This is a genomic window from Streptomyces sp. NPDC055099 (assembly GCF_053607685.1).
On the sequence record NZ_JBSGUA010000007.1, the window covers coordinates 253173 to 301118 of the forward strand.

Annotated in this window: 43 protein-coding genes (1 of these 43 cut by a window edge); 27 read left to right on the top strand and 16 right to left on the bottom strand. The window is 72.0% G+C overall.

Annotation, left to right across the window (positions count from 1 at the left end; genetic code table 11):
* On the top strand, window positions 1-1308 hold the 3' portion of the coding sequence (locus tag ACWFRU_RS19925) for an OmpL47-type beta-barrel domain-containing protein (protein WP_453688898.1). It extends 894 nt beyond the left edge of the window; the window shows 1308 of its 2202 coding nt (coding positions 895-2202); the start codon falls outside the window, past its left edge; the stop codon is at window positions 1306-1308.
* A gap of 116 nt (window positions 1309-1424) precedes the next feature.
* Entirely contained in the window at window positions 1425-3515 is a 2091-nt protein-coding gene (locus ACWFRU_RS19930; protein WP_453688676.1) for a HEAT repeat domain-containing protein, read from the top strand.
* Between the two features lie 19 nt (window positions 3516-3534).
* On the opposite strand, the gene ligD is transcribed toward ACWFRU_RS19930, so the two are convergent.
* Window positions 3535-4548, bottom strand: a complete 1014-nt coding sequence (ligD, locus tag ACWFRU_RS19935; RefSeq protein WP_453688677.1) for a non-homologous end-joining DNA ligase — start codon at window positions 4546-4548, stop codon at window positions 3535-3537.
* 73 nt (window positions 4549-4621) lie between these two features.
* Here ligD and ACWFRU_RS19940 point away from each other — a divergent pair, with 73 nt between their 5' ends.
* The gene (locus ACWFRU_RS19940; protein WP_453688679.1) at window positions 4622-5683 is read left to right on the top strand and encodes an ATP-dependent DNA ligase; all 1062 of its coding nucleotides are present in this window, start codon (window positions 4622-4624) and stop codon (window positions 5681-5683) included.
* Here ACWFRU_RS19940 and ACWFRU_RS19945 read toward each other — a convergent pair.
* The 4 genes from ACWFRU_RS19945 to ACWFRU_RS19960 are packed head-to-tail and all read right to left on the bottom strand — an operon-like array spanning window position 5680 to window position 9741.
* Complete coding sequence (locus ACWFRU_RS19945) at window positions 5680-7026, bottom strand: LLM class flavin-dependent oxidoreductase (RefSeq protein WP_453688681.1); 1347 nt, start codon at window positions 7024-7026, stop codon at window positions 5680-5682. The two genes, ACWFRU_RS19940 and ACWFRU_RS19945, sit on opposite strands and share 4 nt — an antisense overlap.
* Window positions 7023-7838 (bottom strand): ABC transporter ATP-binding protein, encoded by an 816-nt coding sequence (locus ACWFRU_RS19950; protein ID WP_453688683.1) that lies wholly within the window; start codon window positions 7836-7838, stop codon window positions 7023-7025. Before ACWFRU_RS19950 ends, ACWFRU_RS19945 begins: the two co-directional genes overlap by 4 nt.
* Window positions 7814-8680, bottom strand: a complete 867-nt coding sequence (locus tag ACWFRU_RS19955; RefSeq protein WP_453688685.1) for an ABC transporter permease — start codon at window positions 8678-8680, stop codon at window positions 7814-7816. The genes ACWFRU_RS19950 and ACWFRU_RS19955 overlap by 25 nt, the downstream gene beginning before the upstream one ends.
* Complete coding sequence (locus ACWFRU_RS19960; RefSeq protein ID WP_453688687.1) at window positions 8677-9741, bottom strand: ABC transporter substrate-binding protein; 1065 nt, start codon at window positions 9739-9741, stop codon at window positions 8677-8679. Before ACWFRU_RS19960 ends, ACWFRU_RS19955 begins: the two co-directional genes overlap by 4 nt.
* A 446-nt stretch (window positions 9742-10187) precedes the next feature.
* Here ACWFRU_RS19960 and ACWFRU_RS19965 point away from each other — a divergent pair, with 446 nt between their 5' ends.
* Together ACWFRU_RS19965 and ACWFRU_RS19970 are read left to right on the top strand one after the other, a co-directional pair.
* On the top strand, window positions 10188-11981 hold the full coding sequence (locus ACWFRU_RS19965; protein ID WP_453688689.1) for a hydroxysqualene dehydroxylase: 1794 nt from the start codon (window positions 10188-10190) through the stop codon (window positions 11979-11981).
* A gap of 38 nt (window positions 11982-12019) precedes the next feature.
* Window positions 12020-12961 carry a DUF3048 domain-containing protein gene (locus ACWFRU_RS19970; protein ID WP_453688691.1) on the top strand — a complete coding sequence of 314 codons (942 nt, stop codon included), beginning with the start codon at window positions 12020-12022 and terminating at the stop codon, window positions 12959-12961.
* Window position 12962: 1 nt separating this feature from the next.
* On the opposite strand, the gene ACWFRU_RS19975 is transcribed toward ACWFRU_RS19970, so the two are convergent.
* Window positions 12963-13430 carry a MarR family winged helix-turn-helix transcriptional regulator gene (locus tag ACWFRU_RS19975; protein ID WP_453688693.1) on the bottom strand — a complete coding sequence of 156 codons (468 nt, stop codon included), beginning with the start codon at window positions 13428-13430 and terminating at the stop codon, window positions 12963-12965.
* A gap of 167 nt (window positions 13431-13597) precedes the next feature.
* Between ACWFRU_RS19975 and ACWFRU_RS19980 the strand changes: the two genes are divergently transcribed.
* The 8 genes from ACWFRU_RS19980 to ACWFRU_RS20015 all read left to right on the top strand — a co-directional run bounded on the left by ACWFRU_RS19980 (window position 13598) and on the right by ACWFRU_RS20015 (window position 22263).
* Entirely contained in the window at window positions 13598-14380 is a 783-nt protein-coding gene (locus ACWFRU_RS19980; RefSeq protein WP_453688695.1) for a CoA transferase subunit A, read from the top strand.
* Complete coding sequence (locus ACWFRU_RS19985) at window positions 14380-15051, top strand: CoA transferase subunit B (protein ID WP_453688697.1); 672 nt, start codon at window positions 14380-14382, stop codon at window positions 15049-15051. Before ACWFRU_RS19980 ends, ACWFRU_RS19985 begins: the two co-directional genes overlap by 1 nt.
* A gap of 2 nt (window positions 15052-15053) precedes the next feature.
* Entirely contained in the window at window positions 15054-16256 is a 1203-nt protein-coding gene (locus tag ACWFRU_RS19990; protein WP_453688900.1) for a thiolase family protein, read from the top strand.
* Window positions 16257-16318: 62 nt separating this feature from the next.
* Window positions 16319-17089, top strand: a complete 771-nt coding sequence (pcaH, locus tag ACWFRU_RS19995) for a protocatechuate 3,4-dioxygenase subunit beta (RefSeq protein WP_453688699.1) — start codon at window positions 16319-16321, stop codon at window positions 17087-17089.
* On the top strand, window positions 17089-17643 hold the full coding sequence (gene pcaG, locus ACWFRU_RS20000; protein WP_453688701.1) for a protocatechuate 3,4-dioxygenase subunit alpha: 555 nt from the start codon (window positions 17089-17091) through the stop codon (window positions 17641-17643). The genes pcaH and pcaG overlap by 1 nt, the downstream gene beginning before the upstream one ends.
* 92 nt (window positions 17644-17735) lie before the next feature.
* The gene (locus tag ACWFRU_RS20005) at window positions 17736-19331 is read left to right on the top strand and encodes a lyase family protein (protein WP_453688902.1); all 1596 of its coding nucleotides are present in this window, start codon (window positions 17736-17738) and stop codon (window positions 19329-19331) included.
* Window positions 19328-20440, top strand: coding sequence for a bifunctional 3-oxoadipate enol-lactonase/4-carboxymuconolactone decarboxylase PcaDC (pcaDC, locus tag ACWFRU_RS20010; RefSeq protein ID WP_453688703.1), 1113 nt, complete (start codon window positions 19328-19330; stop codon window positions 20438-20440). Before ACWFRU_RS20005 ends, pcaDC begins: the two co-directional genes overlap by 4 nt.
* A gap of 110 nt (window positions 20441-20550) precedes the next feature.
* The gene (locus ACWFRU_RS20015; RefSeq protein ID WP_453688705.1) at window positions 20551-22263 is read left to right on the top strand and encodes a serine/threonine-protein kinase; all 1713 of its coding nucleotides are present in this window, start codon (window positions 20551-20553) and stop codon (window positions 22261-22263) included.
* Window positions 22264-22277: 14 nt separating this feature from the next.
* Here ACWFRU_RS20015 and ACWFRU_RS20020 read toward each other — a convergent pair whose 3' ends face one another.
* Both ACWFRU_RS20020 and ACWFRU_RS20025 read right to left on the bottom strand, forming a co-directional pair.
* On the bottom strand, window positions 22278-23294 hold the full coding sequence (locus tag ACWFRU_RS20020) for an alpha/beta fold hydrolase (protein ID WP_453688707.1): 1017 nt from the start codon (window positions 23292-23294) through the stop codon (window positions 22278-22280).
* An 84-nt stretch (window positions 23295-23378) separates the two neighbouring features.
* Window positions 23379-24053: a TetR/AcrR family transcriptional regulator gene (locus ACWFRU_RS20025; RefSeq protein WP_453688709.1), complete on the bottom strand. Its 675-nt coding sequence runs from the start codon at window positions 24051-24053 to the stop codon at window positions 23379-23381.
* Between the two features lie 142 nt (window positions 24054-24195).
* Between ACWFRU_RS20025 and ACWFRU_RS20030 the strand changes: the two genes are divergently transcribed.
* The 3 genes from ACWFRU_RS20030 (at window position 24196) to ACWFRU_RS20040 (ending at window position 27806) form a co-directional block, all read left to right on the top strand.
* On the top strand, window positions 24196-25632 hold the full coding sequence (locus ACWFRU_RS20030) for a DHA2 family efflux MFS transporter permease subunit (RefSeq protein ID WP_453688711.1): 1437 nt from the start codon (window positions 24196-24198) through the stop codon (window positions 25630-25632).
* A 182-nt stretch (window positions 25633-25814) separates the two neighbouring features.
* Window positions 25815-26186, top strand: a complete 372-nt coding sequence (locus ACWFRU_RS20035; protein ID WP_453688713.1) for a hypothetical protein — start codon at window positions 25815-25817, stop codon at window positions 26184-26186.
* A 117-nt stretch (window positions 26187-26303) separates the two neighbouring features.
* Complete coding sequence (locus ACWFRU_RS20040) at window positions 26304-27806, top strand: SulP family inorganic anion transporter (RefSeq protein ID WP_453688717.1); 1503 nt, start codon at window positions 26304-26306, stop codon at window positions 27804-27806.
* 46 nt (window positions 27807-27852) lie between these two features.
* Here the strand turns inward: ACWFRU_RS20040 and ACWFRU_RS20045 are convergent, their stop codons facing one another.
* Complete coding sequence (locus ACWFRU_RS20045; RefSeq protein ID WP_453688719.1) at window positions 27853-28785, bottom strand: SDR family oxidoreductase; 933 nt, start codon at window positions 28783-28785, stop codon at window positions 27853-27855.
* Between the two features lie 62 nt (window positions 28786-28847).
* Entirely contained in the window at window positions 28848-29615 is a 768-nt protein-coding gene (locus ACWFRU_RS20050; protein ID WP_453688721.1) for an SDR family oxidoreductase, read from the bottom strand.
* 67 nt (window positions 29616-29682) lie between these two features.
* On the opposite strand from ACWFRU_RS20050, the gene ACWFRU_RS20055 reads away from it, so the two are divergent.
* The 4 genes from ACWFRU_RS20055 to ACWFRU_RS20070 are packed head-to-tail and all read left to right on the top strand — an operon-like array spanning window position 29683 to window position 33177.
* Window positions 29683-30459 carry an enoyl-CoA hydratase family protein gene (locus tag ACWFRU_RS20055; RefSeq protein WP_453688723.1) on the top strand — a complete coding sequence of 259 codons (777 nt, stop codon included), beginning with the start codon at window positions 29683-29685 and terminating at the stop codon, window positions 30457-30459.
* A complete protein-coding gene (locus tag ACWFRU_RS20060) occupies window positions 30456-31319 on the top strand; it encodes a CoA transferase subunit A (protein WP_453688725.1) in 864 nt (287 codons plus the stop codon). Before ACWFRU_RS20055 ends, ACWFRU_RS20060 begins: the two co-directional genes overlap by 4 nt.
* Complete coding sequence (locus tag ACWFRU_RS20065; protein ID WP_453688727.1) at window positions 31316-32119, top strand: CoA-transferase subunit beta; 804 nt, start codon at window positions 31316-31318, stop codon at window positions 32117-32119. The genes ACWFRU_RS20060 and ACWFRU_RS20065 overlap by 4 nt, the downstream gene beginning before the upstream one ends.
* A 17-nt stretch (window positions 32120-32136) precedes the next feature.
* Complete coding sequence (locus ACWFRU_RS20070; RefSeq protein WP_453688904.1) at window positions 32137-33177, top strand: NAD(P)H-dependent flavin oxidoreductase; 1041 nt, start codon at window positions 32137-32139, stop codon at window positions 33175-33177.
* Between the two features lie 64 nt (window positions 33178-33241).
* Here ACWFRU_RS20070 and ACWFRU_RS20075 read toward each other — a convergent pair whose 3' ends face one another.
* The 4 genes from ACWFRU_RS20075 to ACWFRU_RS20090 all read right to left on the bottom strand — a co-directional run bounded on the left by ACWFRU_RS20075 (window position 33242) and on the right by ACWFRU_RS20090 (window position 38665).
* Complete coding sequence (locus ACWFRU_RS20075; protein ID WP_453688729.1) at window positions 33242-35890, bottom strand: ATP-binding protein; 2649 nt, start codon at window positions 35888-35890, stop codon at window positions 33242-33244.
* A gap of 129 nt (window positions 35891-36019) precedes the next feature.
* A complete protein-coding gene (locus ACWFRU_RS20080) occupies window positions 36020-37177 on the bottom strand; it encodes an acetyl-CoA C-acetyltransferase (RefSeq protein ID WP_453688731.1) in 1158 nt (385 codons plus the stop codon).
* A 57-nt stretch (window positions 37178-37234) separates the two neighbouring features.
* The gene (locus tag ACWFRU_RS20085; RefSeq protein WP_453688733.1) at window positions 37235-37867 is read right to left on the bottom strand and encodes a TetR/AcrR family transcriptional regulator; all 633 of its coding nucleotides are present in this window, start codon (window positions 37865-37867) and stop codon (window positions 37235-37237) included.
* 15 nt (window positions 37868-37882) lie between these two features.
* On the bottom strand, window positions 37883-38665 hold the full coding sequence (locus ACWFRU_RS20090) for an SDR family oxidoreductase (RefSeq protein WP_453688735.1): 783 nt from the start codon (window positions 38663-38665) through the stop codon (window positions 37883-37885).
* 84 nt (window positions 38666-38749) lie between these two features.
* Here ACWFRU_RS20090 and ACWFRU_RS20095 point away from each other — a divergent pair, with 84 nt between their 5' ends.
* From ACWFRU_RS20095 to ACWFRU_RS20105, 3 genes are read left to right on the top strand one after another with little or no spacing between them, the layout of a single operon-like run.
* A complete protein-coding gene (locus tag ACWFRU_RS20095) occupies window positions 38750-39907 on the top strand; it encodes an acyl-CoA dehydrogenase family protein (RefSeq protein ID WP_453688737.1) in 1158 nt (385 codons plus the stop codon).
* Window positions 39907-40911: an acyl-CoA dehydrogenase family protein gene (locus ACWFRU_RS20100; RefSeq protein ID WP_453688739.1), complete on the top strand. Its 1005-nt coding sequence runs from the start codon at window positions 39907-39909 to the stop codon at window positions 40909-40911. Before ACWFRU_RS20095 ends, ACWFRU_RS20100 begins: the two co-directional genes overlap by 1 nt.
* A 42-nt stretch (window positions 40912-40953) precedes the next feature.
* The gene (locus ACWFRU_RS20105) at window positions 40954-41691 is read left to right on the top strand and encodes a VOC family protein (RefSeq protein ID WP_453688741.1); all 738 of its coding nucleotides are present in this window, start codon (window positions 40954-40956) and stop codon (window positions 41689-41691) included.
* 21 nt (window positions 41692-41712) lie between these two features.
* Here the strand turns inward: ACWFRU_RS20105 and ACWFRU_RS20110 are convergent, their stop codons facing one another.
* Complete coding sequence (locus tag ACWFRU_RS20110; RefSeq protein ID WP_453688743.1) at window positions 41713-42324, bottom strand: hypothetical protein; 612 nt, start codon at window positions 42322-42324, stop codon at window positions 41713-41715.
* Window positions 42325-42812: 488 nt separating this feature from the next.
* On the opposite strand from ACWFRU_RS20110, the gene ACWFRU_RS20115 reads away from it, so the two are divergent.
* Together ACWFRU_RS20115 and ACWFRU_RS20120 are read left to right on the top strand one after the other, a co-directional pair.
* Window positions 42813-43982, top strand: a complete 1170-nt coding sequence (locus tag ACWFRU_RS20115) for an anhydro-N-acetylmuramic acid kinase (protein ID WP_453688745.1) — start codon at window positions 42813-42815, stop codon at window positions 43980-43982.
* Between the two features lie 98 nt (window positions 43983-44080).
* The gene (locus tag ACWFRU_RS20120) at window positions 44081-45079 is read left to right on the top strand and encodes a DUF2510 domain-containing protein (RefSeq protein WP_453688746.1); all 999 of its coding nucleotides are present in this window, start codon (window positions 44081-44083) and stop codon (window positions 45077-45079) included.
* 163 nt (window positions 45080-45242) lie between these two features.
* Here ACWFRU_RS20120 and ACWFRU_RS20125 read toward each other — a convergent pair whose 3' ends face one another.
* Window positions 45243-45878, bottom strand: a complete 636-nt coding sequence (locus ACWFRU_RS20125) for a TetR/AcrR family transcriptional regulator C-terminal ligand-binding domain-containing protein (protein ID WP_453688748.1) — start codon at window positions 45876-45878, stop codon at window positions 45243-45245.
* A gap of 189 nt (window positions 45879-46067) precedes the next feature.
* Here ACWFRU_RS20125 and ACWFRU_RS20130 point away from each other — a divergent pair, with 189 nt between their 5' ends.
* The gene (locus ACWFRU_RS20130; RefSeq protein WP_453688749.1) at window positions 46068-46880 is read left to right on the top strand and encodes a phosphatase PAP2 family protein; all 813 of its coding nucleotides are present in this window, start codon (window positions 46068-46070) and stop codon (window positions 46878-46880) included.
* Complete coding sequence (locus tag ACWFRU_RS20135) at window positions 46877-47803, top strand: DMT family transporter (protein WP_453688751.1); 927 nt, start codon at window positions 46877-46879, stop codon at window positions 47801-47803. Before ACWFRU_RS20130 ends, ACWFRU_RS20135 begins: the two co-directional genes overlap by 4 nt.
* Window positions 47804-47946 lie beyond the last annotated feature (143 nt).

Here is a 47946-nt window from a genome sequence, read left to right on the forward strand (position 1 = left end):
ACCGCGCCGGTCATGGTCCACGCGGCGGGCGCGCACAAGATCCGCTACCGCGCGTCAGACAAGGCGGGCAACCAGGCCGCCGAGAAAGCCGTCGAGTTCACCGTGGTCACGCCGCCGGTCGAGGACAAGACGCCGCCGGAGACCACCGCGAAGGTCGAGGGCGACAAGAACTCGGACGGCGCGTACGTCGGCAAGGCGAAGGTCACGGTCAGCGCGACCGACGCCGGCTCCGGTGTCGACAAGGTCGAGTACTCCCTGGACGGCGGCCCGTACCTCGCGTACGCCGACCCGGTGGTCGTCGACCGCGTGGGCCGGCACACGGTGGCGTACCGCGCGGGCGACAAGGCGGGCAACGCCTCGGCGGCCAAGGACGTGTCGTTCACCGTCGCGGAGGGCGGCGGGGTCCCGGCCCCCAACTGCCCCGAGTTCGACGAGCGGTTGACGGTAATTGTCGGCACGGTCGACACGGGCATCCCCAACCGCGTCACCAACAATCGGTGCCGCATCAACGAGATGATCGAGGACGAGAAGGAGTGGACGTCCCACGCGCTCTTCCTGAAGCACGTCAAGAGCGTCACGGACAAGCTCCTGAAGGCCGGTGAGATCGACCAGCGCGAGTACAACAAGATCAACAAGGCCGCCAAGCAGTCCGGTATCGGCAAGCCGGGCCAGACCGAGGGCTACCGCAAGATCTTCGACGGCACCCAGGAATCCCTGGACAAGTGGGAGCAGGTCGGTGGCGGCAAGTTCGGCCTGAACGCCGACGGTTCGATCACCAGCAGCACCACCGTCCAGGGCATGGGCATGCTGTGGTTCCCCGAGCGCAAGTACGGCGACTTCTCGCTGAAGCTGCAGTGGCGGGACGACGCGCCGGGCAACGGCAACGCCAACGGCGGCGCCTTCGTGCGCTTCCCGCAGGTCCACGACCACCCGGAGGAGTCCCGTCCGGAGTGGGTCGCCATCAAGTACGGGCACGAGGTGCAGATGCTCGACCGGCCTGACGGCGACATGTACAAGACGGGGTCGATCTACGGCTTCGACCGGGTGGGTCTCGGCGGCGCCGGCGTCACCCCGAAGGGCACGTGGAACGACTACGAGATCAAGGTGGTGGACCAGCACTACTCGATCTACCGCAACGGCGTCCTGATCAACGAGTTCGACAACACGGGCGGCCAGGTCTTCACGCCGCCGCGTGGCGACGACCCGGGCACGGACGGACGGCGTTACTCGTCCGGCTATGTAGGGCTCCAGGTGCACGGGGTCACCGATGTGATCTCGTACCGGGACATCAGGATCAAGGAGCTGTAGGCGCCGGCCTCCGGTTACGGCTTCGGCCCCCGCAACCCGGCCAGGGGCGCGGGGGCCGTTGTCAGTGGCGTGCGGCATGCTTCTGATCAACGGGATCGAGGCACGGGGGAACCGCCATGGCCGCAGGAACGCTCACGGGGATCGAGGACGTCGACTGGGCGTCGATGAACCACGCGTACGGCGACGCGTCGGACGTGCCGGACCTGCTGCGCGGGCTCGCCTCCGCCGACCCGGCCGAGCGTGAGCAGGCGCTGGACGGGATGTACGGGGCGGTGCACCACCAGGGCGATGTGTACGACTCGACGGTCGCCTGCGTCCCCTTCCTCTTCGGCCTCCTCGCCGACGCCTCGGTCCGGGACCGGGGCGCGATCGTCGGTCTGCTGCGTGGCATCGCGGGCGAGGAGGAGCCCGACCCGGACGAGATCGGCGGGCTCTTCGAGGACGAGGAGGAGGACGCGGCGTGGGTGGCGAACTTCGTCGACGCCGCGGCGCTGGTCCGGGGCCAGGCCGACGTGTTCCTGGACCATCTCACCGACGACGACCCGGAGTTGCGCGCGGCTGCCCCGGGCGCCCTGGCCCACCTGCACCCCGACCCCGCGCGCGTGTTCACCGCCCTGCGCGACCGCCTTCCGGTGGAGCGGGACGGCGAGGCCGTACGTTCCCTGGCGATGGCGGTCGGCGTGCTCGATGTGCGCCGCGCGGAGCTGCGGGACGAGGCGGGCCGGCTCCTCGCGGAGGTCCTCGCCGCGGGCGACGGGGATCCGGAGCTGCGGCTGACCGTGCTGGCGCAACTGGCGAGGTGCACACCGGACCTGCTCCCCGAGGACACCGTGGACATCGCCGTCGAGGTGATGCGGATCGCGCACGAGGAAGGGCCCGCGGCGGCGGAGGACCAGGAGAACACTCCGGAGAGGCCGCGGACGGACACGATGCTGTCCTACCTGCGCGACCTGGAGGCCGCCCACCGGGCAAGCATCGACGCGCACCTGGCCGACGATCTGCTCAGGGACCTGCACATCGCCCTGGCCGACCGGACGGAGGAGCGGTTCGGGCTGCTCCACGCTCAGTTGCAGACCTCTGACCGGGGGCAGCGCCTGGCCGCGGTCGAGGAGTGCGGACTGCTCCTGACGGGCTGGCGCGCGCCGAACGACCTGGCGGTGGCGCTGCTCGCCCGGCAACTGATCGAGCACGACGAGACGTTGTCCCGGAACGCGCTGAACGAACTGGCGTGGGTGCACCCGGTCGCCCATGTGGTGGCGGACATCCTGGAGGTGTGCCTCGTCGAATGGGAGGACGACTGGGAAGCAGCCGACTGGGATGATTCGCTGTTCGGCCGCGCCCTCAAGGCGCTGGCCCTTCAGGGGGACGCGCGGGCGGTGCCCTATCTGGCGGCGGTCCTCGAGAGCGACGGGTACGTGCCGGAGTATCTGGACCGCTGGGTCGAGGCGATCGGTCCGGCGGCCGGGGCCCGTCTCGCGCCCGTCCTGCACGAGCGTCTGGCAGCACCGGACCGCGTCCGGCGCGGGGAGTCCCGGTCCAGGCTGATCAGCGCCCTCGGGGTCCTCACACCCCGCGCGTCGCTGCCCCTGCTCATGGCCGCCCTGCACGGCGAACACCACGGTGCGGCGTTCACCGCCGTCGGCCGGTACGGCAGTGCGGCGGCGCAGGCGGCACCACGGCTCCGGCAGGTGGCGTCCGACGCGTCCAGGAGCGTTCCGCACCGCCTGGACGCCGCGGACGCCCTCTGGTCGGTGACCGGCGCGGCGCAGGACGTCCTGCCCGTGCTGCGCGACGCCCTCGCATCGGACGGGTCGTTCGCCCGGACCCGGGCGGTGCGCATCGCCGGCAAGCTCGGCCCCGGGGCTGCGCCGCTCGTTCCCGGCCTGCGCGAGCTGATGGCGCAGAGCGAGCATCTCCGTACGGAGACCGCGATCGCCCTCTGGCAGATACGGGCGGACGCGGCGGAGGTCCTGCCGGTGCTCCTCGACCAGTGGACGGCGGCGCCCCACTCCCGCCCCGAGACGGCCGCATGCCTCCTCGAGATGGGGCCGGCGGCAGCCCCCGCCCTCCCCCTGCTCCGCCGCGAACTCGCGTCGACACGGCGGCACAACAACTACGGGGCGGAGGGCAACATGCGCTACGACGTCGCGAGTGACGAGGCCTTGCTGCGCGACTGCCGGAGCCTGGTGGCCGCGCTGGAGCCGTAGGCCGCTGCTCCTCAGGCCGCTACTCCTCGTGCTTCGCCCGGCTCGGCTGGACCCGCTTCGGTTCGCCCGGCATCTTCGGGTACTCCGGCGGATAGGGCAGGTCGCCGCGGCCGTGCTCGCGCTCGTCCCGGGCGGCGAGTTCGAGGAGGGCGTCCAGGGAGAAGGCGTGCTTCTCCATGTCCGCGTGCACGTCGCCGACCTCGGCGAACCGCTCGGGCATCGTGGCGATGTCGAAGTCCTCGGGCACCACGTCGTCGATCTCGTCCCAGCGCAGCGGCGCCGACACGGGGGCGTTCGGCCGGGGGCGCACCGAGTAGGCGGAGGCGATGGTGCGGTCACGGGCGGCCTGGTTGTAGTCGACGAAGATCTTCTCCCCGCGCTCCTCCTTCCACCACGCGGTGGTGACCTGGTCCGGCATGCGGCGCTCCAGCTCGCGGCCACAGGCGATCACGGCACGGCGCACCCCGGTGAAGTCCCACCGCGGTTCGATCGGCACGAAGACGTGCAGGCCGCGACCGCCGGAGGTCTTGGGCCAGCCCTGGAGGCCGTACTCGTCCAGGATCGCGCGGAGCTCGTGCGCGGCGCGGACCGCGTCGGCGTAGTCCGTGCCGGGCTGCGGGTCCAGGTCGATGCGGAGTTCGTCGGGGTGGTCGGTGTCGCCGCGCCGTACCGGCCAGGGGTGGAAGGTCAGCGTGTTGAACTGGGCGGCCCAGACGACCGCGCCGACTTCCGTGGGGCACATCTCCTCGGCGGTGCGGCCGCTGGGGAAGGCGATGGTGGCCGTGGGAATCCAGTCGGGGTGGTTCTTCGGGATGCGTTTTTGGTAGAAGAACTCGCCGGCGACCCCGTCCGGGAAGCGCTGGAGCGTCGTGGGGCGGTCGCGCAGGGCACGCACGATCCCGTCGCCGACCGCGATGAAGTAGCGGGCGACGTCCAGCTTGGTGAAGCCCCGCTCCGGAAAGACGACCTTGTCCGGACTGGAGAGCCGCACCGTACGCCCGCCCGCGTCGAGCTCCACCGCTTTACCACCCATGCGGCCACGCTAGGCGCAACGGAGGTAAGTCGCATACCGGGCACAAAGTGACGTATGGGCCCAGAATCGGAGCATGGATCTGCCGGTGATGCCCCCCGTCAAGCCCATGCTCGCCAAACCCGTGGCGAGAATCCCGCCGGGCATGCAGTACGAGGCCAAGTGGGACGGCTTTCGCGCGATCGTCTTCCGGGACGGCGCCGACCTGGAGATCGGCAGCCGTACGGGCAAGCCGCTGACCCGCTACTTCCCGGAGCTGGCCGAGGCCCTGCTCGACCGGCTGCCCGACCGCTGCGTCCTGGACGGCGAGATCGTGATCGCCCGGGACGGCCATCTCGACTTCGACGCGCTCACGGAACGCATCCACCCGGCCGCGTCCCGGGTGCGCACGCTCGCCGAGCGGACCCCGGCGTCCTTCGTGGCCTTCGACCTCCTGGCGGCGGACGACGAGAGCCTCCTGGACGCTCCCCTCACCGACCGCCGCAGCCGCCTCACCGGGGCCCTGGAGGGCGTGAGCGCCCCCGTCCACCTCGCGCCCGCGACCACGGACCCCGAGCTGGCCCAGGAGTGGTTCGAGCAGTACGAGGGCGCGGGCCTCGACGGTGTCATCGCCAAGCCGCTCGACCTGCGCTACCGGCAGAACGAACGCCTCATGTTCAAGATCAAGCATGAGCGCACGGCGGACTGCGTGGTCGCCGGCTACCGCTTCCACAAGAGCGGCCCCGTCGTCGGGTCGATCCTCCTCGGCCTGTACGACGACGCGGGCACCCTCCAGCACGTCGGCGTCTGCGCCGCGTTCTCGATGCGGCGGCGCGCCGAGCTGGTGGAGGAGCTGGAACCGCTGCGCATGGAGTCGGCCGCGGACCACCCCTGGGCCGCCTGGGGGGACGAGGCCGCGCACGAGACGTCCCGGATGCCGGGTGCGCCGAGCCGCTGGACCGGCAAGAAGGACCTCTCGTGGGTGCCGCTGCGCCCCGAGCGCGTCTGCGAGGTGGCGTACGACCACATGGAGAACGGGCAGCGCTTCCGGCACACCGCGCGCTTTCGCACCTGGCGACCGGACCGCACCCCTGACAGCTGTACGTTCGCCCAGCTGGAGGAGCCGGTCCGGTACGACCTGGCGGACGTGCTGCGCTAACCGGCGGACCGGCTCGCGCCCACGCCCGCGTACTGGCTCTCCGGACGTGCGAGGCCGTAGTGATCGCGCAGGGTCGTGCCCGTGTACTCGGTGCGGAACAGGCCGCGGGCCCGCAGGATCGGCACGACCTCGTCCGCGAAGACGTCGAAGCCGCCGGGCAGCCCTGGCGGCATGACGTTGAACCCGTCCGCGGCGCCCTGCTCGAACCACTCCTGGATCTGATCGGCCACCTGCTCCGGTGTGCCCGCGATGACACGGTGGCCGCGCGCTCCGGCCAGGCGGTGCAACAGGCCCCGTACGGTGGGCTGTTCGCGGTCGATGATGTCGAGGACGACCTGGAAGCGGCTGCCGTTGCCGCGTTCGCCGCCGGTCTCGATGAGCTCACGCGGTACGGGCCCGTCCAGTTGCTCGGCGGTCAGGCGCAGCCCCAGCATGCGGTGCAGGAGCTGCAACGAGTACGCGGGCTGGGTGAGTTCGTTGTACTCGTCGTGCAGGGCGCGCGCCTCGGCCTCCGTGGAGCCGATGAAGGGGCTGATGCCGGGCAGGACGAGCACCTTGCCGGGGTCGCGCCCGAGCCCCGCGGCACGCTTCTTGAGGTCGGCGTAGAAGTCCTGGCCGTTGCGGAGGGTCTGGTGCGCGGTGAACACCGCCTCCGCATACCGGGCGGCGAAGGCGCGGCCGTCCTCCGACGAGCCCGCCTGTACGTAAACGGGACGGCCCTGTGGTGTGCGCGGCGTGTTGAGCGGGCCGCGCACCTTGAGGCGCGGCCCCTCGTGGTCGATGGCGTGGATGCGGTCGGTGTCCGCGAAGAGCCCGGTCTTCTGGTCGGCGACGAGCGCGTCGTCCTCCCAGCTGTCCCAGAGCTTGGTGACGACATCGAGGAACTCCCGTGCCCTGTCGTACCGTTCGGCGTGCACGGGGTGCGCGTCGAGGCCGAAGTTGAGGGCGGCCTGCGGGGCTCCGGTGGTGACGATGTTCCAGCCCGCGCGCCCCCGGCTGAGATGGTCGAGCGAGGCGAAGAGACGGGCCAGGTTGTAGGGCTCGCTGTAGGTGGTGGACGCGGTCGCGATGAGGCCGATCCGCGAGGTGACGGCGGCGATCGCGGAGAGCCAGGTGAAGGGCTCCAGGCGGAAGCGGCTCGCGTAGCGGACGTTGTCGGCGAGCGCCGGGCCGTCGGCGAAGAAGATCCCGTCGAAGGTGGCGGCCTCCGCGCGCCGTGCGAGGTCCTGGTAGAAGTCGATGTCCAGGATGTGCGCGGGGTCGGACGCGTGGTGCCGCCAGGCGGCCTCGTGGTGCCCGCCGGGGTAGACGAAGAGGTTGAGGTGCAGCTCGCGAGGGCTCATGCGACGGCCGCCTTCTCCTTGGGGGCGCGCTCGGCGTCGTCCCGCTCCTCGGGCTCCTCAAGGGCGGCGTCGTCGGCCCGTACGGGGTCGCCCTCGGCCGGATCGACGCCCAGTTGCCGCAGCAGCCGCCCCCGCAGCGCCGCGTACTCCTGGCTCCCCTGTCCGCGCGGCGCGGGAAGCTCCACCCGTACGTCGGCCGCGATGCGCCCCGCGTCCAGGACGACCACCCGGTCGGCGAGGGCGATCGCCTCGTCGACGTCATGGGTGACCAGGAGCACGGCGGGCCGGTGTGCCTCGCACAGGCGCCGCAGCAAGGTGTGCATCCGGATGCGGGTGAGCGCGTCCAGGGCGCCGAACGGCTCGTCCGCGAGCAGGAGTTGGGGTTCGCGGACCAGGGAGCGGGCCAGCGAGACCCGCTGTTGTTCGCCGCCGGACAGGTCCGCGGGCCAGGCGTCCTCCCGGCCCGCAAGTCCCACCTCGGCGAGGGCAGCGCGGGCCCGCTCCCGCGCCCCGGCGCCCGTCAGGCCGAGGGCGACGTTGTCCAGGACCCGCTTCCACGGCAGCAGCCGTGCGTCCTGGAAGACCACCGAGACATCACCGGGAGCCACGAGGTCGCCGCTTCCCGCGACCTCGTGGTCGAGTCCCGCGAGCGCCCGGAGCAGCGTGGATTTCCCGGAGCCGCTGCGGCCCAGGAGCGCCACGAACTCCCCCGCCGCGATGCGCAGGTCGAGTCCGTCCAGGATCTTCCGGTCGCCGAACGACCGGACGAGGTTGTCGATCCGGACCGTCAGCCCGCCAGTGTGCGTCGCCATGACAGCGCCTTCCTCTCCACGAGCCGTACGAGTGCGTCCGAGACGAGACCGAGGAGGCCGTACACGACGAGGCCGACGATGATGATGTCGGTCTGCCCGTAGGTGCGGGCGAGCTCCATCATGTAGCCGATGCCGCTCGTCGCGTTGACCTGCTCGACCACGACGAGCGAGAGCCACGCCGCGGTCACCGCGAACCGCATGCCGAGCAGGAAGCCCGGCAGCGCTCCCGGCAGGACGACGTGCCGCACGAACCCGGTCCGGGACAGGCCCACCGTCTCGGCGAGTTCGGCGTAGCGGCCGTCGATCGTCCGCAGGCCGTTGTGGGTGTGGATGTAGACGGGCACGAACACGCCGAGCGCGATGGTGATGACCTTCATCGACTCACCGATGCCGAACCAGAGGATGAGCAGCGGGATCAGCGCCAGCGAGGGGATGGCCCGCTTGATCTGCACGGGGCCGTCGATGACGCCCTCGCCGATCCTGCTGAGCCCGGCGATGACCGCCAGGGCGAGCCCGCCCGCGGTGCCGAACAGGAGCCCCAGGGCGGCGCGTTCGGCGGACGTGGCGAGGTTCGACTGGAGCCGCCCCTCGGCGATCAGGTCACCGGCGGTGCTCACCACGGTCCAGGGCGCGGAGAGGTTACGGGCGTCGATGAACCCGGCGGCCGATCCCGCCGACCAGAGGGCGAGCAGCAGCAGGGGGCCGATCGCCCAGCCGTACGGGACGGGCCTGCCGGGGCCGAGCCTGCGGCGCCGCGGCTTGCGGCGGACGTGGGCCACGGGCTCGGCGTGTGCGGCGGGGTGTGTGGCGGCCTTGGTCAGGACGGGGGCCTCGGCACTCATGTTCCCTCCCCCGCACCGGACTTGACGGCGTCCGCGGCGACCGATTCGTACCGCCGGTCGAAGAGGACCTCCGCGTCGAAGCTCTCCTTGCCGGTCTCCTTGGCGAGCAGGTCGACGGTCTTCTGCTGGCGCGCGATGGCGTCGGTCCAGTCGGCCGGGATGTCCGGATGGCCGACCCCCTTGACCAGGTACTCGCCGTCCGCGCGGGTCAGGCCCTGGTCCTTGACGTAGTAGCCGTCGATCCACTCGTCGGGGTGTTTGTCGGCCCATTCGGCGGCGCGCGCCCAGGCCTTCACGAACTCCCTGATCGCCGCGGCCTTCTGGGGGTCCCGCACCGACTCGGTCGGCACCCACAGATGTCCGGGGTCGTCCCGCAGGCCGTGCTGGATCGTCTTCGCGCCGTCCTTGCCGTACTTCGCGGGATAGCGCTTGATGTTGACCCCGCCGAGCGGCGCCGCGTCGACCTGGCCGTTGCCGAGGGCGGAGGGGTAGACGTCGCCGGTGCTCGGCAGCTCGACGAGTTCCACGTCGTCCTTGGCGAGCCCGGCCTTGGCGAGGATGCGCAGGACGAGGGCGCCCTGCGCCTGACCGGGGCTGTAGGCGATCTTCTTGCCGCGCAGGTCTTTCAGGGTTTCGATGTCCGCGCCGGGTGCGATGCCGAGTTCGTAGACGGGGTGCTCGAGCGGTTCCTTCCGGTATTTCGCGGCGACCAATTTCGTGTCGAGTCCCGTCCAATGGGCGTGGATGGACGGAATTTCCGCCGCCGAGCACACGTCGAGGGAATGCGCCCTGAATGCCTCGGAGCACTGGGGGCCGCCGCTGATGTTGGCCCATTTCACCTTGAAGGGCAGCTTGTCGAGCTGTCCGGAGAGTTTCAGGGCGACCTGGGTGTCGGGCGCCCCGATGGTGAGGGTGGTGTCCGGATCCACCTTCGCGGGGATCTTGGCGGAGACCTGCTTGGCGTCGACGGTCGTGGTGGACGTGGCGTTGTCTGCGCAACCGGCCAGGAGCAACGGGACGAGGAGGGCAGCGCCGAGCGCCGCCCGTATATGTGTGGGCATGAATTCTTTCCCGGAGTGCGGACCTACACGGCAAGGGAAGACCGCCGGGTAATTTCCCCGCGGCTCATCACGAAGCGTTGCGAAGGTCAGCTACACAGAGCGGTGGCCACGCGCATCAGATCAACAGCGCGCCGCTGCTTGAACCGCCGGGATATTCGCATGGCGTTGAAACTAGCCACGCCATCAAGAGAGGGTCAAGTCATCGCGCACCCCCCGGCTTTCCGGAAACGCAGCCTTCGCACTCCGGTCATACGCACGTCACACCACCCCGGGCCGCACTCGCCGGAGCCGTGCCGGGAACGCGACCGGAAAGCGGTCGGAAGGCGGGCGGAACGCGATCGCGCCAATGTTCACGCCCCTGACCTCGCGCCGCTTCCACCCCATGAGCGCCGACCGTATGCTCCTGCGCCTGACACGGGAGTTACTTACGGTAAGGGGGCCGGTGCATGGGGTACTCGGGAGCCACGGGCAGCACGAGGCGGACGTTCGTCGCGGGGGCGGCCGCCGCGGGCGGTGTGGCGGCGTTCGGCGCGGGGGCGCTTCCGGCGGCGGCCGCGGACCGCGCCCCGCGGGCAGATCCGGCGAAGGTCTCCGTGGCCGTCCTCGGCGGCGGCGTCGCCGGCCTGACCGCCGCGCACGAGCTGGCCGAGCGCGGCTTCGCCGTCACGGTCTACGAGCGCAGAGCGCTCGGCGGCAAGGCCCGCAGCATGGACGTACCGGACAGCGCGAAGGGCAACCGGAAGCCGCTGCCGGGCGAGCACGGGTTCCGGTTCATCCCGGGGATCTACCACAACCTCCCGGACACGATGCGCCGCATCCCCTTCCCCGGGAACGCGAACGGCGTCTGGGACAACCTCGCGGCGCCGCGCGAGATGTCCTTCGCGCGCACCGGACGCGAGGACATCCGGATGCCGATCCCGTGGCCGGGCAGCGAACCGGAGAAGCTCACCCTGGACGACATCGCACGCGCACTCACGGCTCTCCTCGACACCGCCTTCAACCTGCCCGCGCACGAGGTCGCGTACTTCGTGAACCGCGCCCTGGTCTTCCTCACGAGCTGTGACGAACGACGTGACAGCACCTGGGAGTCGACGCCCTGGTGGGAGTTCACGCGTGCCGCGAAGATGTCGAAGGACTACCAGCGCATCCTCGCGATCGGCGTCACCCGCAACATCGTCGCCACCAAGGCCGAGGAGGCGAGCACCCGCACCGTCGGCACGCTCGGGGAGGCTTTCGTCTTCAACGCGCTCGGCCAGGGCGCGGACGGCCCGCCGGACCGGCTGCTCAACGCCCCGACGAACGAGGCGTGGATCGACCCCTGGGTGACCCATCTGAAGTCGCTCGGCGTGGAGTTCAGGATCGGCTGGAGCGTGCGCCAGTTGGGATTCGCGGGCGGTCGCATCACCAAGGCCGTCATCGAGGACCCGGACGGCGTACGCCGCGACATCACCGCCGACCACTACATCCAGGCCATGCCGGTGGAGCACGCGCGCAAGACGTGGAGCGCGGAACTGAAGGCCGCGGACCCGCAGTTGGCGCGCTGCGACAAGCTGGAGACCGACTGGATGACGGGCATCCAGTTCTATCTGACGGAGCGTCCGCCCACCGTCAAAGGTCACTTCAACTGCATCGACTCGCCCTGGTCGCTCACGGGCATCGCCCAGGCGGGCCACTGGCCGGACCGTGACTTCGCGGCGGACTACGGTGACGGTGTCGCGGTCGAGTGCCTCTCCGTGGACATCTCCGAGTGGGACAAGCCGGGAATCCTCTACGGCAAGACGGCCAAGCAGTGCACGCGCGACGAGGTCGCCAAGGAGGTGTGGGCGCAGCTCAAGGCCGCGCTCAACGACACCGGCAAGGTGGTCCTGAGCGACGGCAAGCTGCACTCGTGGTTCCTGGACCCCGGCGTCGACGGCATCGGGACGCCGGACCCGACCAACGAGGACGAGCTGCTCATCCACCCGGTCGGCACCCTGCACAACCGCCCGTCGGCGGCGACGAAGATCCCCAACCTCTGCCTGGCGGGCGACTACGTGGCCGTGCCGATCGACCTCGCGACGATGGAGGGCGCCAACACCTCGGCACGCCAAGCGGTGAACGCCGTCCTGGAGAGGGTCGGTTCGGATGCCGAGCGGTGCACGGTGACGTCCTTGTACCGCGCTCCCGCGATCGAGCTGCTCAAGCGCCACGACCGCACCCGCTACCGGCTCGGCCTGCGCAACGCCCTCGATCTGGGCTGAGGGCGGGAAAGCGGGGGCGTACGGGGTAGGACACCCGTATGGGAACGCGGACACGGACACGACGTGCGGCGGTGGCGGCGGTGGCGGCCGTCGCCGCCCTGGCCCTGGCACCCGGCTGCACCCTGAGCCGGACCGGCGAGGGCGACGGGAAGGACGCCGGCGGCGGGCGCGTGCTCGCCGTGAAGATCGACAACGTGGGTCCGGCCCGTCCCCAGACGGGCCTGGACGCGGCGGACGTCGTGTACGCGGAGCAGGTCGAGGCCGGTCTGAGCCGCCTGATGGCGGTGTACGCGGGCGAGCTGCCGCCGGTCATCGGCCCGGTGCGCAGCGCGCGTGAGACGGACTTGGAACTGCTGCGGCAGTTCGACGACCCGGCGCTCGTGTTCTCCGGGGCGCAGTCGAAGCTCCTCCCGCTGATCTCGGCGGCCCCTCTGCGCCAACTGCCGCCCGGCAAGGCACCGGGGGACGCCTATTTCCGGGGCGGCGACAAACCGGCCCCGCACAATCTCTTCGTACGCCCGAAGGCACTGGACGCCGATCCGGGCGACGGAGGCCTGCAGAGCACGGGCTTCAGCTTCGGGCCGCGCCCCAAGGGCGGCACACCGGAACGCGAGCGCACCGTCCGCTTCCCGGCAGCCCGGTTCACCTTCACCTGGGCCGCCGAGCAGAAGCGCTGGCTGGTCTCCATGGACGGCGAGCGGGCCCGTACATCGGACGGGAAGACGCTCGGCGCGTCGACGGTCGTCGTGCAGTACGTGAAGGTGCGCGAGTCGCGGTTCCACGACCGCGGGGGCAACAACACGCCGTACACCGAGACCGTCGGCTCCGGCAAGGCGCGGGTCCTGCGGGACGGCCGCGCCTACGAGGCGCGCTGGGAGCGGTCGCTCCCGCAGGACGGCACGGAGTTCACGACGGCGGACGACGGCGAACCCCTGCCGTTCGCGAAGGGGCAGGTGTGGGTGGTGTACGCGAAGGCGTGACTCAGCCCTGGTGGGCGGCGACGGACTCGATGGGGTTGCGCAGACCCTCCGCCGCGTCCGAGACCCGCTGGATGAGGTCGAAGAACACCGTCTGCTCGGCCGCGGAGAGCGGCCCGAGGAAGACCTGGTTCATGCGGGCCGTCCGCACCGTCAGCTTGCGGTGCGTGCGCTTGCCCTCGTCGGTGAGGTGCAGCAGATACCGGCGGCCGTCCTGCGGGTCGCGGACCTTGTCGAGCAGTTCGCGGCGGATCAGGCGGCTGATGACCTCCGCGATGGTGGACCGGTCGAGGCCCACCCGCTCGCCGACGGTGCGCTGGTCGAGGCCGGGCTCGGCGACGAGGGCGTTCAGGACGGCGAACTGCGGCGAGGTGATCTCCTCGGAGACCATCGTGTTCCACAGCAGGTAGTGCGCCTGCTGCAGCCGCCGGGCCAGGTGCCCGGGGTGGGTGGTCAGGTCCACCGCGGCCATGAGTTCCTCCACTGCCTGTACCGGAGATTTCTGTAGGTGCACTGAACACTACCCGCTCTTGACGGCCCACGGAACGAGTGGCAGCGTAAGCCGGACCTCGTGGAAATAGTCAGTGCCCTGATTAATGGACGGGGCATCGAAGGCCTGGAAGAGATGGGGCTCGACAGATGGACAAGGTGGTGGCCTCGGCCGCCGACGCGGTGGCCGATGTGGGGGACGGCTCGTCCCTGGCGGTCGGCGGGTTCGGGCTGAGCGGTGTGCCCGGCGTGCTGATCGCGGCACTGTACGAGGCCGGCGTGTCGGGCCTGCGGGTGGTGTCCAACAACTGCGGGGCGATGGAGTCGGGCCTCGCCGTGCTGCTCTCGGCGGGCCGGATCGCGCGGGTGACCGGGTCGTACATCGGCGGGAACAAGGAGTTCGCCCGCCAATACCTCGGCGGTGAGCTGGAGGTGGAGATGATCCCGCAGGGCACGCTCGCCGAGCGGCTGCGCGCGGGAGGCTGCGGCATCCCGGCGTTCTACACCCCTGCCGGGGTGGGCACGCAGGTCGCCGACGGCGGACTCCCGTGGCGCTACGACGGCTCGGGCGGGGTGGCGCTCGCCTCGCCGGCCAAGGAGGTGCGGGAGTTCGACGGGCGGGAGTACGTCCTGGAGCACGGCATCCGGACCGACTTCGCCCTGGTGCGGGCCGCCAAGGGCGACCGGCACGGGAACCTCGTGTTCAACAAGTCCACCCGCAACTTCAACCCCCTGGCCGCGATGGCCGGACGGGTCACCATCGCCGAGGTGGAGGAACTGGTGGAGCCGGGCGAGATCGACCCCGACGCCGTGCACCTGCCGGGGATCTACGTCCAGCGGGTCGTCGAGCTCACCCCCGAGCAGGCCGCCGACAAGCAGATCGAGCAGCGTACGGTCTCCGCGCCGCAGGCACGAGGAACGGTGAGCGGCTGATGGCCTGGACGCGAGAGCAGATGGCCGCACGCGCCGCACGCGAGCTGCGCGACGGGCAGTACGTGAACCTGGGCATCGGCCTGCCCACGCTGATCCCCAACTACCTCCCCGAGGGCGTCGAGGTCATCCTGGAGTCGGAGAACGGCATCCTCGGCGTGGGCCGCTACCCCACCGACGCCGAGGTGGACCCGGACCTGATCAACGCGGGCAAGGAGACGGTCACCGTCCGCCCCGGCGCCTCCTACTTCGACTCCGCCCTGTCCTTCGGGATGATCCGCGGCGGTCACATCGATGTCGCGGTGCTCGGCGCCATGCAGGTCTCCGCGCGCGGAGACCTGGCCAACTGGGCGATCCCCGGCAAGATGATCACGGGGATCGGCGGTGCGATGGACCTGGTGCACGGCGCCCGCACGGTGATCGTGGCGATGACGCACACCGCCAAGGACGGCTCCCCCAAGATCCTGGAGGAGTGCGCGCTGCCGCTGACCGGCAAGGGCTGCGTGAACCGGATCATCACCGATCTCGGCGTCCTCGACGTCACTGAAACCGGCCTGGAACTGGTCGAGTCGGCGCCCGGCGTCACTCCCGAGGAGATCACCGCCAAGACCGCGGCCAAGGTCCGCGTCCCCGAGGCCCTCTGCGCCGAGCACTCCGGAGGAACCCCGTCATGAGCCTGCGCGACGTCTACATCGTCGACGCCGTACGCACCCCCGTCGGCAAGTACAACGGCGCGCTGGCCGGGGTCCGCCCGGACGATCTCGGCGCGCACGCGATCCGCGAACTCCTGGCCCGTACGCCGGACTTGGCCCCCTCCCGGATCGGCGACGTCTACTTCGGCAACGCGAACGGCGCGGGCGAGGAGAACCGCAACGTCGGCCGCATGGCCGCCCTGCTCGCCGGTCTGCCCGTGACGGTGCCGGGCGTGACCGTCAACCGGCTCTGCGCCTCCGGGCTCGAAGCCGTCATCCAGGCAGCACGGGCCATCGCGCTCGGCGACCTCTCCGTCGCGGTGGCCGGTGGGGTCGAGTCGATGACCCGCGCCCCCTACGTCCTGCCGAAGAGCGACCGCCCCTTCCCCGCCGGGCACACCGAGCTGTACTCCACCACTCTGGGCTGGCGCATGGTCAACCCGAAGATGGAGCCACAGTGGACGATCCCGCTTGGCGAGAGCGCCGAACTCATCGCCGACAAGCACAAGATCACACGCGAGCAGCAGGACGCGTACGCCCTGAGCAGCCATCAGAAGGCCACCGCAGCACAGCGAGACGGCCTGTTCGACGCGGAGATCGCCCCGGTCTCCGTCCCGCGGCGCAAGGGCGAGCCCGTCCTCTTCGAGCGTGACGAGTGCGTACGCGCCGACGCCTCCCTGGAGGCCATGGCCCAGCTGAAGCCGTCCTTCCGCACCCCGGACGGAACCGTCACACCCGGCAATGCCTCGCCCCTCAACGACGGCGCGGCAGCACTCCTCCTGGTCGACGAGGAGGGCCTGCGGGCGACCGGCCGCGAGCCGCTGGCCCGTGTGTCGGCGTCCGCCGTGTCCGCGACCGAGCCGCACTACTTCGGCCTCGCGCCGGTCGAGGCCGTCAACCGCGCCCTCGCGAAGGCGGGCAGGTCCTTCGGCGATCTGAGCACACTGGAGCTGAACGAGGCGTTCGCGGCACAGGTGTTGGGGTGCGCGGCCGAATGGCCCGACCTCGACCCGGCCGTCCTGAACCCGCTCGGCGGCGCGATCGCGCTCGGCCATCCGCTCGGCGCTTCCGGCGCGCGCCTGGCCGGGACCGTCGCCCACCAGCTCGCCCGGCGCGGCTCGGGCACGGGCGTCGCCACCCTGTGCATCGGCGTCGGCCAGGGCCTGGCACTGGTCCTCGAACGCTGACCGCGGCCCCCCTCCGCGATCCCCCTACTCCACAGCACGCCGTTCTCACGGAGCCGAGAGACATGACCCTCACCGAACCCCTGCCCGACGGGCTGAGCCAGCAGGAGATAGACACCGAGGTCGCGAAGGCGCAGGCTGCTGCCGCGCCCTCCGACCACCCGCCGCGTGACTATCCCCCGTACCGCAGCAGCCACTTCCGTCACCCCAAGCAGCCGCTGGTCCCGCTGCGCGACCCCGAGGCGGTCGAGCTGAGCGGTCCCGCCTTCGGCGTCACCGACATCACGGCGCTCGACCGCGACCTCACGCGCCAGCACCTGGGCGAGCCGCTCGGCGAGCGGATCACCGTGTCCGGGCGTGTCCTGGATCGCGAAGGGCGGCCCGTGCGCGGTCAGTTGGTCGAGCTGTGGCAGGCCAACGCGTCCGGCCGTTACGCCCACCAGCTGGACCAGCACCCGGCTCCGCTCGACCCGAACTTCACGGGCTTCGGCCGCTGCCTGACCGACGACGAGGGAACGTACTCCTTCACGACGATCAAGCCGGGCGCGTACCCGTGGCGCAACCACGTCAACGCGTGGCGCCCCGCGCACATCCACTTCTCGCTCTTCGGCACTGCGTTCACGCAGCGGCTGGTGACGCAGATGTACTTCCCGGGCGACCCGCTGTTCCCCTACGACCCGGTCCTGCGCTCGGTCACCGACGAGTCGGCGCGACAGCGCCTGGTGTCCTCCTACGACCACGATCTCTCCGCCCCCGAGTGGTCGCTGGGCTACCGCTGGGACATCGTGCTCGACGGCCCGTCCGCGACGCTCTTCGAGGAAGGCGACCACCACTGATGTCGTACGCTCCGACTCCCTCCCAGACCGTCGGCCCCTTCTACGGCTACGCCCTGCCCTTCCCGCGCGGCGGCGAGGTCGCGCCGACCGGCCACCCGGACACGATCACCCTGCACGGGCACGTGTACGACGGCGCGGGAAACCCCGTCCCGGACGCGCTCATCGAGACCTGGCAGCCCGCACCCGACGGCTCCCGCACGGGCGCGCCGGGATCGCTGCGGCACGACCCGGTCACCGGCGAGGTCATCGGCCGTGACGGTGTCGCGTTCACCGGGTTCGGCCGCGTCCCCACCGACGCGGACGGCCACTGGACGGTCCGTACGCTCCCGCCGGGCGGCGCCTCGTACATCGCGGTCGCGGTCTTCGCGCGCGGCCTGCTCCACCACCTGTACACGCGCGCCTACCTGGTCGACGAGCCGGGCGACCCGCTCCTCGGCTCCCTCGATCCGGCGCGGCGTACGACGCTGATCGCCCGCTCCGAGGCAAGCCACACGTACCGTTTCGACATCCGCCTTCAGGGCGAGGGCGAAACGGTGTTCCTGGAGTTCCAGTGAGTGTTGAAGGTACCGACGTCGGCCTGCTCGCCCCCGGGCGAGCGGGCTCCCCGGCCGAGACCGCGACGGACGACTCCGCCCTTCTGCAGGCGATGCTGGACGCGGAGGCGGCGCTGACGCGGGCGCAGGCCGAGGCGGGTCTGGCCCCGGCGGACGCGGCGGCGGGCGTCGGCGCGGCGGCTTCGGCCGATCGCTTCGACGTACGTGACATCGCGCTCCGCGCGCGGTCCGGCGGCAATCCGGTGATCCCGCTGGTCGCGGACCTGACGGCGGCGGTGCCGGCCGAGGCCGCGCCGTACGTCCACCGGGGCGCGACGAGCCAGGACATCATGGACACCGCGCTGATGCTGGTCGCGCGGCGCACGCTCGACCTGATCCTGGCGGACCTGGCCCGCACGGAGGCGGCACTGGCCCGCCTGGCGGCAGAACACCGGGACACGGTGATGCCGGGCCGCACCCTGACCCAACACGCGGTCCCCACGACGTTCGGCCTCAAGGCGGCGGGCTGGCGCTCACTGACCCTGGACGCACGGGACAGGGTGCGGACGGTGCGCGACACACTCCCGGCCCAACTGGGCGGGGCGGCGGGGACGTTGGCGGCTTTCGGCGCGTACGGGAATCTCAGGGCTTACGGGGGCAGCGGGGACCTGGCGGGGACGGGCTCGGCTGAGGCCGGAGCTTCTGCGGGGGCCTCTTCGGGAGGCGAGCCCCCGGTCCACGTGCCGACCACCCCGTCCGAGACTCCCCCGCCCAACTCGCCCTCAGCCGAAGCGCTCCCGGCCGCCGCACCCCCGGCCGCCCCGGCCGAGGTCCACTCGCCCAACTCGCCCTCGACCAACGCGTCCCCGGCCGACGCGCTCCCTGCCGCCCCGGCCGACACGCCGTCGACCCGCTCGACCGACGCCTCCTCGGCCGACGCGTGTCCGACCACCACGGCCCCGGCCAACACGTCATCGGCCAGCACTCCCCCGGCGGGAAGCAGCCTCGCGGAGAAGCTCGTCGGCATCTACGCGCGGGAGCTGCGGCTGGCCGAACCCGTTCTGCCCTGGCACACCCTCCGCACCCCCGTGGCCGACCTCGCCGGAGCTCTCGCCTTCGTCGCCGGGGCGCTGGGCAAAGCGGCCGTGGATGTCCTCACCCTCAGCCGCACGGAGCTCGCCGAGGTTTCCGAAGGGGCGGGCGGTGGTTCCTCCGCCATGCCGCACAAGGCGAACCCCGTGCGCTCCACCCTCGTCGCGGCCGCCGCCCGCCGCGCCCCCGCCCTGGCCGCGACGCTGCACGCGTCGATGGCCGCCGAGGACGAACGCCCGGCGGGGGCCTGGCACGCGGAGTGGGAGACCCTGCGCGACCTCCTGCGCACGGTGGGCGGCGCGAGCCACCACGCGGCGGAACTCGCCGAGAACCTCCGGGTCCACCCGGAGGCGATGCGCGAACACCTCGGCCTCACCCACGGGTTGATCGTCTCCGAGCGGCTCACCGCCGAGCTGACGCCGCTGCTGGGCCGGGCCCGCGCGAAGGAGCTGCTCACCTCGGCGGCCCGCCGTACCCGTGACGAGGGCAGGACCCTCGCGGAGGTACTCGCCGAGGAGCCCGGTCTTGCCGCCGTGGACCTCACCGAACTCACCGACCCCGCCCGTTACACCGGCTCCGCCGGAGCCCTCACCGACCGAGCCCTGGAGCGACGATGACCGGCAAGCTGCCGCACCACACCACCGAGGGCGCCCCGACCGCGCCGCCCCTCCTCCTCGGCTCGTCCCTCGGCACCTCCACCGCCCTGTGGGACGCCGTGGCGCCCGAACTCTCCACCACCCACCGGGTCGTCCGCTGGGACCTGCCCGGCCACGGCAAGTCCCCCGCCGACCTGATCGGCCCGGGGGCGACCGTCGCCGACCTGGCGGCGCTCGTCCTCGCGCTCGCCGACTCCCTCGGCATCGACCGTTTCGCGTACGCGGGTGTCTCCCTCGGCGGCGCCGTCGGCCTGCACCTGGCCGCGCACCACCCGGAGCGCGCGGAGAGCCTCGCCGTGATCTGCTCGTCGGCGCACTTCGGCGGCAGCGCCCGCTGGGAGGAACGCGCGGCGCTCGTTCGCCGCGAAGGGCTCGACTCGCTGGCGCGGAGTGCCCCGGAGCGCTGGTTCACCCCCGGCTTCACCGTCCCCGGCCTGGTGGACGACCACCGGACCACCGACTCCGACGCGTACGCCGCCTGCTGCGACGCGCTGGCGGCGTACGACATCAGGGACGCGCTGGCGTCGATCACCGCGCCCACGCTCGTCGTCGCCGGCCGCGAGGACCCCGCGACGCCGCCCGCCCACGCACGCGAGATCGCCGACGCCGTGCCGGGCGCCTCCCTCACGGAGCTGGCGGGCGCCTCCCATCTGGCGCCCGCCGAGCGCCCGGAGGCCGTGGTCGCCGCGCTGCGCACACACCTGACAGGAGCGGCGGCGAGCGGCATGTCGGTCCGGCGGGCCGTGCTCGGCGACGCGCACGTGGACCGCGCGCAGGGCAGCACCACCCCCTTCACAGCCCGCTTCCAGGACTTCATCTCCCGCTATGCCTGGGGCGAGATCTGGACCGACCCCACCCTCGCGCGCCGCGAACGCAGCATGATCACCATGACGGCCCTGGTCGCGCACGGGCACCACGACGAGCTGGCCATGCACATCCGGGCGGCCCGCCGCATCGGGCTCACCCCCGAGGAGATCGGCGCGGTGCTGCTCCAGACGGCGGTCTACTGCGGTGTGCCCGCGGCCAATGCGGCGTTCGCAGTAGCACAGCGGGTCCTCTCCGAGGAGTAGCGAAGTAGTAGAGGAGTAAACGGTCTCGGGCCATTCCTTTAGGCTGCTGCTGATCAGGGGGATCAGAAGAGCTGGGGCTCAGGGGTCAGGGGAGCGGGGGGCAAGAGGCGATGAACGACGCGACTGAGGTGTTCCAGCCGCTGCAGGCGGAGGATCCTCCGGTGGTGGCCGGCTACCGACTCGCGGCCAGACTCGGCGCCGGCGGCATGGGCCGGGTCTATCTGTCGCACACGCAGGGCGGCCGCCCGGTCGCGATCAAGGTCGTACGGCCCGAACTGGCCGACGACCCGGCCTTCCGGCGGCGGTTCGGCCGGGAGATCAAGGCGGCCCAGCGGGTCCGGGGCGCCTACACGGCCGAGCTGATCGACGCCGACGCGGACGGCGCACCGCCCTGGCTCGCCACCCTGTACGTACCCGGTCCCTCCCTGACGGAGGCCGTCGCCCGGCGCGGCCCGCTGCCGGTACCCGCGCTGCTGTGGCTGATGGCGGGGATCGCGGAGGCGCTGCAGGCCATCCACGGCGCCGGAATCGTGCACCGTGACCTGAAGCCGTCGAACGTCCTCCTCGCCGCCGACGGGCCGCGCGTGATCGATTTCGGCATCTCGCTGACCTCCAGCGCCACCTCGGCGTACACGGCCACGGGTTCCGCCGCGGGCACACCCCAGTTCATGGCTCCCGAGCAGGCGTCCGTGGGTGAGGTCACGGCGGCCACCGACGTCTTCGCGCTGGGCCAGACCGCGGCGTTCGCGGCGCTGGGCGAGCCGCTGTACGGCGACGGGCCCTCGGTCAGCGTGCTGTACCGGATCGTGCACTCGGAGCCCGACCTCTCCCTCCTGCCCGCGCAACTGCGCCCGCTGTTCGCCAAGTGCCTGGCCGCCGATCCGCGGGACCGGGCCACCCCGGCGGAGATCGTCGAGTGGTGCCGCCGACGTCTTGGCCCGGACACCGACGCGGGAGCGGGCCTGGCCGTCTGGCGGGATGTCATGGGGCCCGAGGTCACGGTCCCGGCGCCGGTGCCCCACCCCACGCCCGTGCACACGATGCCGCTGTTCGCGCCGCCTCAGCCGCTGCCGGTGACCCGGCCGACGGGTCCTGACGAGCGGCGGGCCCACCGAAGACGCAACGCGCTCATCGCGGCCGTGGTGACGGGGTGCGCACTGCTGGTGCTCGGCCTGACGTGGGCGGTCACGGACGCGATGGGCCTGCGCGTCCGTGACACGTACTCGAAGTCCGGTTCGGATGCGTCCGGTTCGGACGCGACCGGCCGGTCGTCGGGGTCCGCGTCGGGCTCCACATCCGGAGCCGGCTCGGGTTCCGGGGACGGCAAGGACTCGGTGACCGGCGAGAACGCCGAGGCCGGTGACGCGAACGACGGCTCTTCGGACGGTACGCGCCCCTCCTCGAAGTCCTCCGAGACCGCGCCCACCACGCCACGCCCCGCCGCGTATCCGCAGGAATGGTTCGACGAGAAGAACTCCGTGAGCCTCCGGGAGCCCACCCGCCGCAAGGACCGCAAGGGCGACCTGCGCTTCGTCTGCGGGCAGGACCGCTGTTCGCTGGAGAGCGACAAGAGCGTGATCTCCCTGCTCTACAGCAAGCCGGGGGCCACCCTCGAATCGTGCCGCGTCGCCCTCACGGGCGCCGACAGCCACGACCTCCCGCTGGCCGCGGTGGCGGCCGGCAGCGAGATCTGCGTGAAGAACCCCGCCGGGGACATCGCCCTCCTTGTGGTCCAGGTGAAGTCGACCGCGCTCCCCAACGACGGGTTCAGCTTCATGACGGCGGACATGACGGTCTGGCGGCGGGCGGGTCAGGCCCCTTAGAGCGAGTTGGGCCCTTAGGTGGCGCTCCGCTCGCTCGCCTCGCGGTACCGCCGCTCGATCGCGTCGACGTACGCCTCGTCGCCCGGCCGCCCCGCCCGCAGCAGCCGCCACCACTGGTCGATGCTCCAATTGGCCGGTTCCGTCGCCCCGATGAACTCCTCGACGAGCGCGAGGAAGCGCACCGGATCGGCGTGAAAGGGGAAGTGCCCGGCCCCCGGGAAGATTTCGAGGCGGCTGCCGGGCATCGCCTCGTGCGCGGTGTACGCGTGGTCGACCGGAAGGACGCCGTCCCGGTCGCCCCAGACGATGAGGGTGGGCATGCCCTGGGCGAGGTAGCAGCGGTCCAGCATCGTGACCACCTGGCCGCGCCAGTCGACGACCGACCGCAGCGTACGGATGAACGCGGCCCGCGCCCACACGTCGGGCAGTGCGTCGACCAGGCCCACCAGCTCCGGTGCGTCCTGGCCGAGCCCGGTGTCGAGCAGCCGCAGCAGCGCGACGGTCGCCCGCACCGGCAGATCGGCGCCGGGCAGTCCGAGCAGGGAGAGCAGCAGCGCGGCGCCGGGCAGTGAGACGCCCCGCAGCACGGGGGTGACCTGCGGGCCGACGCCTCCGGTGCTCACCAGGACGAGCCGGTCGACGCGCTCGGGGAACTGGTAGGCGAACTGCATCGCGACCCCGCCGCCGAACGAGTGCCCGACGAGGGTGACCCGCTCGATGCCGAGCACGCCGAGCAGGTCGCGGACCCCGTTGGCGTACGCGGCCACCGAGTAGTCGGCACGGGGCTTCTCGGACGCGCCGTGGCCGAGCAGGTCGGGGGCGATGACGGTGTGGGTACGGGCCAGGCGGGGGATCAGCGGGGCCCATGTCGCGGACGAGTCGCCGATTCCGTGGATCAGCAGAATCGCCGGTCCCTCACCCGCGACGCGGTACGCGCGCCGGTAGCCGTGCACGGTACGGAACCGCAGGGCGGGCCCGCTCTCGTCGCCGGTGGGAAGCCGCCTGGGCTGGAAGGGCAGGATCCGCGCCATGGGCCGGAGTGTAGGCGGACGGCGCGATGGGGTGGTTTCGCGAGGGTTTCGGGTGGCGCAATTCGGGCGCGTCGCCCTGGGACGCTAAGCGGTGGCGTAGAACCCGAGGAACATGTCGACACCGGCCACGATCAGACGCTCCGTCAGGTCCTCGCTGACGTCGGTTCCGTACGAGCCGAAGACCAGGTGCGGGAAGACCAGCAGGGAGTAGAGCTGGAGGACCGCCGTCTCCAGGTCGGGGACGGTGAGCCGCCCTTGCTCGGCGAGCTCGCGCAACGCGCCCGCGATGGCGGGGTGATGCCCCTCCGGGCCGCGCGCCCCCCAGGCCTCGCCGAGCGAGGGGAAGCGATGGATCTCCCGGGCCACGAGGTGGCGCAGCGCGTTCATCTCCTGGTCGTTGCGGACGACGTCGACCCAGGAGCGGGCCACGTTCAGGAACGCCTCACGCAGGTCGTCCGCCTCGGTGAGGCCGTCGAGAGCGGCGACGGACGACGAGGCGTCGAGGGGCTCGTCGAGCGCGCCCGCGATCACCGCGACGAACAGCGTCTCCTTGTTCCCGAAGTGGTTGTAGACGGTCACCTTGGACACGCCCGCCTCGGCCGCGATGGCGTCCATGCCGACACCGAAGCCCTCCCGCAGGAACAGCGTGCGGGCCGCTCGAACGATCGCCTCGCGCTTACGCTCGGCGCGGGGGCCTGTGGGGCGCGTGGGTCCCGTGGGGCCCCCGCTCCTTGCCTCGCTGTTTCCCTCAGTGCGCATGCGCCGCACTTTACCAGCGAACTGAACTGAACAGTTGAGTTCACATGAACTAGTCAGTACAGTTCAGATGCGGCGACCCAACGTGCCCGCTTCCCATGTCCCCAGCCCTTCCTCCCGGCCCCTCTATGCCCAAGGACCCGCCATGACGCCTTCCCACCCGACCCCGGCCGCCGCGCCCCACACAGCCGCGCCACCCCCCACCGGCTCACGCCCGTGGACGGCGCTCGCGCTGTTGTGCGTCGCCCAGTTCATGCTGGTGCTCGACGTGACGGTCGTGAACGTCGCGCTGCCGAGCATGGCCGCCGACCTCGACCTCGGCCGCACCGCGCTGACCTGGGTCGTCACGACGTACACGCTCTGTTTCGGCGGGCTGATGCTGCTCGGCGGCCGGCTCGCGGACGTCCTCGGGGCGCGCCGCACCCTCCTCTGTGGCCTCGCCCTGTTCACCGCCGCCTCTTTGCTGACGGGCCTGGCGTCCGGCCCGGCGACCCTCCTCGCGGGCCGGACCGCGCAAGGCGTCGGAGCCGCGCTGCTCTCCCCCGCCGCCCTGGCCATCGTCACCACGACCTTCGAGGGCCGCGACCGTCATCGCGCGCTCGGCGTGTGGTCGGCGATCGGCGGGGCGGGCGCGGCGATCGGCGTCCTGCTCGGCGGCGTCCTGACCGACGGCCCCGGCTGGGAGTGGATCTTCTATGTCAACGTCCCCATCGGCGCGGCCCTGCTCCTCGCCCTGCCCGCCGTCGTCCCCGCCCGCGCTCCCCGGCCCGCCCGCCTCGACATTCCCGGCGCGCTGCTGGTCACCGCGGGCACGGGCTCGCTCATCTACGGCCTCGTGGCGGCGGGCGACACGGGCTGGTCGGACCCCCGGACGCTGGTGCCAGTGGCCGCCTCGATCGTGGCCTACGGAGCGTTCGCCGCCGTCGAGCGTGCGCAGCGTTCACCACTGATCGACCCGGCCGTCCTGCGGCGCCGCCCGGTCGTCGCCGGCTCGTATCTGATGCTGGTCGCGACGGCGTTGCTGATCTCGCTGTTCTTCCTGGGGTCGGTGTTCCTCCAGGAGGTACGCGGCCACAGCGCCCTGCGGACCGGGGTGCTGTTCCTTCCGGTGGCCGTCGCCACGGGGGTCGGCGCGCACCTCGGCGGTCGGTTCGTGGGCCAGTGGGGGGCGCGGCCCACGGCGGCGGCGGGGCTCGCGCTCGCGGGGCTCGGCACCGCTCTGCTCGCCGGGGCGGGGACCGACGGCAACGCGTGGGCGAGTGTCGCCCCGGGCATGTCCGTCGCCGCCCTGGGGCTCGGTTCGGTGTTCGTCGCCGCCACCACCACCGCGCTGGGGTTCATCGCCCACGAGGAGGCGGGCGTCGCGTCCGGCGTGGTCAACACCTGCCATGAGGTGGGCGGATCGATCGGCGTGGCCGTGGTGTCGACGGTCGCCGCGACGGGGATCGACGGCGGGACGGGAGGCGGCTTCGCGGACGCGTTCATGGTGTGCGCCGTGGCCGCGGCGGTCAGCGCGGCCGCCACGTTCGCCCTCGTGCCGAGCGGGAAGCCGCGGTTGACCGGCGGGCCGCACGTGCACTGACACCACGTGCACCCCGCGCCGGGCGGGGCCCGCACACCCCGCCCGCGCAGACGTGTCACGCACATCTGATCGAAGGGTGGCTGTCGCGCCACGTCACCGCGCGGTCACTCAGGTGACGGTTCCGGCGGTTAAGTTACTTGGTGACCATGGGAGTTACGCGGCCACGTGAGGACTTTGCCACTGTGACGGGAGCCGGGGTGCGCAGGCGGATGCTGTCCGCGGCGCTGACCGCCGTGCTCCTGGTGATCGTCCAGTTCTTCGCGCACGGGGCCAACGCACACGCGTCCGCCGTGGAATCGCGTACGCCACCGGCCACGGCGCCGTACGCCCAGTGTGGCGAGGACACCCATCCCGAGGAGTCCGAACGCTTCCCGGTGCGCGGGCGTCCGCACTGCCGTGACCTCACCCCCGACACGGCTCCGCAGCTCCACGCCCATCCGGCCACGACTCCGTACGACGGCACGCGCGCGTGCCGCGCCGTTGCCGTCGCCCACCCCGGGACGAAACCCGCGGGCCGTGAACTACCGGCCCTCCTCCAGGTCTTCCGCTGCTGATCGGGACCTCCGGCACGGCCATGCCGCCAGGCCTCCTCGCCTGACGCGCCGTCGGCCGGACCCGAACCGGTCCACGTCACACCGATGCGCCCCCACGGTGCTCAGGAGTCAACCGACATGCAGCCTTCCCTCGCCTCCCTGCTCGACCGCGCCCGCTCGCTGTGCACGGCGCCCGACGGCCTACGACACGACTTCGCGGCCTCCGTGGTCGTCTTCCTCGTCGCCCTGCCGCTGTGCGCGGGCGTGGCGGTCGCCTCCGGGGTACCCGCCGAACTCGGCCTGATCACCGGTGTCGTCGGCGGACTCGTCACCGGCCTGCTGCCCGGCAGCAGCCTTCAGGTCAGCGGTCCCGCCGCGGGACTCACCGTGCTCGTGTACGAAGCCGTGCAGCAGTACGGTCTCGCCGCGCTCGGCGCCCTCGTGCTGGCCGCAGGGCTCCTCCAGCTGGCCATGGGCTTCCTCCGCCTCGGCCGCTTCTTCCGCGCCATCTCCGTGGCCGTCGTCGAGGGCATGCTCGCCGGGATCGGACTCATCCTGATCGCCGGGCAGTTGTACGCCATGACGGACAGCGAGGCTCCCGCGAGCGGCCTCGGCAAGATCGCGGGGCTGCCGGGCATGCTCGTCGGCGCGCTCGGCTCACAGCGTGCTCTCACCGCCCTCGGGCTCGGGGTGGGCACCATCGTCGTCCTCGTGTACTGGCACCGGCTTCCCGCGAAGGTCCGCGTGGTCCCCGCGCCGCTGGCCGCCGTGGTGCTCGCCGCGGGGGCCTCGCTGCTCTTCTCCCTGCCGGTGGCCACGGTCGAGGTGCAGGGGCTCGTCGAGGCGGTGCGGGTGCCGGACGCCGCCGCCTTCGGAGAGCTGATGAGTGTGGCAGCCCTCGGCACCGTCCTGGCGTTCGCCCTGATCGCGTCGGCGGAGAGCCTGTTCAGCGCGGCCGCCGTGGACCGCATGCACGACGGCCCGCGCACCTCGTACGACAAGGAGCTGATGGCGCAGGGCGCGGGCAACGCGGTGAGCGGGCTGCTCGGCGCGCTGCCGATGACCGCGGTCATCGTCCGCAGCTCCGCCAATGTGCGGGCGGGCGCGCGGACCAAGGCATCCCGCGTGCTGCACGGCGTCTGGCTGCTGCTCTTCGCGGCGCTGCTGCCCGCGGCGCTCGGCCTCATCCCGGTCGCGACGCTGGCCGGCGTCCTCGTGCACGCGGGCTGCAAGCTGATCCCGGTGCGGCAGTTGGCACACCTGTGGCGGGAGCACCGCGGCGAGGCGGTGGTCCTGGTCGTGACGGCCACGGCGATCGTCACGGTGAGCATGTTCGAGGGGGTCCTCATCGGTCTCGTGCTCGCCGTGGTCAAGTCCGCCTGGGAGACGTCACACGTGCACGTGGAGGTCGTCGACAAGGGCGTGGGTCCCATCCACGTGCACCTGTCGGGCAACGCCACCTTCCTGCGGCTCCCCAAGCTCCTCGACGCACTGGAGTCCCTGCCTCCGGACCGCCCGGTCGAACTCGACCTCACGGGGCTGCGACACCTGGACCACGCCTGCCATACGTCACTGGAGAACTGGACGGAACGCCACAGCAGGGAGGGCACAGATCCGGTACGGGTGGCGCCGGGCCCCTGAGAACGAGCTTGGTGGGTGCGACCGCGCGGCTCCGTGGTGCTTGCTTCTACCGCGCCCCGTACACCGGTCGGGGTGCCTCGGCCTCGGCCAGCAGCTTGAGTGCCGTGGTGCCCGCTTCCGCCGGGGTCCAGCGGGCGCCCTTGTCGGCCGTCGGCCCCGGTCGCCAGCCCTCCATGACGGTGATGCGCCCCGCCTCGGCCTCGAAGACACGTCCCGTGACCCCCGCGGACGACTCGGAGGCGAGCCACACCACGAGCGGCGAGACGTTCTCCGGGGCCATCGCGTCGAAGCCGCCGCCTTCGGGTGCGGCCATGGTCTCCGCGAAGGTGCTCTCCGTCATCCGCGTGCGCGCGGCGGGCGCGATGGCGTTGACCCGCACTCCGTAGGAGGCGAGTTCCGCGGAGGCGACCAAGGTCAGCCCGAGGATTCCGGCCTTGGCCGCACTGTAGTTCCCCTGGCCGACGCTCCCCGAAAGCCCCGCCCCGGAGCTGGTGTTGATCACGCACGCGTGCCGTCCGCGCCCCGCCTTCGCCTCGCCCCGCCAGTACGCCGCCGCGTGCTTCATCGGCAGGAAGTGCCCCTTCAGATGGACGCGCATCACCGCGTCCCAGTCGTCCTCCTCAAGGTTGACCAGCATCCGGTCCCGTAGGAACCCCGCGTTGTTGACGAGGGTGTCGAGGCTTCCGTACGTGTCGAGCGCGGTCCGCACCAGGGACGCGGCTCCCTCGGACGTGGCGATGTCACCGCCGTGCGCGACGGCCTCCCCTCCCGCCGCGCGGATCTCCTCGACGACCTCCTGCGCGGGCCCGCCGGACGCCCCGGAGCCGTCGGCCCCCGCCCCCAGGTCGTTCACCACGACCCTGGCGCCTTCCGCCGCGCAGGCGCGCGCGTGCGCACGGCCGAGGCCACGGCCCGCGCCCGTGACGATCACGACGCGGCCCGCGCAGATTCCCGTGCCCGGCTTGTCGGCTGACGTCATGCGGAACTCCTCGGTAATACGGAACGGCTCGGATACGTTCGGTCGGAACTGCTCGGACACGTTCAGTGGTTGACGGACGCCGCGTCCAGGAACGCGGGGCGTTCGCCGCCCCCGTGCAGGTGCAGTGCGGCGCCGCTGATGTAGCGGGCGCCCTCGGAGGCGAGGAACACGCACGCATCACCGACGTCCGACGGATCGGCGAGGCGGCCGAGCGGGACGGTGCGGGCGACCGCCGCGAGACCGGCCTCGTCCCCGTAGTGCAGATGGGCGCTCTCGGTGCGGGCCAGGCCGAGCACGACGGTGTTCACGCGCACTTTCGGGGCCCACTCCACGGCCATCGTGCGCGCGAGGTTCTCCAGGCCCGCCTTGGCCGCCCCGTAGGCACCGGAGCCGGGTGAGGGCCGGGAGCCGCTGACGCTGCCGATCATGGTGATGCTGCTCCCGCTGCCGTCCTGACCGCGCATCACCTCGTACGCGGCCAAGGACGCGTACAACGGGGCCAGCAGGTTGAGTTCGACGATCTTCGCCTGGCGGGCCGGGGCCGCATCGGCGAGGAGCCCGAAGGGCGTGCCGCCCGCGTTGTTCACCAAGGCGTCCAGGCGGCCGTGATCGGCGGCCACTTCGGCGAAGAACGCGTGCGCCGCCGCCGCGTCACGCAGGTCCAGCGGCCGGAACTCGGCCGCCGCCCCCGCCGCTTCGACCGGCCGGCCCGGCGGCCTGCGGGCACAGACGACGACCCGTGCGCCGGCGGCGAGGAAGCCGCGGGCGATCCCGGCGCCGACGCCTCGGGTGCCGCCGGTGACGACGACCACCTGTCGGGTGTCAGTCATCGCTGCTACCTTTCCAACTAACAAATGTTTGGTTGAAGGGCCTGGTTGAAAGGTAGCGGATCCTCTGATGTCTGTCTCCACCTCCACCCCGGACAAGGGCGTGGCCGTCGTCACCGTCGACGTCCCGCCCGTCAACGCCCTGCCCGTGCAGGGGTGGTTCGACCTGGCGGCCGCGGTGCGCGCGGCGGGGCACGACTCCGGGACGCGCTGCGTCGTCCTCGCCGCCGAGGGCCGCGGTTTCAACGCGGGCGTGGACATCAAGGAGATGCAGCGCGACAGCGGCCACAGCGCCCTGATAGGCGCCAACCGCGGTTGCTACGAAGCGTTCTCGGCGGTGTACGAGTGCGAGGTGCCGGTCGTGGCGGCGGTGAACGGCTTCTGTCTGGGCGGCGGCATCGGCCTGGTGGGCAACGCGGACGCGATCGTGGCGAGCGAGGACGCCACCTTCGGCCTGCCCGAACTCGACCGGGGCGCGCTCGGCGCGGCCACGCATCTCGCCCGCCTGGTCCCACAGCACCTGATGCGGGCCTTGTACTACACCTCGCGCACGGCCACGGCGGCGGAGCTGCACGCGCACGGCTCCGTGTGGCGGGTCGTCCCACGCGAGGAACTGCGGGAAGCGGCAATGGAGTTGGCGCGTGAGATCGCGCGGAAGGACGGGACGCTGCTGCGGTTCGCGAAGGCCGCGATCAACGGCATCGACCCCGTGGACGTCCACCGGAGCTACCGCTTCGAGCAGGGCTTCACCTTCGAGGCGAACCTGAGCGGCCTGGCCGACCGTATCCGCGAGGACTTCGGCGCGAACTCCAGGAAGCGGGAGACGAAAGAGGAGGGCAGGGCATGACGGACAAGACCATGACGCCCGACGCGATCGTGGGACGGCTGCGCAGCGGCATGACGCTCGGCATCGGCGGCTGGGGTTCGCGCCGCAAGCCCATGGCCCTGGTGCGGGCCCTGCTCCGGTCCGGCATCACGGACCTCACGGTCGTCTCGTACGGCGGCCCGGACGTCGGTCTGCTCGCCGCGGCGGGGAAGATCCGCAAGCTGGTCACGGCGTTCACGACCCTCGACTCGATCCCCCTGGAGCCGCATTTCCGCGCGGCACGCGAGCGGGGCGCCTTCGAACTGGTCGAGCTGGACGAGGCGATGTTCATGCAGGGCCTGACCGCCGGAGCCCAGCGGCTGCCGTTCCTGCCGATCCGCGCGGGCCTCGGCTCGGACGTCCTGCGGGTCAACCCCCAGCTCCGTACGGTCACTTCGCCGTACGACGACAGGGAGGAGCTGGTCGCCGTGCCCGCGCTGCGGATGGACGCGGCCCTGGTGCACCTGAACCGCGCCGACCGCCTGGGCAACGCCCAGTACCTGGGCCCCGACCCGTACTTCGACGACTTGTTCTGCGAGGCGGCCGACTCGGCGTACGTGTCGTGCGAGCGGATCGTCGAGTCGAGCGAGCTGACCGCGCGGTCGGCACCGCAGACGATGCTGGTCTCCCGGCACGCGGTGACGGGCGTGGCCGAGACACCCGACGGCGCGCACTTCACCTCGTGCGTGCCGGACTACGGCCGCGACGAGCCCTTCCAGAAGGCGTACGCCGCGGCCGCGGGCGACCCGGACGCCTGGAAGGAATTCGAGGACCGCTTCCTCACCGGCACCGAGCAGGACTATCAGACGGCCGTCCGGACCTGGCACAAGGAGCAGCGATGACGCGGACCGACACCGACCCGACGGCCACGTCCGGCGCCTCCGAAGGGGCCGCCGTCACCCGCGCCGAGTACTGCGTGATCGCCTGCGCCGAGGCCTGGCGGGACGCCGGCGAGATCCTGGCGTCGCCGATGGGCACGATCCCCTCGATCGCCGCCCGGCTCGCCAAGCTGACGTTCTCGCCGGACCTGCTGCTCACGGACGGGGAGGCGCTGCTGATCGGGGATGTGCCCGCCGTGGGGGCGCCGTCGGCGGTGACGGAGGGCTGGCTGCCGTACAGGAAGCATCTGACGATGGTCATGGGCGGCAGGCGTCACGTGATGATGGGCGCGAGCCAGATCGACCGCTTCGGGAACCAGAACATCTCCTGCATCGGCGACTGGGAGCGGCCCAAGCGCCAGTTGCTCGGCGTGCGCGGCGCCCCGGTCAACACCCTCAACAACCCGGTGAGTTACTGGATCCCACGTCACTCGACGCGCGTCTTCGTGGAGAAGGTCGACATGATCAGCGGTGTGGGGTACGACAGCGCGGCGGCGGCCGGGCCCTCCGCGACCCGCTTCCACGACCTGCGCCGGGTCGTGTCGGATCTCGGTGTCTTCGACTTCGGGGCGGCGGACCACGCGATGCGCCTGGTGTCCCTGCATCCGGGCGTGACGCTGGAGCAGGTGCGGGAATCGACCGGCTTCGCCCTCGCCACGGCGGACGACGTCCCCACCACCCGCGAGCCCACCGCGCAGGAGCTCCGGCTGATCCGGGACGTGGTGGACCCGCGCGGTCTGCGTGAGCGCGAGGTCCGCTCGTGACGCCGCCCCCGGCGAGCATGGAGACGGCGCTGACCAAGCTGGTCGGCGTCCGGCATCCGATCGTGCAGACCGGCATGGGCTGGGTGGCGGGCCCGCGCCTGGTCTCCGCGACGGCGAACGCGGGCGCCCTCGGCATCCTGGCCTCCGCGACGATGACGGTCGGCCAGTTGCGTTCGGCCGTCCGCGAGGTCAAGTCCCGTACGGAGGAGCCCTTCGGGGTCAATCTCCGTGCCGACGCGGGCGACGCGCGGGAGCGGGTGCGGATCATCGTCGACGAGGGGGTGCGGGTCGCGTCCTTCGCGCTCGCCCCCTCGAAGGAGCTGATCGCGGAGCTCAAGGACGCCGGGGTGGTCGTCATCCCGTCCATCGGCGCGCGCCGGCATGCCGAGAAGGTCGCGGCGTGGGGCGCGGACGCGGTCGTCGTGCAGGGTGGCGAGGGCGGCGGGCACACGGGGGAGGTCGCCACGACGGTGCTGTTGCCGCAGGTCGTGGACGCGGTGGACATTCCGGTGATCGCGGCGGGCGGTTTCTACGACGGCCGGGGGCTCGTCGCCGCGCTCGCCTATGGCGCGGCGGGTGTCGCGATGGGCACGCGTTTCCTGCTGACGTCGGACTCGACGGTGCCGGACGCGGTCAAGGCGCGTTATCTGGCCGCATCGGTCAAGGACATCACGGTCACCACGCGCGTGGACGGCCTCCCCCACCGCATGCTGCGGACGGAGTTCGTCGCGGCCCTGGAGAAGTCGGGCCGGACGGCATCCCTCGCGCGGGCCGTGCGGCACGCTGCGGCGTTCCGGAAGATGTCCGGCATGGGGTGGCGGGACATGATCCGCGACGGCCGCACGATGCGGCACGGAAAGGGCCTGACGTGGAGCCAGACCCTGCTCGCCGCGAACACGCCGATGATGCTGAAGTCAGCGATGGTGAACGGCTCCCCGGAGGCCGGAATCATGGCATCCGGCCAGGTGGCGGGCGTAATCGAGAACCTCCCGTCATGCGAGGAGCTGATCACGGAGGTGATGAGGGAGGCGGCGGCGGTGGTGAGACGACTGGGCTGAGCGGGGCCTGCGAGCATGCGGCCGTGCCGGCAGTCCGCGACCGCTCACCGGAGCCATGGTCCACTCAGACCCCCGCCACCTCCAGCGAAGCCCGCGCTCGGGTGACCAGGTCCGTTGCCCCGCATGATTCGGCCAGCGCGAGGCCGCGTGCCAGTTCGCTTGCGGAGCCTGCCGCGATGCCGTACTCGACGCGGGCGACCGCGTGTTCGTAGGCGCACGGGGACGCCTCCAGGCAGGCCACGGCCCGTGCGTACAGTTCGACCGACCGCCGGCCGCTCTCCAGGGACGCCGCGCACCGCAGCGCCTCGCCGATCGCCGTCTCCGTTCCGAAGTGCTCCGCCTGCACCCGGGCTTCGGCGACCAGGTCGGCGGCCCGCCGCGGGTCCTCGACGGCGACCGCCCGGGCCAGTTCGTACGCCCAGGGGTTGACGACGGGGTTGTAGCAGCCGCGTTCGTTCGCCGTCTTCGCCGCCACTTCCAGTTCGTTCACACCCTCCGGCCGTCGCCCCGAGGCGATCAGCAGCCGACCGCGCACGTAGTGGATGTCGGGCAGGAAGATCGTGGACGGGTAGGGCGGCGCGATGCCGTACCGGTCGGCGGCCTCCTGGGCCTCGTCGACCTTGCCGCGCGCGAGCAGCACGTCGATGAGCTTGCACGCGGCGTCCCAGTGCATCGGTAGCCCGCTGCCGACCCGGTCGGTGAGCCGAAGGCTCTCCCGCAGCGACTCCTCCGCCTCTGCGAGCCGCCCGCGCCTGCGGTACACCAGACCCAACCAGGCCTTGGCGACGGCCAGATGACCGCCGCTCCAGCCCGCGGCCTCGTAGGCGCGGACCCCTTCGGCGAAGACGCTCTCGGCGCGGTCGAGGCGGTCGGTGAAGATGTAGGCGCCGCCCAGCATCGTCAAGAGCTCGAAGCCCCACTCCGTGTCCGTCCAGCCGAGGCCGGGCGCGAGGCGGCCGTTGACGAGGGAACGGTCGCAGAGCTCGACGACCTCCTCCGCGTTCTCCCCGCGGGTCATGGCGTCGAAGGCGCGCAGGATCAGCAGGGCCCGCTCGGAGTTGTCGCGTCCCGGCAGCGGCCGGGCGAGCGCGGCGAGGCGGCGCGAGCGGCCCGTCGCGTCGTCCTCACGCGCGTGGATGCCCTCCCACATGTAGTGGACCCCCTCCAGACGCATCCGGTCGGGCCCGGGGTCGAGACGCTCGGCCTCGGCGTCCACGACGCGCAGGGCCTCCTCCAGCTGGTCGTTGTGCACGAGGGCCTGGGAGAGGCGGCAGACCGCGTCCACCCGCAGCTTCCGGTCGAGCCCCGGCGTGGCCAGGGCCTCGCGCAGGTGACCGATCGTCGTGGCGGGCGAGGTGAGGAGGGTGGCGCAGCCCAGTTCGTAGAGCACGCGCGCGTGGGTCTCGGGCAGCGGAGGTTCCCGCAGGGCCCGTTCGAGGCAGCGGCGGGCGGCGTCCGGCGCGCCGACCGCGAGGTGCTCGGCCGCCGCTTCACGCAGCTGCTTGACCAGTTCGGGGTCGTCGTCCGGATGCACCTCGAGGAGGTGCCGGGAAGCGGCGGCGGCGCCGCGGCCCGACAGCGTGACGGCCCAGGCGGCCTGGCCGTGGAACGCGGTGCGGGTGGCGGGCGGGATCGAGCGGTAGACGGTGCTCGCGATCAGCGGGTGGACGAACTCCAGGCTTTCGTCGGCGCCGAGCAGGATGCGCGCGGTGCGCAGCCGCTCCGCGCACCGCTCGGCCGTCTCGCGGGTCATCCCGGCGAGCGAGGCGGCGAGGTCCAGCGGGATGGCGGTGCCGAGGATCGCGGCCGCCCACGCGAACCGTGTGACGTCCGTGCCGAGCCCTTCGAGACGGGCGACGAGCCCACGGCCGCGCGCCGAACGGTTCAGGGCGCGCAGCTCGGCGGCGGAACCTTCCACCGGCTCCAGTTCGCTGTCCTGGACCTTGGCGAGCAGTTCCACGGATTCGTAGGGATTGCCGCCCGTGACGGCCCAGACCTCGCGGCAGAACGGGGCGTCCGCGTGCTCGCCGAGCGTGGCGCGGGTGAGGCCGGCCGCCGCGTCCGGGGTGAGCGCGCGCAGCGGGGGCAGCGGGCGGGCCGCCGCGCCGACCGCCGCGAGGTGGCGCGCGCTGTCGCCGGTGGCGTCGTCGGGCCGGTGGGCCACCACCACGAGGACGGGCAGTTCGTCGAGGCGCTGGGCGAACGCGGCCAGCCAGTGCAGGGTCTCCTGGTCGGCCCAGTGGGCGTCGTCGATGAGCAGGACGAGCGGCCAGTGCAGTCCCGAGAGCCGTGCGACCGCCTCGACCAGGCCGTCGCACACACCCTGCGGGTCGGCCTGCACACCGGTCGGCTCGGCTATGCCGAGGGCGGGGCCCGCGATCTCGTACCAGTCGCCGAGATACTCCCGTGCCTCTTCGGGCGAGAGGCCGACGAGAGCCGGCTGCAGCAACTGGCGTACGACGTTGAAGGGGACGGAGGTGACGGTCTCGCCGCCTCGCGCGGACCACACCACGGCCCGCCCCTCCGCGATGCGGCGTACCTCGGCGAGGAGCGCCGTCTTGCCGATGCCCGCCTCGCCCTGGAAGACGAGCAGCCCGCCCGCCGTCGTCGAGTCGGAGCACAGCTCGTCAACGGCCCTCGCGGCAGCGGCGAGTTCCGCGTCGCGCTCCCACAGCGGGGCCCAGGCGGCGCCTCCGGGCCGTCCCTGCGTCATCGCGCTACCTCCCGAGGTCGCTCAATCGACGTACAGACATCGAGACTAGCCGGGTAGAAGGCCTCACGGTGGGGGGTCCGGGCAGCAACTCCCACAAGGGGTGAAGGTCAAGTCCGAAGCTGGACGCCGTCAGAGGCGCTCGATGACGGTCACGTTCGCCTGGCCGCCGCCCTCGCACATGGTCTGCAGGCCGAACCGGCCGCCGGTGCGCTCCAGTTCGTGCAGGAGCGTCGTCATCAGTTTGACGCCCGTCGCGCCGAGGGGATGGCCGAGAGCTATCGCGCCGCCGTTGACATTGACCTTCTCCGGGTCGGCGCCGGTCTCCTTCAGCCAGGCGAGGACGACCGGCGCGAAGGCTTCGTTGATCTCGACGAGGTCGATGTCGTCGATGCTCATGCCGGTCTTCTTGAGGGCGTACGCCGTGGCGGGGATCGGGGCGGAGAGCATCCGGATCGGGTCCTCGCCGCGCACGGAGAGGTGGTGGACGCGGGCGCGGGGCGTCAACCCGTGTTCCCGTACGGCCCGTTCACTGGCGATGAGCAGGGCGGCGGCGCCGTCCGAGACCTGTGAGGAGCAGGCGGCGGTGATGGTGCCGTCGTCCAGGACGGGCTTGAGACCCGCCATCTTCTCCAGTGTCGTGTCGCGGCGCGGGCCCTCGTCGGTGGTCACGTCCCCATAAGCGGTGAGTTCGCGGTCGAAGCGGCCCTCGTCGATCGCGCGGACGGCCCGCCGGTGCGAGCGGAGGGCGAACTCCTCCATGTCGCGGCGGGTGATGCCCCACTTCTCGGCGATCAGCTGGGCGCCGTGGAACTGGTTGACGGGCCGGTCCCCGTAGCGGGCGCGCCAGCCCTCGCTGCCCGCGTACGGGCCTTCGGTGAGGCCGAGCGGTTCGGCGGCCTGCCGGGAGGCGAAGGCGATGGGGATCATCGACATGTTCTGCGTGCCGCCCGCGACGACGAGGTCCTGCGTGCCGGACAGGACGCCCTGCGCCGCGAAGTGCACGGCTTGCTGCGAGGAACCGCACTGCCGGTCGATCGTCACGCCGGGCACCTCTTCGGGCAGCCCCGCCGCGAGCCAGGAGGTACGGGCGATGTCCCCGGCCTGCGGGCCGACCGTGTCCAGGCAGCCGAAGACGACGTCCTCGACGGCCGCGGGGTCGACGCCGGTGCGCTCGACGAGTGCCTTCAGGGCATGGGCTCCCAGGTCGGCGGGGTGGACGGCCGAGAGGCCGCCCTTGCGCCTGCCGACGGGGGTACGGACCGCTTCGACGATGTAGGCCTCGGCCATGACTGCGTACTCCTCGTGCTCCTCGGTCGGTGCGGCCGCCGGGCGACGACGCGCGCTCTACGTGGTGCGTACGGCGATGCCGTCCAGGACCATCGAGAGGTACTGGCGGGCGATCTCCTCGGGGCTGTGGCCGCCGCCGGGGCGGTACCAGGACGCGGCGACCCAGACGGTGTCGCGCACGAAGCGGTAGGCGAGCCGGATGTCCAGGTCGTCGCGGAAGACACCCTCCGCGACGCCGCGCTCCAGCGTCGTCAGCCATGTCTTCTCGAAGCGCTGCTGCGAATCGGTCAGGTACTGGAAGCGTGCCTGCGCGACCAGGTGCCTGGACTCCTTCTGGTAGATCGCGACGGCCGAGCGGTGCCGGTCGATCTCCCGGAAGGACTCGGTGACGAGCGCTTCCAGGGTCTCGCGGGGGCCGAGCCGCGACTGGAGCACGGTGTCGTACCCGTCCCACAGCTCGGTGAGGAAGGTGGAGAGGATCTCTTCGAGCATCGACTCCTTGGAGTCGAAGTGGTAGTACAGGCTGCCGGCGAGCATGCCCGCGGCATCCGCGATCTTGCGGACCGTGGTCGCGTTGTACCCCTGCTCGGCGAAGACGTCGGCCGCGATGGCGAGGAGCTCGCTACGGCGTTCGGGCGCGCTCACGGGGGCCTTCTTCTTCGTGGTGCTGCTCTGCTTCTGTTTCGACACACGGCCATTCTCCGCCTAGGCGTGCTGACTGCTGACCGAGACCGTCTCCCCCGTCATGTACGAGGAGTACTCGCCGGCCAGGAAGACGATGACGTTGGCTATCTCCCACGGCTCGGCATGGCGTCCGAAGGCCTCGCGCGCGGTCAGCTCCTCGAGCAGCTGCGGCGAGGTGACCTTCGCCAGGTGTGGGTGCATGGCGAGGCTGGGCGCGACCGCGTTGATCCGTATGCCGTGGGGCGCGGCCTCGACGGCGGCGCAGCGGGTGAGGGCCATGACGCCCGCCTTCGCCGCGGCGTAGTGCGCCTGGCCGGCCTGGGCGCGCCAGCCGAGCACCGAGGCGTTGTTCACGATCACGCCGCCGCGCCCGGCGGCACGCATGCGGCGCAGGGCGGCCCGGGTGGAGCGGAACGTGCCGTTCAGCGTGACGTCGATGACTTTGTCCCACTGCTCGTCGGTCATCTCGGTGAGTTCGGCCGTGCCACCGAGTCCGGCGTTGTTCACGACGATGTCCAGACCGCCGTGGCACTGTTCGGCCAGGTCGTACAGCCCCTGGACCTGGGCTTCGTCCGTGACGTCGCAGGGTGTCCCCTCGATCCGTTCCGCGCCGAACTCCTCGGCCAGCGCCTCCACCGTCTCCTTGGTGCGGCGCGGGTGCGCGTCGCCTATGACGACGCGCGCGCCCTCCTCCAGGAAGCGGCGGGCGGTGGCGCCACCGATGCCCGCTCCGGCCGCGGCGGTGATGACGGCGGCGCGGCCCGCGAGCAGACCGTGCCCCGGCACATACGCGGGTGCGTCCACGCTCGGCCCCCTCAGCTCTCGACGACTGCCTCGATCCCAGGGTAATCTACCAAACACTTGTTAGGGAAGGTAGGTGGGCCACGGATGGACCTCGACTTCACCGCCGGAGAAGAGGAGTTCAGGCAGCGGGCACGTGACTGGCTCGCCGGGCATGTGCCGGCCGAGCCGCTGCCGTCCCTGGAGACCCGCGAGGGTTTCGCCGCCCACCGCGCCTGGGAGGGCGAGCTCGCGGCCGATCGCTGGTCGGTGGTCTCCTGGCCCGAGGAGTACGGCGGGCAGGGCGTCGACATCGTCAAGTGGCTGGTGTTCGAGGAGGAGTACTTCGCGGCGGGCGGCCCCGGCCGTGTCTCGCAGAACGGCATCAACCTCCTCGCACCGACCCTCTTCGACTTCGGGACCGCCGAGCAGCGCGCCCGGGTGCTGCCCCCGATGGCGAGCGGCGAGGTGATCTGGGCGCAGGCGTGGTCCGAGCCGGAGTCGGGCTCGGACCTGGCGTCGCTGCGCTCCACCGCCCGCCGCACGGACGGGGGCTGGCTGCTCAGCGGGCAGAAGACCTGGTCGTCGCGGGCCGCCTTCGCCGACCGCGCGTTCGGCCTGTTCCGCAGCGAGCCGTACGGGAAGAACGGGGACAAGCCGCACCGCGGCCTGACCTACCTGATGTTCCCGCTCGACGCGGACGGCGTGACCGTCCGCCCCATCGAACGCCTCGACGGCAAGCCCGCGTTCGCCGAGCTCTTCCTCGACGATGTCTTCGTGCCGGACGAGGGCGTGATCGGCGAGCCGGGCCAAGGCTGGCGGATCGCCATGTCGACGACGGGCAACGAACGCGGTTTGACCCTGCGCTCCCCCGGCCGCTTCGTCGCCGCGGCGAACCGCCTGGTGGGGCAGTGGCGCGCGAACGGCGACCCCGCGGACACCGCTCTGCGCGACCGCGTCGCCGACGCCGTGATCGGGGCCCGCGCCTATCAGCTGTTCACCTGGGCCAACGCGTCGCGCTTCGCGGCGGGCGAGACGATCGGCGCGGAGTCGAGCCTGAACAAGGTCTTCTGGTCCGAGTACGACATCGCGCTGCACGAGACCGCACTCGATCTCCTGGGCCATGAGGGCGAGTTGGCGGACGGCGGCGAATGGGCCGAGGGGTATGTCTTCTCCCTCGCCGGGCCGATCTACGCGGGCACCAACGAGATCCAGCGCGACATCATCGCCGAGCGGCTGCTCGGACTGCCGAAGGGACGCCGCTGATGAGGTTCCTCCTCGACGACGAGCAGCGCGAGTTCGCGCGCTCGCTCGACGCGATGCTGACCGCGGCGGACACCCCGGCCGCCGCGCGGGCGTGGGCCGCCGGGGACCACACGCCGGGGCATGCCGTGTGGAGCCGTCTCGCCGACGCGGGCGTGTTCGCCCTGGCCGTCCCCGAGGAGTACGAGGGCGTGGGGCCGCTCCCGGTGGAAACGGCCGTCGCCTTGGTCGAGTTGGGACGGCACGCGGTGCCGGGGCCGATGGTCGAGACGGTGGCGGCGGGCGCCCTGCTCACCCGCCTGGCCGGACTGGGCGATGCGGCCCCCGCCAAGCGCCTCCTGGCGTCCGTGGCCTCCGGGGAGGCCATCACGACGCTCGCGCTCCCCCAAGGGGGGCCCTTCGCACTGGACGCGGACTCGGCGACGCTGCGGCTGGCCTCCAGGGACGGCGAGTTGCGCCTGGCCTCCGGGCACGCACGCGTGGAGCGGTCACTGGATCCGGCGCGGCGCCTCGCCCGGCTCCAGCCCGGCGAACTGCTCGCCTCGGGCCCGTCGGTGACGGAGGCTTCCCGGCACGCGGCCGACTGGGCCTCGCTCGCGACGGCGGCGCAGGCCTTGGGCGTCGGGCTCGCGCTGCTCGACAAGACCGTGGCGTACGTGAAGCAGCGCACCCAGTTCGGCACGCCGATCGGCGGCTTCCAGGCGGTCAAGCACCGACTGGCGGACGTCCTGATCGGCCTTGAGTTCGCCCGGCCCCTCGTGTTCGGGGCGGCGTTGACCCTGGAGACGGCGGATGTGGCCGCGGCGAAGGTGGCGGCGGGCGAAGCCGCGTACGGCGCCGCGCGGGCGGCACTCCAACTCCACGGCGCCATCGGTTACACCGCGGAGTACGACCTGTCGCTGTGGCTGACGAAGGCGCGGGCGCTGCGCGGCGCGTGGGGCGGCCCCGGCGAGTGCCGGCGGCTGGTGTTGTCCGGGGCCCGGGGGGAGGGGCGGCCCCGGGAGTGAATTCCGGCCACGCGTCATCCACCCCTGCATATGATCGCCACCATGCCGTTGCGACTTGTGAACGTGAATTTCAAGGCCCGGGACGAATGGGCGCTCGGACAGTTCTGGGCGAAGGCGCTCGGCTGGGGCATCACCAGCGAGGGCCCCGGGGTCACGAACGTCGAACCCGAGGGCGTCGCCTACCCCGACCCCTCCGCCATCTGCGTGGATGTCGTCGTCGTCCCGGACCCCGAGACGGTGAAGTACCGCGTGCACCTGGATCTCGCCACCACCTCCGAGACCCACAAGGCGGAACTGGTCGCGCACCTGACGGAGCTAGGTGCGACGCCCGCCGACGTGGGCCAGGGCGACGTCCCGTGGACGGTCATGGCCGACCCGGAGGGCAACGTGTTCTGCGTGCTGGAGCCTCGGGAGCTGTACCGGGACACCGGGCCGGTCGCCGCGATCGTGGTCGACTGCGCCGATCCGCGGGCCATGGCCCGGTTCTGGGGTGAGGCGATGGACTGGACCCTGCACGAGGTGTCCGACGATCACGCCCGGATGCGTTCGTCCAAGGGGGTCGGCCCGTATCTGGAGTTCCTGCGCACCTCCGGCGAGAACACCGTGGTGAGCCGCGCCCACCTCGACGTGGCGCCGTACAAGGGTGACGACAAGGCAGCGGAGGTGGCGCGGCTGCGGGCCCTGGGCGCCACCGACGCCGACCTCGGCCAGGGCGACGTGCCGTGGACATGCCTCACCGACCCGGAAGGCAACGATTTCTGCGTCCTCTCCCTGCGCTGAGACAAGGCCCCGCGCGCCCGGTCACCCGTACTCCCAGCTCCCCTCGCCCACCTGTTCTCGGGCGATCCTGTGCCACTCCCGCACACCGCCCGGGAGCGGCCAGGCCCACGTGGGGCGCTGTGCCGTTCGCAGTGCGTCGAGACGGCGGACAAGGGCGGGCCCCGCGAACTCGGCGCCATCGGGGACGCGCGGGCCCTGCGCGGCGCGCAGCGCGGTGAACCGCTCCAGCTCCGTCTCGTACGCCGCCACGGCCCGCTCCGTGCCGGAGTCCACCTCGTCCTGCGGGACGGTCCGTCGCAGTTCCAGGACCGCCGGTTCCACGGATTCGGCGATCGCCGCCGCCAGTCGGGCGTGCCCGTCCAGGACCAGGTGGCTGTCGAGGCCGCTCACCCACCACAGCAGGACGGGCGGCAGGGTGCCGTCCCGCGCCTGCTTGCGACAGGCCTTGACCCTGGGGTCGTCGGCGCCGGGCATCGCCCGCAGCGGAAGAATCTCCCACGAGCCGTTGTGGATGAACCACTCGATGTACCCGTCGGGATCGCCCTCGATGAGCAGCGAGCGCCAGTACTCCCCAGGTGACTCGCCCTGGGGGTGGTTCGGGCGCAGGCCCAGCAGCGGGTCCGGGGACAGCACCCAACGCCCGTCGTGCAGGGGGCTGTCGGGCGACGTCGCGAGCAGGGCCGCGTAGTGGTGGGCCCAGCGCTCCGGGGAGCCGTCGAAGGCGCGGACGGTGTGTGCGCAGAGGGGGGACCAGGGGTCGGTGGCGGCCGGTGCGGTAGAAGTCGACGCCGTCGCGGTCCGGGTCCACCACGGCCAGCAGCAGCGGTTCCGCGCTCTCCCCTCGCGTCAGGAGCAGCCGGTTCCCGGCGGTCCAAAGGCACAGTCCGGGCCGGGGCCGCTCGCGAACTTCCAGGAGGAGGCCGTTCCAGGTGCCGTCGTTTCGGGTGAGGTTCGTGCGGCGCACCCCCTGGCGCGGACCGGGCGATCCCGTGGTGGACATGGACAAGTTCCCCCTCCCTCTGCGTCGATGGCCTGAACTGGATCGTACGTGCGAGTGCGCTCGCCCCTTCTTCGCTGCAATGATCAAAACGCACTGGTCAGGAGAGCGGAAGGGGCAGCACGTGCGCGTAATCGGGCTCATGTCGGGGACTTCGTACGACGCCATCGACGCGGCGGCGGCCGACCTGACGATCGACGGCGACCGCCTGCTGCTCTCCCCGCTGGGTCTGATCACCCGCGGGTACGACGAGGAGCTGCGGACGGCGCTCGCCGCCGCGCTGCCACCCGCCGCCACCACGTTGGCGGACGTGTGCCGCCTCGACACCCGCATCGGCCAGGCCTTCGCCACCGCGGCGGCTGAGGCCGACCGTGAACTGTGCGACGCGCGCGCCGAGTTGGTCGCCTCGCACGGTCAGACGGTCTACCACTGGGTGGCCGACGGCCAGGTGCACGGCACGCTGCAGATCGGGCAGCCCGCGTGGATCGCCGAGGCGACGGGCCTTCCGGTGGTCGCCGACTTCCGGCCCCGCGACATCGCCGCGGGCGGCCAGGGCGCGCCCCTGGTCAGCATCGTCGACCGGATGTGGCTGCGCGGCAGGCCCGGCACCCCCGCCGCGCTGAACCTCGGCGGCATCGCCAACATCACCGCCGCGGACGGCACCGCCTTCGACACGGGCCCCGCGAACGCGCTCATCGACGCCGCCGTGCGCGAGCTGACCCGGGAGCGGCTGACGTACGACATGGACGGCGAGATGGCCGCGCGCGGCACCGTCGACGAGGGTCTGCTCGCGGTCCTGCTCCGCGAGCCGTACTACGCGCGCCCCGCCCCGAAGACCACCGGCAAGGAGCTCTTCCATCTGCCCTATCTACGGGCCGCGCTCGCCGGATACGAGGCGCTCGCCCCGCAGGACGTCATCGCCACGCTCACCCTCCTGACCGCCCGCACGGTCGCCGACGCCGTCAGGTCGGTGGACGCCTCCGAGGTCATCGCCTCCGGCGGCGGCACCCGCAACCCGACGCTGATGGCCTTCCTGCGGGCCGAGTTGGGCGGAAAGGTCCCGGTGCGCACCTCCGACGAGCTCGGTCTGCCGTCCGCGGCGAAGGAGGCGTACGCCTTCGCGGTCCTCGGTTTCCTGACGGCGCACGGGCTGCCGGGGACGGTGCCGGAGAGTACGGGTGCGCGGCATGCGAGCGTGCTGGGTTCGATCACGCCGGGCCGGGCCGGCGTGCGGGTGCCCGCTCCCGGGGGCGACGGCCCGGTGCGGCTGGTGGTGGACGGGCAGGGGCGGTGAACTCACCGCTCTCCGCGCGGAATACAGCGGCCGAACGGTGACCTCCGTAGAGGCCCCCTCTCATCCCACTTTCACCGAATGCTCATACCCTGACGCCCATGACCCAGGTAACCCCTCCCGGCTGGTACCCCGACCCCGGCCAGACAACTGACGGCCCCCGTACCGAACGCTGGTGGGACGGGAACGTATGGACGGACCAGGTCCGCGCGGTGGGATCCGCCGCCGGGTGGAACGGTTCCGCCCCGGCGACTCCCCCGGCCTATCCGCCCGGCCCCCCGACGGGCACCCCGGGCGCCTACCCGGGCTATCCCTCCTATCCGGGGCAGCCCACCGCTCCTCGGCGCGGCCTGCGCATGGGCATAGCCATAGGCGTGGCCCTGGTGGTCCTGGCGGGGATAGGCGGCGGCGTCTACTTCCTGACCGCTGATGACGACGGGGACGGCGACAGCGCCGCCAAGAACCCCTCGTCCTCCGCCCCTTCGAAGCCCGGCGCTCCCCAGGACCCGCAGGACCCCGAGCAGTCCCAGCCGCCGGGCGGCTCGGCCCCGCCGTCGGAGGAGGGGTACGCCACCGACCCCCTCAGCGGCATCAGCCTCCCGGTGCCGGACGGCTGGACCGGCGCGGCCGGGCAGAGCGGCGGCGCCTCGGTGACCACGGGGCCCTACCCCTGCCCCAGGGACACCGCCAAGACCTGCACCCGCGGCGGCGCGTACGCCGGACTCGCGGAGGGTTTCAAGATCGACGCCAAGACGGCGGAGGCGGCCGCCAAGGCCGACATCTCCGTCAACGCCAAGGAGTCGTACGGCGGCAAGACCTACGGCAAGATCACCTCGCACAAGGAGCTGGAGTCCAAGGCGGTCACCGTCGCCGGCCAGAAGGGCTACCTGGTGCGCTGGAAGGCCGTCACGGAGAAGAGCGACGACGGGTACGTCCAGTCGCTGGCCTTCCCCTCGCCCACCCTGAAGTCCAAGCTCGTCATCGTCCGCTTCGGCATCGACGTGAACGACAAGTCCCCGAAGCTGTCCGTCATGGACGAGATCACCAAGGGGATCAAGGCCGCGTCGGGCGGCGGGGGCGGCAACGGCAAGGAGGTCTGACGGGCCCCGCAGAACCTGACGGGCGCCGGGAACGTCAGAGCCGGGCGGGCGGAACCACGAGGATTCCGCCCGCCCGGCCAAGAGCGGCCACGCCACCCCCGTCCCCACGGTGCGGCGCGCCAGGCAGATCGGGGCCCGTCATCCACCGGGCCCCGGTCCACGATCAGGTGGCTCCGGTCAGCCCCAGAGCTGGCAGCACGCACGCCTCCACGAAGTCGGACAGATACTCCTCGTCCGCTTGCTTGCCCTCCAGGACGGGCCGTGCCCGGACCACGCCCATGAGCTGGGCCGTGATGAACTTCGTGGCCGGATGGTCCGCGGCGATCTCGCCCCGGGCCACCCCGCGCTCGATCAGTTCGTCGAGCGCCTTCGTCTCGGGCTCGACCAGCGCTTCGCGCAGCGCGCTGCGCAGGTCCTCGTCCTGGAGCACCGCGTGGCTCAGCGCCTGCACCAGCATGCTGTCCCGGGTCGACCACTCCCCCGCGGCCCGCGCCGCCTCGCGCAGATCACCGGCGAGGGTGCCGGTGTCGATGCCCGCGAACCGCACGCAGCGGTTGGCGCGCAGCGCGGCGGCCACGAACTGGGGCTTCGTCTTCCACTGGCGGTAGAGCGTGGACTTGCTGCACCGGGTGGTCGCGGCCACGCCCTCCATGGTCACGGCGTCGTACCCGCACTCGCGGAGCTGGTCGAGGACGGCCTCGTAGAACTCCTGCTCACGCTCGGGCGTGATCTTGGAGCGGCGCGACGAGCCCGCGGGGTCCGTCGTGCCTGCTTCTGCTGCCCGGTCCGGCGACGTCATGGCTCTTCTCCTTGGTGCGGCGGCTTCGACCGACCCTATCGATACGCCAGTGTACCGGTACGGCCGCGTATCGGTACACTGGCGTATCGGTACACTGGCGTATCGATGAGTGGGGCGCTCCACGACCGCGCGAGGCGCTGGACCACTCACCACCCGCACCACCCAGTCGTCACGTAAAGGGGCCGGGGGATGAAATCCCGAACCGAGCCTGCCGAAGGGAAACCGGACATAGCCGTCCGGGAGCCGGACACATCTGCCCGACCGCCCCTCGTCCGCGAGCTCCTCCTCGTCGCAGGACTCTTCCTCGTCTACAAATTCGGCAGGCAGCTGGCCAACGGCCACACCGGTGAGGCCTTCCGCAACGCCCACCACGTGTGGGACGCCGAACGCACCCTGCACCTGCCGGGCGAGGGCGCCGTACAGAGCGCGCTGCTCAGCAGCGACACCCTGGTGCACATCGCGAACACCTACTACGCGACCGTGCACTTCCCGGCCACCGCGCTCTTCCTGGTCTGGCTCTACCTGCGCAGGCCCCGGCACTACGTGTGGAGCCGCCGGGTGCTCGCCGCGCTGACCGCGGCGGCCCTCGTGCTGCACCTGACCTTCCCGCTGGCGCCGCCCCGGATGCTGGAGGCGACCGGCCTCGTGGACACCGGGCAGGTGTACGGACCGAGCGTGTACGGCGCCTCCCCGCAGACCGACTCGATGGCCAACCAGTTCGCGGCGATGCCGTCCCTGCACTTCGGGTGGGCGCTGATGCTCGCCGTCGGACTCATCGTCGCGACCTCCTCGCGGTGGCGCTGGCTGTGGCTGCTGCACCCGCTGATCACCCTGCTCGTGGTCGTCGGGACCGCCAACCACTACTGGCTCGACGCCCTCGTGGTGACCGCGCTGCTCGGCATCGCGCTCGCCGTGATCAAGCTGCCCGATCCCACGCGCTCGCGCGTCGTGCGGCGGTACGCGCCCACGCGTGAGCTGGCCGCTCCCGGGGTCCGCCGATGAACGCCACCCTCCTCGCCGTCGCGCTCTCCCTCGTCTCGGCCGCCGCGTACGCGTGTGCCGCCGTGGCCCAGGAACGTCTCGCCACCCGCGTCACGGACTCCGGCAACGGCTTCCTGCGGCTGCTCGGCAGCGGACCCTGGTGGTCGTCGGTCGGGCTCAACGCGTCCGCGGCGCTGCTCCACGTGGCGGCCCTGAAGTACGGTCCGCTCACCCTGGTGCAGCCGCTCGGCGCGCTCACCCTGGTCGCCGCCGTGCCGCTGGGCGCCCGCCTGGCGGGGCGGCACGTCACCTCGCCGGAGTGGCGTGGCACCGGGCTCACGCTCATCGGCCTCGGCGCCCTGCTCCTCACCGCTTCCGGTCCCGCGCCCGACGACACGCTGTCCCTGACGGAGGCGCTGGCCGTCGCGGGCGTCACGATGGCCGTGATCGGCCTGCTCTCCCGGCCCGGTACGCGGCCGGGGCTGCGTCACGCGACCGCTTCCGGGTTCGCCTCGGGCGTCGCGTCCGCGCTCACCCAGACCGTGACGGTCGCCGCGACGGACCGCTCGGGGCCGCTGCTCAGCCCGCAGGTGATCGTCGTGGCACTGCTCGTCGCCGCGTTCGCGGTGGGCGGTCTCCTGCTGTCCCAGACCGCGTACCGCGGGGGGCTCGGTGCGCCCCTGGCCGTCGTCACCCTGGCCAACCCGGTGGCCGCCGCCGCCATCGGTGTCACCCTGCTCGGCGAGCGGTTGCAGGGGGGCGTGGCCGGGCTGTTCCTGGCGGCCGGGGGCGCGGCGATCGCGGCGTACGGGGTGCTGGTCCTGACGCGGTCACCACGGGACGGCGCGTCCTCGGAGGCACCTTCGGAGTTGTCCCCACAGGACTTCCTGCCCTCCATCCCCGGGCAGACCGAACCCGCCGCGCTGCATCTGTCACGCCACTGAGGCAGCCCCGTCAGGCTCGTAGACGCGTAAACGGTGTTGGGGCGCGTCCTGGATCCAGGACGCCCCCCACAAAACATTTAGAGCCGAAAAAACAAACCCCAAAACCCGCCAGAGCTGGATAAAAGGCCGGTGACAACACAAAA

Bases quoted from the DNA above. Each gene is read 5' to 3' on its own strand.
- ACWFRU_RS19930 (WP_453688676.1), top strand. From the start codon at position 1,425: ATGGCCGCAGGAACGCTCACGGGGATCGAGGACGTCGACTGGGCGTCG.
- ligD (WP_453688677.1), bottom strand. From the start codon at position 4,548: ATGGGTGGTAAAGCGGTGGAGCTCGACGCGGGCGGGCGTACGGTGCGG.
- ACWFRU_RS19940 (WP_453688679.1), top strand. From the start codon at position 4,622: ATGGATCTGCCGGTGATGCCCCCCGTCAAGCCCATGCTCGCCAAACCC.
- ACWFRU_RS19945 (WP_453688681.1), bottom strand. From the start codon at position 7,026: ATGAGCCCTCGCGAGCTGCACCTCAACCTCTTCGTCTACCCCGGCGGG.
- ACWFRU_RS19950 (WP_453688683.1), bottom strand. From the start codon at position 7,838: ATGGCGACGCACACTGGCGGGCTGACGGTCCGGATCGACAACCTCGTC.
- ACWFRU_RS19955 (WP_453688685.1), bottom strand. From the start codon at position 8,680: ATGAGTGCCGAGGCCCCCGTCCTGACCAAGGCCGCCACACACCCCGCC.
- ACWFRU_RS19960 (WP_453688687.1), bottom strand. From the start codon at position 9,741: ATGCCCACACATATACGGGCGGCGCTCGGCGCTGCCCTCCTCGTCCCG.
- ACWFRU_RS19965 (WP_453688689.1), top strand. From the start codon at position 10,188: ATGGGGTACTCGGGAGCCACGGGCAGCACGAGGCGGACGTTCGTCGCG.
- ACWFRU_RS19970 (WP_453688691.1), top strand. From the start codon at position 12,020: ATGGGAACGCGGACACGGACACGACGTGCGGCGGTGGCGGCGGTGGCG.
- ACWFRU_RS19975 (WP_453688693.1), bottom strand. From the start codon at position 13,430: ATGGCCGCGGTGGACCTGACCACCCACCCCGGGCACCTGGCCCGGCGG.
- ACWFRU_RS19980 (WP_453688695.1), top strand. From the start codon at position 13,598: ATGGACAAGGTGGTGGCCTCGGCCGCCGACGCGGTGGCCGATGTGGGG.
- ACWFRU_RS19985 (WP_453688697.1), top strand. From the start codon at position 14,380: ATGGCCTGGACGCGAGAGCAGATGGCCGCACGCGCCGCACGCGAGCTG.
- pcaH (WP_453688699.1), top strand. From the start codon at position 16,319: ATGACCCTCACCGAACCCCTGCCCGACGGGCTGAGCCAGCAGGAGATA.
- pcaG (WP_453688701.1), top strand. From the start codon at position 17,089: ATGTCGTACGCTCCGACTCCCTCCCAGACCGTCGGCCCCTTCTACGGC.
- ACWFRU_RS20005 (WP_453688902.1), top strand. From the start codon at position 17,736: ATGCTGGACGCGGAGGCGGCGCTGACGCGGGCGCAGGCCGAGGCGGGT.
- pcaDC (WP_453688703.1), top strand. From the start codon at position 19,328: ATGACCGGCAAGCTGCCGCACCACACCACCGAGGGCGCCCCGACCGCG.
- ACWFRU_RS20015 (WP_453688705.1), top strand. From the start codon at position 20,551: ATGAACGACGCGACTGAGGTGTTCCAGCCGCTGCAGGCGGAGGATCCT.
- ACWFRU_RS20020 (WP_453688707.1), bottom strand. From the start codon at position 23,294: ATGGCGCGGATCCTGCCCTTCCAGCCCAGGCGGCTTCCCACCGGCGAC.
- ACWFRU_RS20025 (WP_453688709.1), bottom strand. From the start codon at position 24,053: ATGCGCACTGAGGGAAACAGCGAGGCAAGGAGCGGGGGCCCCACGGGA.
- ACWFRU_RS20030 (WP_453688711.1), top strand. From the start codon at position 24,196: ATGACGCCTTCCCACCCGACCCCGGCCGCCGCGCCCCACACAGCCGCG.
- ACWFRU_RS20040 (WP_453688717.1), top strand. From the start codon at position 26,304: ATGCAGCCTTCCCTCGCCTCCCTGCTCGACCGCGCCCGCTCGCTGTGC.
- ACWFRU_RS20045 (WP_453688719.1), bottom strand. From the start codon at position 28,785: ATGACGTCAGCCGACAAGCCGGGCACGGGAATCTGCGCGGGCCGCGTC.
- ACWFRU_RS20050 (WP_453688721.1), bottom strand. From the start codon at position 29,615: ATGACTGACACCCGACAGGTGGTCGTCGTCACCGGCGGCACCCGAGGC.
- ACWFRU_RS20055 (WP_453688723.1), top strand. From the start codon at position 29,683: ATGTCTGTCTCCACCTCCACCCCGGACAAGGGCGTGGCCGTCGTCACC.
- ACWFRU_RS20060 (WP_453688725.1), top strand. From the start codon at position 30,456: ATGACGGACAAGACCATGACGCCCGACGCGATCGTGGGACGGCTGCGC.
- ACWFRU_RS20065 (WP_453688727.1), top strand. From the start codon at position 31,316: ATGACGCGGACCGACACCGACCCGACGGCCACGTCCGGCGCCTCCGAA.
- ACWFRU_RS20070 (WP_453688904.1), top strand. From the start codon at position 32,137: ATGGAGACGGCGCTGACCAAGCTGGTCGGCGTCCGGCATCCGATCGTG.
- ACWFRU_RS20075 (WP_453688729.1), bottom strand. From the start codon at position 35,890: ATGACGCAGGGACGGCCCGGAGGCGCCGCCTGGGCCCCGCTGTGGGAG.
- ACWFRU_RS20080 (WP_453688731.1), bottom strand. From the start codon at position 37,177: ATGGCCGAGGCCTACATCGTCGAAGCGGTCCGTACCCCCGTCGGCAGG.
- ACWFRU_RS20095 (WP_453688737.1), top strand. From the start codon at position 38,750: ATGGACCTCGACTTCACCGCCGGAGAAGAGGAGTTCAGGCAGCGGGCA.
- ACWFRU_RS20100 (WP_453688739.1), top strand. From the start codon at position 39,907: ATGAGGTTCCTCCTCGACGACGAGCAGCGCGAGTTCGCGCGCTCGCTC.
- ACWFRU_RS20105 (WP_453688741.1), top strand. From the start codon at position 40,954: ATGCCGTTGCGACTTGTGAACGTGAATTTCAAGGCCCGGGACGAATGG.
- ACWFRU_RS20120 (WP_453688746.1), top strand. From the start codon at position 44,081: ATGACCCAGGTAACCCCTCCCGGCTGGTACCCCGACCCCGGCCAGACA.
- ACWFRU_RS20125 (WP_453688748.1), bottom strand. From the start codon at position 45,878: ATGACGTCGCCGGACCGGGCAGCAGAAGCAGGCACGACGGACCCCGCG.
- ACWFRU_RS20130 (WP_453688749.1), top strand. From the start codon at position 46,068: ATGAAATCCCGAACCGAGCCTGCCGAAGGGAAACCGGACATAGCCGTC.
- ACWFRU_RS20135 (WP_453688751.1), top strand. From the start codon at position 46,877: ATGAACGCCACCCTCCTCGCCGTCGCGCTCTCCCTCGTCTCGGCCGCC.